Raw genomic sequence first — 57,671 nt, forward strand, 5'->3', positions numbered from 1 at the left:
AGCGATTGGTAGTTTAGGCATATCTTTTATTTCTGGGATTGTTGCTCAGCTTTTAATTGTTTTGGCACTTTGGTTTTGGCAAGACTTAAATGAAGATATCGAAGCATCTCGCAAAAGTATCCAACCAATTTACTTAGGATGGCGTTGGGCAACTACTATTTATTGTGGTTTAAGTATTGCTTTTCGACTTCTATTTGCAAATTGTGCTTTTAAAAGTGCTGAACAACTTAGCGATGTGTGTCAAATTTGGTTCGAGCCGCCCTTGAGTTTGGCTACGACTTTCCATAATGGAGTACCTGTAGAAACTTTGGCATTTGCAGGTGCGGTTGGTGGAATTGTATATGTCTTATATTTATTCTTCTTCCTTGCCTTTAGCCTACCGAAAAGCGGTCGCATTGCTTTTCGAGACTGAAAACAGAAGAGGCTGTGCTGCTAGCACAGCCTCTTTGATCAAATCTTGCCTTTAGCCTAGCGAAAAGCGATCGCATTGCTTTCAAGACTAAAAAAAGAAGAGGCAGTGCTAGAAACTGTCTCCTTGATAAACGCCTAGAGTAAAATTGCGGCACGAAGCGCCGCAATTTTACTCTAGGCGTTTGTTTTGGCTTCGATATTGATTGGGATAGCGAACCCTTGCGCCCGCCCATAGGAGCTTTTGTCTTAGAGCTTGATAATAGGAATAGTCTTCTCGTAAAACAATAAAATGTGCGTGATAATCTGACATTCTGATATCGACTCTCTGCCCCGGAAAGATAGAAGTAGCAATCACACCATCTGTCCATAGCTTCAAACTAAAGTCATCGTTTGACAAAGTCCAGATACTAACTGTTAATTTCGGGGGGATCACGATCGCCCGACTCGAAAGGCTCAAGGGGCAAATAGGCGTAATGGCGATCGCGTGCATTCCTGAATGCACGATGGGACCATTTGCCGCTACTGTGTAAGACGTTGAGCCTGTGGGCGTTGCCACAATCAGCCCATCGCCATGATATTGATCGACCACTTCTCCATCAATTTCTAGCTCTAGGGATGCGGTGACCATGCGATCGGGAGAAGCTGGCTTGACGCACATCTCGTTTAAACAGAAAAAAGGTCCACTGGGTTGCCCTAACCTACTACCTAAGCCTTCATCAACATTGATCACCTTTGCCTCTAGCATCATTCTTTGCTCGATCGCAAAGTGATCGGATAACAGCCTTTCCCAAATTTCGCGAGTATTTTCACAATCCTCCATAGAATGGGTCAGAAAACCTAAATGTCCACCCACATTAATTGCCAAGATTGGTACACCCAATTTGGCTAAATACCTCGCTGCGCCTAGGGTTGCCCCATCACCACCCAATACCACAGCAAGATCAATTTCTTGATGCATGGATTCGAGAAATACAGGATAGGGATTGTCACTTGCTCCTGTTGGACCAATTAATACTTTGACCCCAAGTTCTTCTAACTCGCCGCTACATCGTTCCGCCCAGTTTTTGCCAATTTGGCTACCTGACTTATATGCAATTATGGCTTTACAAATCTTCACGAATGCCTCTTAAGTTGGGGTGTGTGATTAGGGGGGTGCAGGAAACCAAAAAACGATTTATTGTGGCACGGCTTTGTCGAGCCTAAATCTAAATTGCAAAATATTTCGTAACCACTGAGCTATAGGCGATAGGTTACATTAACGCATCACCTATAGCCCATAATAAAACCCCATAAAGAGTATCGACGCGATCGCGCCGTACTCTCTTCCTCTGAATTAAGGGTTTTAAAAAGACAAAATGGCTACTCCATTTTGTCTTTTGTTATTACACTTGGCGACAACCATAATTCGCGCCTTGCTAGATTAATTGGCGTAAATAGTCTTTTTTGTTTGCGGTATTGTCAGGAACTTTTCTTAATTCACGAAAATTAATGATACAAAAAACAAATTTTTGAGATAAGATTTGACACTAGATAAAATTCTTTGTGTGAAGGGTAAGTCATGAGTCAGGCAGGATTTGGCGATTCATCATCACAAGAGAGCATCAATCCATTGATGCCAGAACCGCAATCCCAGTCCCAGATTGTATCTGCAAATGTTGGAGAATCAAACACTCTGATCAATGCCTTGCCTCGTCAAGTGTTAGAGCAAGAGCTACAGTTTTGTAACGAACGTAGTCAACAAGCACAGGTCTTATTGCGTCAAGCTCAAGAGCAATTGCAACTTTCGCAATTGGTAATCCAAAGACAAGAGACGCTTACCCAAACCTTGCAATCGCGTATCGACCAACTGGAGCGTGAGTTGCAAGATGTGCATACTAATTGTGATGAATTGCGCGATCGCCTCAAGCGCCAACAACATCACACTTCTCAACTCAAAGCTGCCCTCGAACGTTGTCTGGACACTTCCACTCCTGCGCCCAAGGATATGGCGCTTTCGGCGTTAGAGTCTTGGTCGATCGCGAAACTAGCTGATGAAAAAATCGCGCCAGTCGAATCCCTTGGAGATTCGGCTTTACAGAATGTGGTCAAGATTGCCCCCGTACCCCAGCCTATCGAGATGCCTGAAGTGCTAGCTGAGATCGAAGAGCCTGTAGAAAAAGTCGATATTCAACCCGAAGCGATCGAAGAGCCGCTTAGTTTAAATATCCCAGCCAAAAATCAACCAATTTCCCCTTTGATTGTTAGACCGCATAAGGCTAATCAAGGTTCACCCATTGCTCCAAATTTGCCAAAACTGCAAACAGTTAATTCTGTGGTGGAGTTTAGTCATGAAAGTCTGACTCATCATGATTCGCTAGCCAAGCCAGAAATTACTGTTAATGAAAATCTAACGATAGATCGTGATTCTTTGCTTGCGTCTGCCTCCACAAATTCATTGCTAGTTTCTTCCGTGGCTACTCCCAAGTTTATGCAATCTCTGTATGGTGGCACTAATAATGACTCCCCTCAAGAAATTGACGACACGGCTCATCTGGCGATCGCTAATTCCAGTGGACGCAAAGTAGTCTCCTCTTTAGCGGCTGTGCAGCTTCCCCAGTTCCCCCCACTGCCGCGCCGATGATTGGTTTTTTACGTGGTGCGATCGCATCTTGCAAAGCTGCTGACAGTTCTCGAAAAAATACGCCTACCTATTGGCTCACCCTCGATGTGCAGGGTGTTGGTTACGATATTCAAATTACGGCTAGTGCGGCGGGTAAGTTGCCTCCTGTGGGTGAAGAAACACAGGTATTTACCCATATGCTTGTCCGTGAAGATCAAATGGTCTTATTTGGTTTTCCCACTCTCGCCGAGCGTGAACTATTTCGCCAATTAATCAGCGTTTCAGGCATTGGCACGCAAGTGGGCTTAGCTTTATTAAATAGTTTAGGAATTCAGGATCTGGTTAAAGCGATCGTTTCGGGCAATACCAGAGTTTTGAGCTTAACCCCCGGGGTGGGGACGAAGACTGCTGAGAGACTAGCCCTAGAACTAAAAACAAAACTTGCGGATGGTCGCCTCGCTCAAGTTGGCACAACGCGATCGCCAAGTAGTATTTTAAGTGTGGCGCTCCAAGAAGAGTTAGAAATGACTTTATTAGCTCTAGGCTATACACCGATGGAAATTAGCAATGCCCTCAATGCGATCGCCAGTTTACCGATTCTTGCCAAAACTCAAGATATCGAGGCTTGGATTAAAGAGGCGATCGCGTGGCTATCTCGATAAGAAATAAGGAACCAGTATTTTGTGGTGTGGCAAAGCCGCACCACAAAATACTGGTTCCTATTACTCTAAGTACCCTAGGAGCTACTTCGCATTTTTGTTAAAATAACATAGCCAAGCGGTGAGCAGGGATATCATCATGCAAGCAACTGTAATTGAAACAGAAATCGAACAAGAAATCGAACCTCAAATACATCTCTGGACGGTCGCTGATTATCACCAAATGATTGAAGCAGGAGTGTTGGATGAGGACGATCGCGTAGAACTGTTAGAGGGAAAAATTGTTTGTATGAGTCCGCAAAGACCATTTCACGCTGCAAGTGTGCAACGTAGTTCTCATTATCTTTTTGAAATGTTGAGAAATAGGGCTTCTATTCGCGTACAGTTACCCGTGACCTTAGGAAATGACTCCGAGCCAGAACCCGATATAGCCGTTGTAAGGTTTGATGCTAATGAATATTCATTTAGACATCCTGAAGCACCTGATATCTATTTGTTGATAGAAGTTGCTGATTGGACTATCTCAAAAGATCGCAAGCAAAAAGCTCGTATTTATGGCAAAAATCACGTTTTAGAATATTGGATTCTTGATCTACAAAAGCGGCAAGTGTATATTTTTCGTCAGCCAGAGGAAGGTACTTATCGCGAAGAATTGATTTTGAATAGTATCGATAGTGTTACTATACAAGCTTTTCCTGATGTAGCGATCGCTTTGGAGGCAATGTTTCCGATCAAACAAAACTAAATGCTATTTGCTTTTTGTAATTTTGCTTAAGCGATCTCTTTTGTTCAAATGCATCAGGATAAGTTGCATCTTGTAAAAGCATTTTACGAGATTGGCGATCACCATAAACCCTCATGTACAAGTGCTAGTTACGTTGGGATGCTATGAAAGAGTCTTAAATCTCCTTCTGCTGCGATTTTTTCAAACCCGCTATCCAAAGCTATAAATATATTCCAATAATCTTGGCGGCACATTTTTGCAACTTTAGTAATCACCTTGTTTTCAAGTTCAGTATTACGTTTTCCTTTCCACAGATTATCAGCGAGTGCTACTACTAATTCCTCAAAATCACATTCTATATGCTGCCATTGTCCATGAGAACGACAACAACGAGCAATTTTAGGATCAACACCATGTGACAACAACAGCACTTCACCTACAACTTCATGTTCATTACCTTTTTTAATTAGTTCTGAAGGATGCAAAATTTTCCCAACATCATGAAAGTCGACACCTAATCGAATCCAATCTGAGTCAAATGAAATATTAAGTTGTTGAAATTGTAAAATCAGCAACTCTGCGGCTTCACCAACTAATTTGACATGCTGCATTAGGTGCGGCGATGCTCCTAGATTTTTGAGGAATTTATAGGAATCTTGAACAGATTGAAAAGTTATAGACTGCTGTTCCATTAATAACTAAACTGATTTATTTCAGGTTGGATTCGCGTATTCATTAATTTTAGCTTCTACGAATCCGAATTTTTTGTTTTGACGCAATCACAACGGCTCCAGTTTCTAAATCTTGACTCCAACTAGACAATACATCTTGCAATAGAGATATTCTTTCTGAACGAGGTAAATTCTCCAATCTTAAAACTCCACAATGCTGCCTTGCTTGTAGCCAAATCATTTGCTCAAAATCAGAATCCGTCGTAATGATAATGCGTCTTTCTCTTACCGCCCAATTCAAAATCTCACTATCACTCATTTTGTGATCAACATCACGCACACAAGCAACATCATGACCAGAATCTAGCAATAAACTCAATAAAGCTCCACTTGCATTCATATCAAGTAAAAATCTCATGATTACGATGCAACCGCTCTTTCAAAAATCTCCTCATTAGCTACTAAGCGATAAGCATAGAGCAACGCTGCATAAATATCAGCAATTTCTAAATCTGGATAATCATCTAAAATTTCCTGCATTGCTGCTCCCTTAGACAAAAGCTCTAAAATCATCGCCACCGAAATTCTCATGCCGCGAATTATTGGCTTACCACCTAAAATATTATGGTCAAAAGTAATTCTTGATAACAAGGATTCATTAGTAATTGACATAAATCTATCCTGTCTTGTCTCTTGCTGTTTTAGATATTATTTAGCTTTTGTAATTGCGCCTAGGCGATCTCCAAAAGGAAAAAATCTAATCGTTGCTTTCCCGATGACATTTTCTTTTGGCAAAAATCCCCAAATGTGCGAATCATTGCTGTGATTGCGATTGTCACCCATCATCCAGTAATAACCATTGGGAACCACCACTTCCCGCATTGCATATTTGGGAGCTTCGGCGATATAGGACTCATTGAGGGGGTGATCGTTGCGATAGACCTTGCCATTTTTAACCGCAATGCGATCGCCTTCCAATCCAATCAAGCGCTTGATATAAGCCTTGCTGTTATCTTCGATCGCGGGGGATTTGGGAGGATAAAAAATTAAAATATCGCCGCGTTGGGGGGCTTGCCATTTTTGCGATATCTTATCAACCAAGATGCGATCGCCTACTTGCAAAGTAGGCTCCATTGAGCCAGAGGGAATGAAGCGTGGCTCCACAATAAAAGCACGTAGAAAAATAGCGATCGCAAGGGCAACAGCAAAAATCCGAATCGTTTCTCCATGCTGTTGCCACCACGGTTTGACAGTTACTTGCGAATCGAGCTTACTTTCTGTGGACATGAATCAAGATCTATATATATTTGAGATGTTTAGAAATATGAGCGTAAAAAATTCCTAACTTCTAATATTTAGGAACATTTAAGTTGCCCGCCCGATTGTCAAAGGGCCAATAGCGGAACATCGCACGACCCACCAGATTTTCCTCTGGTAAGAATCCCCACATGTGCGAGTCTAAGCTGTTATTGCGATTGTCGCCCATCATCCAATATTTACCTTCAGGAACCGTAAAAAAGGGATAGTCCTTTCCATTCTGAACATTGGGTGGACGGAAGCAATTGGGACAGAGGGCATCGTCTTGAGTTGGCAAAGTATAGTTTGGCGGTGCGGCAATATATGGCTCATTTAAAGGCAAGTCATTAACAAAAACCTTGCCATCATGAATACTGATACGATCGCCGGGTACACCAACTACCCGTTTGATATAAACCTTGGTTGCATCGGGGACGACAGAACTATTAGGGGGATTAAAGACTACAATTTCGCCACGCTCAGGTTTACGCCAGCGAAAAGAAAGCTTATCAATAATTAGGCGATCGTCAATTAAAAGGGTTGGCTCCATCGAGCTAGAAGGAATAAACCTTGGTTCCGCGACGAATATCCGCACACCTACCGCCAATAACACAGCCACAGTGACGGTGGGCAAGTTCTCTAAAATAACGTTTTTAAAGGAATTTTCCTGAGCGGGGGGAGCGTGCTTAGGATCGGTTGGCGGATTAGATGATGGTTTATCAGGACGATCGCTAGAATTATCAGATGACATATAAAATGCTCGCTGGATACTGGTTTATTTTAAAATCTGATTCCTCTCATTTAGGAAATAGGGCGCTACGCCTTATTTCCTAAACTGGGGACTTAATCGCGCTCGGAACTTCGATCGCGCGATCGCCCGACAGGTCAAATTCTTGATGGATTAATTTCAGAGCTTGTTCCGCCTGATTATCTCGCACCACACAGCTAACTTTAATTTCCGATGTGGCAATCATCTCTATATTAATACCTGCATCCGCAAGGGCGCTAAACATCCTTGCAGCAATGCCCGACTGATAGATCATATTGGAGCCGACAATACTAACTTTGCTGATATCGCCATCACAGCTAACTTCGCCATAGCCTAGCACTGATGCATATTGTTTTAGGGCGGTTTCAGCTTTAGCCAGATCGGCACTTGCCACCGTAAAGGCAATTTCATTGACATCGCGATCGGACTGGGACTGCACAATCATGTCCAAACTGATATTTTGTTCAACTAGTTGCTCAAGGATTTTAGCTGCCATCCCAGGGCGATCGGGGACTTGCTGTACGGCAATGCGGGCGCGATTGCGATCTAAAGCAACTCCGCGCACGGGCGCAGCCGCAATCAGTTTTGCCTTATTTTCATCAGGAGGATGGCTTTGGACGGGAACATCAAAGGATTTTTGAATGGCGGCGATCGCTGCTTCTCCGTCGGTGGCGGCGATGACACAACTAATTTTGATTTCAGAGGTGGAAATCATCTGAATATTGATCCCCGCTTCCGCCAGAGCCATAAACATCTGCGCCGCCACTCCGGGTCTGCCGATCATGCCCACACCAATGATGCTGATTTTGGCGACGTGGGAATCAACGGTAATCGAGCTTGCACCAATTTCTAATCCGCGAGTCACCACTTCCGCCAGTTGCAATTGATCTTGAGGGATCGTAAAAGCTATGTCGTTGAGTCCTTGAGGTTCCTGTACGGCTTGGATAATTAAGTCCACATTGATCGCTTGATTGGCAAGGGATTTAAATAGCTGGGAGGCAATTCCGGGGCGATCGGGGACTTGGAGGAGAGCAATTTTTACTTGGTCATAATCAATGGAAACCGCTTCGACAAAGCGATTTACTTCTAAAGATTTCAGATCGCCAGTGCCGATGTGTGGGGCAGTAATTACCGTACCAGCATCATCGAGCCAACTCGATCGCACACACATTTTTACGCCAAAATTCCGCGCAATTTCGACGGAACGGGGATGCAATACCTTAGCGCCCAGACTGGCTAGCTCTAGCATCTCATCGCAAGTAATTTCTTCTAATAGTTGCGCCTTCGGGACGATTCGGGGATCGGTGGTCAAAATCCCGGGGACATCAGTATAAATTTCGCAAATATCGGCTTTGATCGCCGCCGCGATCGCTACAGCCGAAGTATCCGATCCCCCACGACCGAGAGTAGTAATTTCGGTACTTGGTAAACCTGACACAGGATTGATCGCCACACCTTGAAAACCTGCGATGATCACCACTTTGCCAAGAGCTAAGGCGGACTGGATTGGCTCTGGCTCTACATAGAGGATTCTGGCGCGAGTATGATTTGCCTCGGTGACGACCCGTACCTGTGAGCCATTCATCGCGATCGCAGGTTGCCCCACTGCTTGCAAAGCCATACTTAGCAAAGCGATCGTCACCTGCTCGCCTGTCGCTAAGAGCAGATCCATCTCGCGCTCTTTAGCGGCAATTTCATCAAGGCTTTGAGCATGGGTAGCTGACACAGCTTCCGACAGAGCCACCAAACCATCCGTGGTTTTGCCCATTGCCGAAACGACGACAACAACTTGATTACCAGCATCAACTGTCCGCTTAATGCGATCGCGTACTGCTTTAATGCGATCGGCATCGGCTACGGAGGAGCCACCATATTTTTGAACTATTAGCGCCATTCGTGGGGAAATTTATAAGCCTGAGAGAATTTCTTGCGATGTTTTGCCAAATAACCGAAGTTTCGTTAACTCAAGTCAACTCTTAAATCAACTAATTTCAGTCAAAGCATTACAGCCTATCTATCATACATTTCATCTAGCGATCGCCCTATATCAAAGCCAAAAAAGCCTTAGCCGTAAAAACAAATTTTTTTGCAGCCGTGCCGAAACGAGCCGAAATAAAGTAGAGATGCCCTGCCAAGTAGGGCATCTCTACTTTATTTCAAGGCTATTGTTAAAAGTTTTCTGCGATACATTGCGATCGCGGTAAATGCCAAGTATTGTTAAGATAATCCGTAAATTTGCTCTAATGGTATGATTGCCAAATTAGGAGTGAACGTGTACTTAACAAGGAACTGTCTTTTATGCAAACGGGGTCTGTTTCTCCACTGGTTCTGATCATTCTAGACGGCTGGGGACATAGAGAAGAAACCGAGGGCAATGCGATCGCCGCAGCAAATACTCCCGTCATAGATAGTCTGTGGAGTACTTACCCCAAAACTCTCCTCCAAGCCTCTGGCAAAGATGTTGGCTTGCCAAAAGGTCAAATGGGCAACTCAGAGGTTGGTCATTTGAATATTGGTGCGGGTCGTGTCGTACCCCAAGAATTAGTTAGAATTTCTGACGCTGTAGATGATGGCTCAATCATGTCCAATGAAGCCCTAGTCGCAGTCTGTGAAAAGGTCAAAGCCAACAATAGTAAATTACATTTACTGGGACTTTGCTCCGATGGTGGTGTTCATTCCCACATTGATCATTTATTAGGCTTAATTGATTTAGCTAAAGTACAGGGCGTTCCCGATGTTTGTATCCATGTGGTTACCGATGGACGCGACACTTTGCCTCAATCTGGTGTTAGCTTTATCAAGTTTATTCAGGCGCACCTCAACAAGATTGGGACTGGACGCATAGTCACCATCAGTGGTCGCTATTACGTGATGGATCGAGATAAGCGCTGGGATCGCGTCCAAAAAGCCTATGAAGTGCTCACCAATGATCAAATCACTACCAAGTTTTCTTCGGCTGTGGAAGTTTTAGAAGCAGCCTATCAAGAAAAAATTACCGATGAGTTTCTGCCGCCCACTCGTGTCGCTCACGGCGCGATCGCCGCAGGTGATGGGGTGATCTGCTTTAACTTCCGTCCCGATCGCTCTCGGGAGATCACCCAGGCCCTCGTTGCCGAGAATTTTACAGGATTTGAACGTGGTGAACGCATTACGCCCATTGCCTACGCCACTTTTACCCAATACGATAGCTCTCTACCCGTACCTGTTGCCTTCTTGCCCCAAAACCTCACTAATTTATTAGGTCAAGTGGTTTCGAGGCATGGACTCAAGCAGCTACGCCTAGCAGAAACTGAAAAATATGCCCATGTCACCTATTTCTTTGATGGCGGCATGGAAGAAGCGAGTGAAGGCGACGATCGCATCTTAGTAAATAGCCCTCGCGTATCCACCTACGACCAGCAACCAGAAATGTCGGCGACCGAGGTGACTAAAATTGCGGCTGAAGCAATCGCTAAACGGATGTATTCGCTGATCGTCATTAACTATGCAAATCCTGACATGGTAGGGCATACAGGCAATTTTGATGCAACCGTAAAAGCTTTAGAACATGTTGATCGATGTTTAGGCAACCTTTTGTCTAGCATTGCTAATGCTGGCGGCACAGCCTTAATTACTGCTGATCACGGTAATGCCGAATATATGTGGGATGAGCATGGCAACCCTTGGACGGCTCACTCCAATAACCCAGTACCATTTATTTTGGTAGAGGGTGAAGGCATTAAAATTCATGGTCATGGTGCTGACGTGAAGTTGAAGCCCGCAGGCGGTCGTTTAGCGGATATTGCGCCCACGATTTTGGAAATTTTACAAATTCCTCAGCCAGAGGAAATGACAGGAGTTTCCTTATTAGAGTCCGCAGCCTACGAAATCAAAGCCCTCAAAACACCAGTGAAAATTGGCAAGTAAAATAAAGGCGGTGCGAAGCACCGCCTTTATTTTATGGAGAAATTACGAGAATGTCTAAACTGACAAGACGAGAATTTATTGCTGTAAGTAGTTTGACGGCTGGATTTGCGATCGCTGTGCAGCCTATTTCTGCCAAAGTCATCACCACTGACAGTAAAGGCATTATGGCTGGGACTGTGGCAATTCCTGTCACTGATGGCTCAATTCCTGCCTATCGAGCAAGCCCCATTCTTGGCAAAAATTTTCCCGTAATTTTAGTTGTCCAAGAAATTTTTGGCGTTCATGCCTATATCCAAGATGTATGTCGCCGCCTTGCCAAATTAGGTTACTTAGCGATCGCCCCCGAAATGTTTTATCGCCAAGGTGATGTGTCTAAGCTCTCGGACATTCCTGAAATTCGCAAAATCGTCAATAAAGTCCCCGATGCACAGGTAATGGCTGATCTGGACGCAACCGTAGCATGGGCAGCAAAATCCGCGAAGGGCAATATTGATCAGCTAGGAATTACGGGTTTTTGTTGGGGTGGGCGGGTTACTTGGCTCTATGCTGCTCATAATCCGAAAGTGAAAGCAGGGGTGGCATGGTATGGCAGATTAGTCGGTGAAGCTTCCGAATTAACCCCCAAACATCCTCTTGACATTGCCCCCAATTTACAAGTGCCAATTTTGGGACTCTATGGTGGCAAAGATACGGGCATTCCTTTAGACACAGTTGAGCAGATGCGCGAGAAACTCAAAGGTTGTAGTAATACTTCGGAGATAGTTGTTTATCCAGATGCTCCCCACGCTTTCCATGCCGATTATCGTCCTTCCTATCGTCAAACAGAAGCTGAAGATGGGTGGAAAAAACTAAAAGCTTGGTTTAAGAAAAACGGAGTTTAGAGCTATAGCCCCTTTGGTTAAGACATAAAAAACAATAAGTGAGTGGCGGCGATTCGCCGCCACTCACTTATTGTTTTTTGGCTTGTCCTCATGCAAGTGATACCAAATGAAGAAATGGCTTAGCCATTTCTTCATTTGAAAAACCTTACTGGGTTTGGGGTTTTAATCACAAAAGTGTTGACACACTTTCGTGATTTGGTATGACTATAGCTATAAATAAAAAAGGCACTTGCTTAGCAAGTGCCTTTTTTATTAGGTTAATGGAATCGGGCAGAGTCGAACTGCCGTCCGCACTAGCGCCTAACCTCCCAGTCATTCACAGGTTTATCCAATCTAATCCTCGTGGAGGGAACTGCTATTTATCTCTAGCAATGGGAGATGCACTGATAAAGTCTTGAGCGAAAAGCCTATCAGAGAAAGCTATTCACAGCATCCGTTGAGGGGTTGAGTGGTGCATTTAACGGAGTCATACAACACTCCTCGAAACCGAAAAGTTTGGTTCTTAGGCTGCTACTGGAGCTGCTTTACGAGAGAAAGATACAATGTTGTTCGCATGTACTTGTTTGAGCCATTGATTTACGAGAGATAGCCCGCTCTCGACCTGCATCAAGGGATAGCTTCTACTAACACGTCGAAACCCTTACGATCCCAGTTAATTTAACTATAGCATTACTGAAGAACAAAATGGTGTAAAGCTCCGCTTTAGGCTTCTTCGTATTCCTCGTCATCATCTTGCGTTAGCCAATTGCATAGCCATAGCAACAGAGATACGGCTATCACCGAAAACAATTGGGAGCCATCGCCTTCATGCCAGTATTTGAATAAATCCGCTTGAGTTGAGATAACCACTAATAAAGAGACTCGCAAAGAATTAACGATAAAGGCGATCGCAATGGCGGATGGAAACATGATCCACCTGTTGACGAGAGATGTGGGGAAAACTAGGACAAACATGAGGGCGATCCGTAAGAGCATGAGAATAGGCGGTAATCCTGCACAGCCTCTCGCAACTTCTACCGCTCCAAATTGGCTGATGATCGTAACTCCTTGCTGCATTACTTTCACGCCCGAATACCACAGCACCGAATTGGCAAACTGAGCCGTAAACATGTTTACAGGAATGATCTTTTCAATGGCGGCGAATAGAAAGGTAACGGGTATACCAAGGGTTGCTGCTAAGAGAATCGCTTTCCAATATTGTTTTAATCCTTTCCACCCTGAAGCTATCAGGGCAACTCCGATCGTTCCCATCAGGGGTGTGAGAATAAATAAAACATCGTAAACTCGACGGGTGAGGAGGCTCTTAACTAGTACCCAAATAATTAATAGTGTGCCTGTGGCGATCGCGCTGGGGGTACTTTCAAATTTTAATTTCGGGCGATCGCGAATGACTAACAGGATCGATACTGACCAAGTTAATATCTGGATTGCCGTTTCATCAACGCTGGTTGCTAGTCGAGCTAAGAGCGTAATATTGATGGCTATGAGGCTGACCCATGTGGCAAGTAACCAAAATTCCAACCTATTAGTTGCTTTTTTTAAAGCATTTGGAAGATTACTAAAGTCACCGCGCAAAATATGATCGAGCATAGCTAATTAGAACAAACAGATTACTTTTACTATAAAAGATTTGCACCTTGCATTGTGCAAAGAAGGCGGCGCATTGCGCCGCCTTCTTTGATTTTGCTTAGAGAATATATAAAAGTAAGAATAGGACAATCCAGACAATATCCACAAAGTGCCAATAGACCGAAGCAGCTTCGATGCCAAAGTGACTCGTGTTGCTGTAATGTCCTGCCTTTAGCGATCGCACCAGTACTGAGGCGATTAAGGTCAAACCGATGATGACGTGCAGACCGTGAAAGCCTGTGAGGACATAAAAGGTACTAGCAAATAGATTAGTGGTTAACCCAAATTCTAAATGCTGATATTCATAAATTTGTCCAGCAATGAAAATTGCGCCCATGACGAAAGTAGCGAGAAACCATAGCTGAGCAGCCTTGACTTTATTTTCTTTAATCGCGCTATCGGCTTGGTGAATTACAAAACTACTTGATACCAGAATGATTGTGTTGATTCCGGGTAGAAGAAGTTCTAGATCAGGCGTGCCTTCAGGCGGCCAAGAGGGGGCGACGGAGCGAAAGGTCAGATAGGCGGCGAACAAGCCAAAAAAGAGCATTCCTTCAGAAATCAGGAAGACAATTAATCCAAAAACCCGTAAATCTGGATGTTCGGCATGACCCATTGACTCATGGGCATGAAGGGCTTCTTCGGAGGTGGTCGTTGTAGGAGCGATCGATCCTTGCATAGGTAGATGTTTGGATAATTTGGACTCAATAAGGTAAGGGGCTTAAGCCCCTTGTTTTGGAATTTGGAAATTAAGACGCAGCGATCGCCTCTTGACGATCTTCCTTATACTCTTCACCGTAGTCATAGGGCCCTGTAGCTAGTACAGGATCGCCAACCCAGTTATGGGGAATAGGAGGCGAAGAAGTTGTCCATTCGAGGGTTAAGGCATTCCAAGGATTATCAGGAGCTTGCTCACCTTTAAACCAACTGTAAACTGCATTGATCACGAAAGGAACTGTAGAAAATGCCAAGATTAATGCGCCAACAGTGCAGATCACATTAATGGGTGCAAATTGTGGATCGTACTGAGCAACGCGGCGAGGCATTCCCTGTAAGCCCAGAATGTGCATCGGACCAAAGGTTAAGTGCATTCCAATAAAGGTCAGCACAAAATGGATTTTGCCCCAAAATTCATTCAACATCCGTCCCGTCATCTTAGGAAACCAGTGGTATAGCCCAGCGTAAATGCCAAAGACACTGCCACCAAACAGGACGTAATGGAAGTGAGCCACTACGAAATATGTGTCATGCACATGAATATCAACGGGAGCCGAACCAAGCATAACGCCGCTTAAACCGCCGATTAAGAAAGTGGAGATAAAGCCCATTGCAAAGAGCAAGGGACTATCTAAGCGCAACTTACCGCCCCACAGTGTGGCAACCCAACTAAATACTTTGATCCCCGTTGGCACAGCTACCAATAAAGTCGCCACCATGAAGAACACGCGCAACCAGTCAGGTGTGCCACTGGTAAACATATGGTGCGCCCACACAAATAAGCCCAAAGCGCAAATCATCATGCTGGAATAGGCGATCGCCTTATATCCAAAAATTGGCTTGCGGCTATGGGGTGGGATCACTTCAGAAATGATGCCAAATACGGGCAGGATCATCACATACACGGCAGGGTGAGAATAAAACCAGAATAGGTGCTGATACACGACGGGATCGCCGCCGCCTGTGGGATTAAAGAAGTTTGTGCCGATCAGGAGGTCAAACCCTAGTAACACCATTGCTCCTGCTAATACAGGGGTTGCCAATAGCACCAATACGGAGGTTGCCATCATCGCCCAGCAAAATAGAGGCATACTAAACAGATCCATCCCCTTCATCCGCATCGACCAGATCGTGACGAGGAAATTCACCGCCGCCAAAATTGATGAGGTTCCCACTAATAAAATGCTGAGAATCCAAATCGCTTGTCCGACATGTTCATCGGTCAAAATGCTCAAAGGTGGATAGGCTGTCCAACCTGTAGATGCGGGCCCCACAAAGAAGCTACCCATTAGTAACAATCCCGCGGGAATGGTCAACCAAAAGGCGATCGCATTCAATCTCGGAAAAGCCATATCTCGCGCCCCGATCATTAGAGGCACAAGGTAATTGCCAAAACCACCCGTCACCGCAGGCACGATCCACAAAAAGATCATGACCGTACCGTGCATGGTAAACAGGCTGTTATAAAAAGCGGGATCGACAAGATCGGAGTCTGGTGTGGCAAGCTCTACACGCACTATCGAGGCAAGCGCCCCACCGACTAGATAAAACACAAACGAAGTAACGAGATATTGAATCCCGATTACTTTGTGATCGACGCTAAAGGTAAAGAACTCCCACCAAGGAGTCTTTTGGGGTTCAGCCCCTGCGCTCGGACTTTGAGTTGGAGTGAGAGTTTGGGTCATAGAGAGGTTGGTAATTAGTGATGGATGAGAATTTTTAGCTGTTAGCGATTAGCTGTTAGCTTGCTACTTGTTATCCCCAGTTGAGAGACTTTACCTTTTAGATATTCCTGTTCGGATAGTTGAGAGGCAGGACGGGAGGCAACGATCGCTTCGGGATCGTTACTGGCGATTTCTTGTTGCTCCTTTAGCCACTTGGAGTAATCCTCTGGGGTATCAATAACCATCGTGGTACGCATACCGCCATGATAAGAACCGCACAACTCAGCGCAGACTACAGGATATTCACCCACTACGCGGGGCGTAAATTCGAGATAGGTTTCGCGACCGGGAATCACGTCCTGTTTGATGCGTAGCTGAGGAACCCAAAAGGCATGAAGGACATCTACTGCGCTCATATTCAAGCGGACTTTTTTGCCCACAGGTACATGTAACTCGGCAGTTGCAATTTCATCTGTGTAGTTAAAAATCCATGCGAACTGCATGGCGCTGACATTGATCGCCACCACATCGGCATTTTCGGAAGGCATTACCCCCGCCATCATTACCCCATCATTATTCGATGAAGCTAGGGTTGCTTTGGACATTGGCATCCCCCCATGGTCATGATGGGCAACAGTATGACTCATTCCACCGTGAGCCATGCCGCTTAAGTCCTGAGTGCCTTGCATGGCGGTATAGACATCGAAGCTATAAATGGCGACCCACATCACGATTACAGTGGGGATCGCAGTCCATGCAATTTCGAGGGTTAAGTTTTCGTGAATCGCGGGCCCGTCGGTTTCATCGCCTTTGCGCTTACGAAATTTGACGATCGAATATATTAAGACTCCCTCAACAATGAGGAAAAATCCTGCCGCGATCGCCAGAATTGTGTTAAATAAGCCGTCATACAAAATGGCTTCATCGCCTGCCGCGACTGGTAGTAAGCCGTTATTGCGACCATACCAAATGCTGGCGGCAACGATCAGACCGATGATGACGACTAGAGAAATTAGTTTGTTGTTTACTTTCATGGTGAGGTTGCCCTATCGTGCTGCTCCTATAAAGTAGATCGGAATTAATGGGAGCGTCCTAGCGGATATTTTAAGAATTAGGACAGTTTGACATAGTGTCTATACTGGCATCTAATTCCAGAATGAGGGGCAATTGTTTGCAATCTTTTAGCAATTTCTTTGGGATCATGGCTGGTCTAGCAACCTAATGCCAATTCACGAAAATGTGACGATACTTTATAAAGGGCTTAATATACTGCACACACGTACTCTATTCCCAGTCCCTTAATTTTTAAAGTAAGTCCCCCCTATGACTTTGCAGTGGTTTGAGTTTGCTTTTAAGATAAAAGGCTCCGTCGCACCGATCATCTTACCTAGAGTTTTAATTTTTACAGGATTTGCCTTCGCAGTTTCGATCTTTCATCATTACGAGCCTCAAATATCTCTCAAAATATTAGGAGATCTGACTAATAATGTTGTTTTTAACTTGGTCTTAGGCTTGCTCTTGGTCTTTCGGACAAATACTGCCTACGATCGCTATTGGGAAGGACGCAAAGCATGGGGAACCTTGGTGGTAAATATTCGTAATTTAGCGAGATTAATGCAAATTGCGATCGCTTCTCCCGAAGGGGAAGAACTTCAACAAAAAGAACGCTCGATTAAATATCTCAATGCTTTTGCGATCGCCACAAAACGACATCTTCGCGGTGAAGCGATCGAGAATGATCTTGATGAGATTTTGCCAGAGGAAGATATAACTAAACTGCGAAATGCCAAACATGTTCCGTTAGAAATAACGCTTTGGTTGAGCGATTATCTGCAAAAGCAAGTGCAATGCGATCGCATTGACACCAATTATTTTGTCGCAATGAATAGTTCGATTAATGGTCTAGTCGAAGGCTTAACTAGTTGCGAAAGGATTCTCCGAACTCCATTACCTTTTGCCTATTGCGTTTATCTGAAACGATTAATCCTGATTTACTGTATCGGCTTACCATTCCATTTAGTAATGGAACTTGATTGGCTAGCGGCGATCGCAGTGGGGTTAGTTAGCTTTATCCTTTTGGGAGTGGAACAAATTGGTAGCGAAATCGAAAATCCCTTTGGACATGATGCCAACGATTTGCCAATTGATGCACTATGCGAAAGTATAAACACGAATATTGAGCAAGTAATTGCCTACCAACTTAAGTAAAGGGACAAACCAAAATCAAAGGCTGTGGCGCACGCTGAGCGTACGCTACAGCTATTTAGGATTTTATATTTAATTGCGCCTAACTACTTAGCTCAAGGGTTTGATATTAATCGCTATACTTATCATTGATATGCTTGCATATTAGACCAGTCGCGCTTCAGCATCACCGTGTTCCTATGGGCTATGAGCCACTCCACCACAAATATCGTCCTCAAACCTTTGCCGATCTCGTCGGACAAGAGGCGATCGCCCATACCCTGACTAATGCCTTAAATACTAAGCGCATTGCTCCCGCTTACCTATTTACAGGCGCAAGAGGTACAGGCAAAACATCAAGTGCGCGGATTATGGCAAAGTCGCTCAATTGCCTAAGCTCTGACAATCCTACTCCTCACCCCTGTGGCAAGTGTGAGCTATGCCATAGCATTGCCAATGGTAATGCCTTAGATATTACGGAAATCGACGCAGCAAGTAATACAGGTGTTGATAATATTCGAGAGTTAATTGAACGTGCCCAGTTTGCACCAGTTAAGGCAAGATTTAAGGTTTATATCATTGACGAATGTCATATGTTAAGTACCGCAGCATTTAATGCCTTGCTAAAAACCCTTGAAGAGCCACCCGATCGCGTAACTTTTATTCTCGCTACAACTGACCCACAGCGCGTATTACCTACGATTATTTCGCGATGTCAGCGTTTTGACTTTCGGCGGATTCCCCTTGATGCGATGGTTAAGCATTTAGGGAAGATTGCCGCGAATGAGAACATTAATATTCATCTGGAAGCTTTAACTTTAGTCGCCCAAATCGCACAGGGAGGACTGCGGGATGCCGAATCTCTGCTTGACCAATTGAGCTTATTAGATGGAGAGATTACCGTGGAGGCGGTTTGGGATTTAGTTGGCTCTGTACCAGAACAGGACTTGCTCTCACTAATTGAGGCGATCGCTGCCGATCATTCCACGCAATTAATTGACTATGTGCGGCGAATTATGGATCGAGGTCGTGAACCTTTAATCGTGTTGCAGAATTTGGCGAATGTCTATCGAGATTTATTAATTGCGAAAACCGCAAGCGATCGCAGTGATTTAGTTGCGATGACTAGCTCTGGTTGGACGCGCTTAGTGCAGCTAGCTCAAACCTTGCCCGTTCCTAATATTTTGCTGGGTCAACAACATTTGCGATCGGCGGAGTTACAGATTCGTAATTCCACTCAACCACGTTTGTGGTTAGAGGTTACACTCATGGGTTTATTGCCTTCCGCCCAAGGGGCGATCGCTACACCTCATCCCCAAGCAAGTGGAACTCCATCTCCAGCATATATTCCACCACGTCATGTTCCTGTAACTCCCCCAATCAATTCTCCGCTTCCTAAAGTTAATCCTCCTCTAGAAGTTGCGACTCCTCCGCAGCAAGACTTGCCAGTGGAAACTCCGATTTCTTCGGGTAATGATGATTTGGTGAGCTTTGCCTCAGTGGGCTATGACCTAGACCAGCTATGGCAAAATCTCTTACTAATGTTGCCGACTCCCACTAAATCAATTTTTGTGCAAATGGAAGGTCGATTTTTAGAAGTTGATACTAATAGCGTCAAAATAGGCTTAGGTGGAAAGCGGGATGAGACTACTAAAAATATTGCTGTCCAAAAGCGTCCTGAATTAGAAAATGCTTGTGCTAAGTTGCTGCAACGTCCGATTAAGGTGATGTTTAAGTTTGTGGCAAATCCTCTGCCAGAGGAATCGCCAACCCAAGTTCATGCGCCTTTACCTCATTCACCAGCGATCGTTACACCAGCGATTAGTGCGCCTGTAGTTATTGTTCCTGCTTCTCCTGCTCCGATTCCTTCTCCTCCTCCAAGTAATGGAGCAGTTATTTCTGTAAATAATCCCGTTATAGATTCACCTCCAACCTTGGAATCAGCAGGAAACATTAGCAAGCCCATTCCTGTCAATCCTCCGCAGACTAAGGGATATGTCGGTTTATCCGAAGAAGAGAAAATCGTGAGAAATATGGCAGATTTTTTTAATGGACAAGTTATTGATCTCGACGAGGAACCAACGGAGCAAGTTAATGCAAGCGATTAATACCCCTAAAAATTTGCATGGCTTTGCGCCGCCACTCTCTAGGGGGGTATTGCATAGCTATACAAAACTCCTGAGTGTTATAAGCTAAAAATAAACACGATAGATAAAAATATGTCGGAGATTTGAAATTAAGCTACATGAATATTGATCGTCCCCCATCGGCATTTTTTAAACGATTTTCAAGTATCCCTCTGCAATGGGTAATTATTGTGCCGTTTATGCTGCAAATTTTGGGGGCAGTGGGGGTAGTGGGCTATTTGTCCTATCGGAGTGGGCAAGAGTCGGTTCATAGGCTTGCAGGTAGGCTAAAAAATGAAATAAATATTCGAGTTGCCGAAAAGACCCTAACCTATCTGCAAACCATCGATCAGATCAATAAAAACAATATCAGCGCTCTCCGTCGTGGGAATTGGAGTTTTGATGATTTCTCTAGCCAAGAGCGACAGGCTTGGGAACAAATGCAGCTTAGTTCTTTGTCGCCAATGACGATTATCGGATTTGGTACACCGTCGGGGGGACATCGGGCTGTAGAAAGACTGAATGACGGAACATTTGCGATTCGGGCTGTCCAGAATGGTGGAGGCAGCTATATGAGCTTTACCACTAATCCTGATGGTACTCCTGCTCAAGGTACACAAACTACGATTAACTTTGATGCCCGTCAGCGTCCTTGGTATCAGGTCGCTGTAAAATCTCAAAAGGCGGCTTGGACGAATGTATACCCTCATATCTATACGGGTGAACTTTTGATTGCGTTGGCGGAACCAATCTATGAGCCTAAGGACTCAAAACTCTTAGGAGTCACCTATGGCATCCGTACCATTGAAGAGATCAGCCGTTTTTTACGAACCATAGATATTAGGACAGGTTCAGTCTTTATCATTCAACGCGATGGAACTCTGGTCGCAAGCTCAGGCTCCGAGAAACCCTATAATCTTGCGCCAAATGCCAGTGATCAGCAACTCCTATCTGCGATCAATAGCCCAAGCCTTTCTATAAGCATGACTGCCAAATATTTGGGCGATCGCTTTGGAAATTTGGGAAATATCCAGCAAGCTGAGCAATTTGATTTTGCAATCAATGGCGATCGCCAACTTGTCCAAGCCGCACCAATCAGGGATCAACATGGACTGGATTGGCTAATTGTAGTGGTGATTCCTGAGTCTGATTTTATGGCAGAAATTCAGGCGAATAGAATCTGGACAATTTTATTATGTGGACTTACCTTAGTTATCGCCACAGGGTTTGGGCTATTAACTACCCGTTGGATTGCCCGTCCGATTTTGCGATTAAGCCTTGCTAGTAAAGCCATAGCTCGCCGAGAGTGGCAAGAGACATGGTTTGAAAATTGCGCGATCGCCGAAGTGAAAATGTTGAATGAAGCCTTTAGTCTGATGACGACAGAGCTTCGGGTGGCTGATCAACTCTTTGGGAACTATGAGCAAGATTTAAAGAGACAAGTTGCAGAAAAAACGATAGCTCTAACTGAAGCTCAACGGATTGCGCGGATTGGCAGTTGGGAGTTTAATGTCGTAACTGGAGAAAGCACTTGGTCAGATCAACAATTTCGCATTTTAGGTTACGACCCCAAGGAGCCATTACCCCTCTATGCCAACTTTTTCGATCTTCTTCCTGCCGCTGATCGCCCTAAAATGCAGACAGTTGTTGAGGAGGCGATCGCGCATGGCACACCCTACGAAGTGGAGCATGGTATTTTCCGTCCCGATGGCTCCATCTGTCATATCGTTAGCCGAGGTGAGGCGATATGCGATGAACAGGGGAAAGTAATTAAACTAGTCGGTATGATTACGGATATTACGGCGCAAAAAGAAGCGCAAAAAACTCTAGAACTTCAAAGCATCATCATGAATAATATGGCAGGTGGTGTGTGTTTAGTTAAAGCCGCAGATCTCATCATTGTCTACACTAATCCCAAATTTGACGCAATGTTTGGCTATGGAGAGGGTGAACTGGTCGGTCAACCCGTTGGCTTAATAAATTATGTTGAGACAGAAGTAACACCCACTGTCCCTGTTCGAGATGTAGTTACGAAACTTGATCGCGATGGGGAAGCGGAATATGAAGTTCACAATCGCAAAAAAGATGGCACACTTTTCTGGTGTAGAGTCCATACCTCTAGATTTGAGCATCCTGAATATGGAACTGTCTATGTCGCTGTTCAGCAAGATATAACTGAGTTAAAACAAGCAGAACTAGCGTTACAGCAGAGTGAATCTCAACTTCGCAATCTATTTGCGGGAATGACAGATTTTATCTTTGTGCTAAACCATGAAGGTAGATATCTAAAGGTTGCCCCGACTCAAGCCAATATTGAAAATAATAGTATCAGTAAGGTCAATCAGACTTTACACGAACATTTACCAAAAACTACTGCTGATTATTTCTTAGAGATGATTCAGCAGGTTCTCCAAACGCAGGAAAGCCACAAAATTGAATACAGCTTGGAGATTGCAGGTAAAACACTATGGTTCTCAACAATTGTATCACCGCTAGATGGGGAGTCAGTCCTGTGGGTAGCTCGTAATATTAGCGATCGCAAACAATTAGAACTCGATCTACAGTTATCAGAAAGCAAACTAAATGACATTTTAAATAGTGCCACCGCCTCAATTGCACGATTGTTTGTCAAAGCTAACGGTACTTTTGCAATGGATTATATTTCTGATGGTTGCGAACTAGTTAGTGGCTACACATCTGCCGAACTAAAAGCGGATAATGCCCTTTGGCTGAGTCGGATTAATCCTCAAGATTGGGAAGCAGTACAATCTCAAGTATATGAGGATATTTTTGCTGAACGAGGCGGGAATTATACTTATCGATTTCACCATAAAGATGGATCGCAGCGTTGGATTTCGCAAACAAATCATTCGCGCTGGGATAATCGTGAAAATGCTTGGATTGTCACGATCATCTCCAAAGATATTAGCGATCGCAAACAATTAGAGATAGATTTACAGTTGTCAGAAAACAAACTAAATGACATTTTAAATAGTACAACCGCAGTAATTACGAGGACACTGATAAAAAATGATGGCACATGGGAAATAACCTATGTTTCTGAAGCCTGTGAAGCAGTCTCTGGTTACAGTTCCAAGGAATTAATTGATGATCAAGCACTTTGGGTCAGTTCTATCTATTCTGAAGATTGGCAAAGTTTGGGAGATCAAATTTACGCAGATATTTTTAATGAGATTGGTGGGACTTATATCTATAGATTTCGCCATAAAGACGGATCTCTACGTTGGATGTCGCAAACAAACCATTCTCGCTGGGATAAATTTCTGAATGCCTATGTCGTCACGATACTTACCTCAGATGTGAGCGATCGCAAACGAGCTGAAGAGTTACTGCAAAGAAGTGAATTAGCTCTAATTGAAGCTCAGAGAGTTGCTCATATCGGTAATTGGGAATTTGAAATTCAAAGTCAGAAGATTACTTGGTCTAAAGAACTTTTCCTTATGTTTGGGCTTGAACCTCATCAATCAGAGCCAAACTTTACAGACTATCTTCAGATGATTCATCCCGATGATCGCTTAATTCTGCAACAAAAGGTGGAACAGGCGATCACAGAGGGCATACCCTATAGAGTTGATTACCGTACTATTCAAGATGGAACAATCCGCTACCATGAAGGACGTGCAGAAGTAGAAAAGAACGCACAGGGACAGGTCATCCGCCTCTACGGAACTGCTTTGGATATTAGCGATCGCAAACAGATCGAAATAGAACTACTCCAAGCCAAAGAAAATGCAGAGGCAGCCACTAAAGCCAAGAGTGCATTTCTGGCTAACATGAGTCACGAGATCCGCACACCGATGAATGGAGTGTTGGGCATGGCGCAACTTTTGGAAACCACACCTTTAGATACAGAGCAGCAGGACTTTGTGAAGATCATCAAAGAAAGTGGTGATGCGCTATTGACTATTATTAACGATATTCTTGACCTATCAAAAATCGAGTCAGGGATGCTAGAACTCGAAAACAGGGATTTTGCACTTACCGAAGTGATTAGTTCCGTTTGTCAATTGCTATCTAGTCAAGCACAAGATAAACAAATTCAGCTTCAATATGAGATCGCCCCTAATATTCCGCATATATTGGTAGGCGATAGTCCTCGATTGCGTCAAATTCTGTTAAATCTTATTGGTAATGCAATCAAATTTACTGAACATGGTCAAGTACAAGTTTCTGTTAGTGGTAGCCCTGTTCAAAATACTTTCTTAGATGCTAATCAAGAATCACCGCAGAGTGCCAATAGGTGGGAACTTAGATTTGCGATCGCAGATACAGGGCTGGGTATCAAAGTTAACCAAATTTCCAAGCTATTTCAAGCCTTTACCCAAGCCGATGCTTCGATCAATCGCAAATATGGCGGAACGGGGCTGGGATTAACTATCAGTAAGCGACTCATCGATTTAATGAATGGTCAGATCTGGGTGGAGAGTTTCGGGCAGGTGGGCGGATATCCTCCTCTCGATTGGCAGCCTGAAGTAATTACCCAAGGAGCAACATTCTATTTCATTATCTATCTCACTATTGGTAAGGCGATCGCCCTACCTCAGACATCCGCGATTACCGAAATCAATCCTCACTTAGCCGATCTGTTGCCTTTACGAATACTTTTAGCTGAGGACAATGTATTTAATCAAATTGTTGCTCAATCTCTTCTTGCTAAACTTGGTTATCAAATTGATGTCGTTAATAATGGGAGAGAAGCCCTAGAGGCTTTGCAACGTAATCCCTATGACTTAGTATTTATGGATGTGCAGATGCCTGAAATGGATGGTATTACGGCGACTAAGCTAATTCGCGGACTAGAGGATGATGCAATCAATCAAATCCAAATTATTGCGATGACTGCGGATGCTAGCTCTGAAGATCGCCAGAAATGTTTGGCTTCAGGCATGAATGGTTTCATCAGCAAACCCATCAATATTCAAGAAATCATTCAGCTACAAAATATTGTATCTCCCAAGAAGTTATAGCTGTGAAGCGAGTTGCGGTGCTTCGCACCGACACTCGCTTCACAGCTATAACTGATGTTACGTGGAATGAATATCGCCCTCACCCCCCAGCCCCCTCTCCCATTAAGGGAGAGGGGGAGCAAGACTAATTTCTTGTCCCCCTCTCCCCTTTTGGGAGAGGGGCTAGGGGTGAGGGTCTTGTGAGCTTCCACGTAACATCAGCTATAACTACAAAAATCGGTTGGGGGAAAGTTGATTAATAATCTCATCGGTATTGCCCAAGGCGTGAGCCGTAAACCTTTGCGATAAGGTCGGCACATAGACAGTGGGGCTAGTAAAGCCTGAGAACAAATGGAGATTCGCATAGCCTTCTAATGCTCCCACCAACGGTAAACCATCGCTACTAAATGCAACTAAACAATTGCGCCATTTTCCTTGAAGTTCTCCAATTTTTGGTAAGACTTTGCTCACATAGGCGCGAATTTTTGTCTCACTTTGCTGAGCATCGATCGCTGCATAGGGATCAGTTAACACACGGCTAAGCTGTCCAAATCTCACACGGCGATCGCAAAATTGAATTGCCCCTGCATCAATGGAAGGTGGCAACAATTCGCGTCCTGACTCATCCCAGAGAGCATCTTTTTCTTTGCTGGTTGTCGTTGCTTCGAGGTCATAGCGCTTGGTAGCCGCAGGCATGACCATCGTTCGTAATTCCAAATCAACGGGTGGGGTGTCGATCGCTTCAGCATGGGTGAAATAGACGCGAGCATTAATCCCTGAAGCCTTGAGCAAAGCGCGAGATAGTCCTCCAGCACAGACCACAACTCGCTCGGCTGAGAAATCCCCTTGCTCTGTAGATACACCCGTAAGGCGATCGCCTGCCACTAATAGACGATTGACCTTTGCGTAGAGAATCTCACCACCCAAACTTTCCAAAGCTTGGCTATGGGCTTTTACAAAGCAATCCAAATTAACATGAGCGTGGGGCAGAAGTAACGCGCCGCTAATGGCTTGGGTATTCAGAAGTGGTTCGCGATCGTGGGCTTCCTGAGCATTAAGTAAGGTCGGGGCGATCGCGCAACTGGCATATTGAGAAAGCATCTCTTGCGGGTCAGCATCAACTTCCAGAGTTAACAATAAATCTAGTTCTCGAAACTCCGTATCGATCCCTAATTCATGGGATAGATTCCGTTGGCGATTAATCCCTTCCTCGCATAGTTGCTTGGTGATAGGGCTTGATCCAGACCAATAGGAAATACCACCATAACCAAGGCTACTAGAGCCATTGAATTGAGAATTCTGCTCAATTAGCAATACAGAAAATCCTGCCTTCTGTAGTTCGTAGCTCAATGATATACCTGTGATCCCACCTCCAATTACGATCCAATCATGCATTACTTTCTATCTCTTTAATTCAATAAAAATTCTATATCGTGGAATTTCCTAGTTTGCCTTAGGCAAACTAGGAAATTCTATATTTCTTGTAAACCAATCTCTTCTAAAAGATTGTCGCCAGCACCTTGATGCTGCGTTTTTACCCACTTGAGGCGCTTTGGCAAAACACACATCCGCAAAGTCACAGAGCCAATAATCGGAATCCAATGCAACATATAAATCATGCCAGAGGCACTTTGAATGATGGCTTGTCCCCATGTAACTTGATAGGATCGACGCAGTCCAAATGCCATTGTTACCGAAGTAAGCGCTAGGGAAAATCCTGCGATCGCGGGCAACATGGGATTATGTCTCAACAGAATCGCGGCGATCGTGTCAGGAATAAAGGCGACAGTTAGCAAATATTGGTTGATGTAAAACAAGCTCGCGTCAAAGGTTTTGAGAAATCCCATTTTGCCGCTTACGAGTAAGCTCCAATAGTCAAGATAGCGCTGAAATCCGCCTTCCGCCCAGCGATTACGCTGATGCCAAAGTTGTTTGGCATTGACGACACCTTCTTCTAAAACCGCAGGGAAGTTAAGACAAGCGATATCCCATTGATTGAGATGGAGGCGAATCGTGAGGTCGAGGTCATCGGTAATGGTTTGTTCATTCCATCCCCCGCAATCATCAAGAGCCTTGCGGCGCACAAATTGACCATTGCCCCGCAATTCCCCTACACCGCCAACGCGAATGCGTAAATCCTGTAAACATAAATCTAGAGCCATTTCCGCCGATTGTCCTGCTGTCCACCAGTTTTCCGTGGCATTGGCGATCGCCTTGCGTAATTGTACTGCGCCGATTTTAGCCTGTTGGAATACAGGGACAAGCGATCGCAAAACATCGTTGGGAACTTGAGCATCGGCATCAAATACGCCCACGATATCGCCCTGAGTGAGAGCTAGAACTTGATTTAATGCGCCTGATTTGCCCCCCTGTGCATCAGCACCTCGGCGAAGGGTCTTCAATTGTGGATACTTTTGCTTAAGTAGGTCTAGCACCTCTGGGGTGCGATCGCTACTATTATCATCCACAATCCACACCTCAAAGCGATCGCTGGGATAGTCCAACTGACAAAGGTTTTTGACCAGATTGGCAATTACTGCCTCCTCATTTTTTGCCGAAGCTAAGAGAGAGAAAAAGGGTAAGTCTTTGTTTAATTCGGGGTTTGAGTCTGGATTAGCAAAATTAGTTGAGGTTACTTGGGTAACCAGATCAGGCAAAGGCGGCGCAAAGATCAGCCGCAAAGCATGAATAGCGAATAATCCGAGAAGTACCCATTGCATCCAAGGAGCGAAATGTAAACTAATGGTCAACCCATAGACAATGGCGAGTATGGTGATGGTTTTGAGCCTACGGCGATCGCCTCCTGAATGAAGGCTGCTACGAAAATTCGTCTCGTGCATTTGCGGTATATATTACGAAATGTTTAGCTGGACATACTCAGGATACCGCTTTTCATCAAAGCTTTTCATCAAAGCTTTTTACAATTCTCTAAACCCCTAGGCTAAACCTCTGATTCCTAGGCAATATCCCAATGAAAGAGTGGCTTAGCCAAATAAATAGGGCGGCGCGTTGCGCCGCCCTATTTATTTGGCTAAGCCATAACCAACAACAACCTCTAAATCGCTAATATAGTGAAGATGGATCGAGAAATAAGTAATAACTGAATGTTCGGCTTTCTAAAACGCAAAAATCGTAAAAAAATCGCACGTATTGAAATCACTGGAGCGATCGGGTCAAGTACTAGAACGCGAGTTCTAGAAGCCCTTGAATTTGTGGAAGAAAATAAATTCCCTGCTCTCCTCCTGCGGATTGATAGTCCGGGGGGAACCGTTGGCGATTCTCAAGAAATCTATGCTGCTCTTAAGCGCATCAGAGAAAAAGTCAAAGTTGTTGCTAGCTTCGGCAATATTTCCGCCAGTGGCGGCGTGTATATCGGTGTTGGTGCTGATTACATTGTGTCCAACTCAGGCACAATCACAGGTAGTATCGGCGTAATTTTGCGTGGTAATAACATTGAGAAATTACTAGACAAAATTGGTGTTTCTTTTAAAGTGATTAAGTCGGGAGCTTACAAAGATATTCTTTCGTTCGATCGCGAAATCACCCCCGAAGAAAGAGCAATTCTGCAATCCCTCATCGATACTAGCTATAACCAATTTGTCGAAACCGTCGCTGAAGGTCGTAAGCTCAGTCCCACTACAGTGCGATCGTTTGCCGACGGCAGAGTCTTTACAGGCGAGCAAGCCCTTGCCCTCGGTCTAGTTGATCGCCTTGGCACGGAAGAAGATGCGCGTATATGGGCTGCCGAACTGGTTGGACTCGATCCCAAAACGACAAAAGTATTTACGATCAAGCCGCCCAAGTCCTTTGCCAGCAAGTTTTTGCCTAGCAATTCCGAAAATGCGATCGCCCGTCTGCAATTTGAAGCGGAAACCAGTGGAATGCCTCTTTGGATGTGGCAATAAGCCCAAGAAAGCCAATTTATAATGGCTTTCTTGTTATAGCTCTATGGAAGTAAAGACTAGCCCAGCAAGGATTAATCCCATACCCAATATGTACCAAGGAGTAATGCGATCGCCTAAGAACAGTGTCGAGAAAAGTGTGACTAAAATGAAAGTTAAAAATGTGAAAGGATAAGCCTTAGAAAGGGGAATAAACCTTAAGGCAAATACCCAAAGTAAAGTACCGATCCCATAAAACAATAAACCTAGTATTAATGCAGGATTTATCCAAGTAGAGATATTTTCACTATTAATTAAAACAGCCCCTTTTTTAAATAAGATATGTCCTCCAGTTGTTACTAAAGAAATAGCTAAAAGCAAAAGTAAATTTCTGTCAAACATATTAGCTGGGAAGTTCCAAATACAAGATTGATCTGCGTAGTGATAATACGCCTAAAAAATGATAGATGCTTAAACAATCGCAATCTTTTAGCCTGTAGCACTATGGTAGAAATGGGGCTGAACCGAGGATATTTTAGAATGGCTTTTTTTGATTTCTTCTGCATGTTGTGACATCGGAACAATTGTGTAATGCTCGGATAAAATTTGTAAAACTTTACCAACCATTGCTACTTTCTTATAACTAGGCTGATTCATCGCTGGAAAAAAAGCTAACTCAGGAACGTCTTCTTCTCCCATAAAATCTAAGGGATGCAAAAGAAGAGACGGTTGTACTTTCATCAGCCGACAAAGAGCAATAGCAAAGCGGAAATAAAGTAAAGCTAAGGACTTGGAAAATACGGCTAGATATAACAGATAACTAACGTGAATTGGCAACTTAAAAATAGGCATTGTGGTTACAGGAATCTCAATCAAATCGCCCATCAATCTCCATTTATAGGGATTTAAAGGACGAAATCCCTCTCGAAATTTGCCAAATAGCTCTTTACGTTTTTCCATTTCCTCTTTACTCAACTTGCTCGACATAAAGTAGTAAGCTCGAGCGAGGGGCCCTAAAAAAGTAGGAAATGTGGAAGCATCATATTGATAGCCACGACGCGATAAAACTCTTAATACCGTAGAAGACAAACTGAATCCAGGTCCTCTAAATCCGATAGGACGACTTCCCGTCGCTTTCTCGATATTCTCTTCGGCGATCGCCAATTCGTGATCTACTTCTTCTTCGGAGTAAAGATGCAACCAAGGCTCATGTTTAAAAGAATGATTGCCAATCTCATGTCCCGCATCAGTAATCATTTTAAGAGCAGCATGGTTTTTCTCTAGAGAAGCATCTTGCCCGACAATAAAAAAAGTTATCTTGATATCGCGCTCTTTTAAAAAATTTAATACACGGGGAATAACAATATCTAAATAAGAAGGAAAGGATTGCCAACCCTCATCGCCATGGGTCTTCATATAAGACCATTGATTATCAAGATCCAGCGATAGACTGGAGATATTATTATTTTTTGCTTTCATTTTATTTTTACCAAAAGTTTAAGTTAGGAGGAAATTGATAGGGGTAACTTAGCTGTTACTATAATGAACCATAAAGTTATAAAGATAGTCAAAACTGCTAATAAACTCCAAAAAATCAAGAAAACTTTCGGGTTGCTTCTAAAGGGAATTAATTGATATTGATGAATGCAATCTTGAGTAAAAGAACTGTTGAACTGACAAATGATGTTTGTAAATCTTTGACCTAACCGAAACTGATTAAATTTTAATTCCTCAGGGATATTTTTAGATTGAGAAATTTCCGCTCCATAATGTAAAGATACGGAAGCGATTTGGACTGTTAGGGATATTAATAGAATAGCTTGAAAAAGAATAGCAATCAAATTCTTTTTAGTTAAGTATTTGTTAATAAGAAAAGCAGCCATAGGAATAATTAAAAGATGAACTGATGTAAGTTGGTACTTAGCTCCCCAAGAATCATCGGCTGCCCAGTATAAATATCTACTAGTTAATAAAATGTGTCCGATCAGATTAAAAATTCCCGCAACAAAATAACATTGAATATAGGGAGAAAACTTTTTCCAGAATAAGATCGCTGTGATAAGACAAGGTAGTAATAAAGGATCGTAAATAAATATACTTTTTGCGGGAGAGAATAGTACGCCTAAGATGCCAACATCTGGCGTATAGGTAAAAGGATAATTTGCTGGAAGCGAAGGGATTCCTTGCCAAAGTGGATCGGTAGCTAATTGTTGAAAAGCAACTTTCTGCCCAAAATCTAAAAAGTTACCATAACGAAAAAAGTTTAACAAACCTACTAAAATACCTAAAGGTAAAAATCCAACTAGCCAAAAGCATAAAGCCTTAAATATATTACTTTTACTAGTTTGTTGTAAAAGTAAACAAGCTAATAGAAATAAAAAGATCGATATAGAATTAATAGCACTACTCATTCGCACCAAAAAAGCTGCACTCGCTGCTAGTCCACTCAACAGAACAAAGTGATTCTTAAAAGATTGGGTATACCCTAGAACACAGGCATAGGAAATAAGAGTAAATAATAGTATTTGATTGACTTGTTGATGTTCTTGGGCGTAATGCAAAATAGTAGTGCAGAGCATAACTATAATACTCGTCAAACCCGCAACTTTTTCGGTAAAACCAAATAGATTAATAAGCCAATAACAAGCAATAACCGCACTAACATTTAAAGGAATAAAAATTAAATACGAAATCGTAGCATGTCGAACTTTAATTTCTGATTCATAGGGAAATAGATTATGTATTTGTGCGCCTATCCAGTCTCCCGGGAGCATCAATATAGATTGTCCTAAATCCCATGATATATACCTTCTTCCATCTTTACCAATTACTCCCGCCTTAACATCTCCTTGAATTGTAGGCTTATAGTCGGCGGCAACTTCTTCAGTTCTTGTCCACCATGCATGAGACATATCGGCGCGTAGAGCTGTATCGATGCTACCAAGAGTGCCTCGGTTAATTAAAAAAATCCATAGGAAAGAAATTATTGCTACTTTTGTAATAATTTTCATGATTAGTCTTAGCTATTTTGGTCTCGGAAAGTCTCAAGTTATTCAAATTAATAGGCAATAAACTTCATATTATTTATATTCTTGATATTGTTTATTTTTATTTCAAAAAAGTTTGAGTTAATTTTTTGATTTGCTAATCTATGCTTGCCAGCGCACTCTCGGCAAGCTGGATTGTTTCATTGACATTTAATGTTCCATTAAGGATGTGAGCAGAATTAATAATATAAACGCCTGATATAGAGGTTTTAATAGGGGGTAAATTTTTTGAATAGTTAAGCGTAGCGATCGCTAGTACATGGCGGACTCTAGAAACCTGAAAGCAAATTACATCATCACGTTCAAAGCGAGGGTACATATGGACGAGTGCTGTTATAAATTTTTCTTCAAGCTCGCGATCGCTTAATTCAAAGGCTGGGTCATCGGGAACGACATACTTAGGTAAATAGACAAGGGAATTACCACCAAATTGCGATCGATCTACTAAAGCGGTCATTTCAATTACACCAGTAAAGGGAACCCAAGTGTCCGTAATATTGGTGACATAAAACTTAGAAATTGGCTTTTTTAAAAGTACGGAAGCACAGATAATTCCTTGGTATTCAATATTATTTAATTTTCTAATTTCATCTTCAGATAGTTTTGGACATACTTTAGCGGCAACTGGTGCTGGTGTGGTCAAAATAACTTTATCAAATTCAATATATTCACCATTGTCTAACTTAATACCCACTAAGTTACCTTCAATGGAATCGACACTAATAACCTTACTTCCAAGTTGGATTGAAACATTGGACTCTTGAAGTACTTCTGTAAAACGTTCCAGAATCCGACCATATCCTCCTGACAAATACCCAAATAGCTCTTTTTTTAACCCAGTTCTCCTAGCTGCGTATAATCTGGCAATAATAGCCCAAATAAATGATGCTGAAGCTTTTCTATAGTTCTCGCCCAGTTTAGAACGGAGTAAAGGTAACCAGATCTTCTCAAATGTGTACTTCCCTGACCATTTTGTTAGCCATTCAGTAACAGATATTTTTTCGAGCTTTTTCCAATCTTTGATTTTAGAGCCGTAAATAATGGTGAATGCAAAGCGTAGTTTATCAATCAAATTAAGAGGAAAAAATCTTAAAAACTCGATCGCATTGGAAATAGAATAGAGCCGACCATCCTTGTAGAAACCTGTTTTGGTCTCGACCCATTGTAAATCTTGTTCTAAGCCTAGTTCCTTAAGTAGCGATCGCAGGTGTTGATCCGATAATAGAATTACGTGATAGTGACGATCCCAGACGATATTTCCTAATTGCCAAGCATCTGCTAGTCCACCCAAGCGGTCAGAACTTTCAATTAAAGTTACTTGCTTACCTTGTTGCGCTAAACGTAGAGCGAGAGTCATTCCTAAAATGCCTCCACCTACAATGCCCCAATGCTCATTTTTTTGTGACATCTTTTAAGACTATGTGGGATTTGATACTAATTTCAAACTGGTGGAATTAATTCTATAACTTCACCTTTGGTGATCCTATATTTCAAACCACAGGTTGTGCAAACTATCTCAGGTTCATCAAAGTTTCCCTCAACTGGAAAACGTTTAAGTAGTTGTCCGCAACGACAGACGCAGCCGACTGACTTAGCAGGATGTCCCATTGCCAAATGGAAATCGGGTACAGATTTAGTGACCAGAGAACCCATGCCAATCATGGCAAAACGACCAATGGTTAAATCATTGCCAATAGTACATCCTGCGCCAATTGTTGCCCCTTCGCGCACCAGTGTAGGTAAGGTATGTTCATCGGGAGCAGAAGGACGAAGGTGCTTCAGATCGCTAGTAGTTGCTCTGGGGAAGCGATCATTAGTAAATGTCGTACTCGCACTAATCATCACACCATCTTCAATCGTAACCGCATTACAGATATAGACAAAAGCATTAATCTTTACGCGATCGCCAATTTTGACTCCATAGGCAATATAAGTTTTTTCGCCCACAATGCATTCTTCGCCTATGTGGGTTGAGTGCCGAATATGCACGTTGTCCCAAATAGAACTATCTTTGCCAATGCTCACATTGTCTTCGATTATTGCTGATGGATGGATGCGAACTGACATAATCATTACATCTTGGCTATAAATATCCTTGATTTATATCAAAACTAAAGATGGCTTAGCCATCTTTAGTTTTGAAAGCCCCAACTGGGTTTGACTTCTAATTTCTGAAAGTTAGAACTTACGCGGGTAGATGTGGCTAGGACAAAGCCCGCGCCATATCTACCCGCGTAAGCCCTAAAAGTGTGATCACACTTTCGGAAACTGGTATTACCCAGCGATCGAAGCAACTTCCTTAGTGGGCAAAACGAGAAGGTTATTAGAAATTGGAGTCCAACTGGTTTTCCGCATGGCTGCGTAGGCAGATTCGATCGCTTCTACGGAGGCTAAGCCATCTTCGGCAGTAATCAGCAGAGGCTCTTCGTTTCTAATAGCTTTGGTGAAGTTCTCAATTTGGCTGCGAAAAGCTTGTACTTTGTTGTATCCCTTACCAAATACAGTCCACTCATTGCTAGAGGCTTGGCGATATTTTGATTCTTTCCAACCGATAGAAATAGTGCCTTGGGAGCCATAGATACGAATATAGCTTTCGAGATCCTTGCTAATACTCCAAGACAGATCAATGTTGCCACGAACGCCAATTTCACTCTTGACAAAGATTTGGACAGTATCTTCAACTTCCAAATTTTGAATTCGCTTGCCCTCAACTATTTGAATCTCCGAGAGATTGCCCAAAAAATATCGCATGATATCTACGGAATGAGTGCCGTTGTCAATGAGGACTCCACCACCGCTAATCTGTGGTTGAGAGTTCCAGCGCTTGCTCATATCCACCCGACCAGTAAAAGCATTCTCAAACAGAACGATTTCACCTAATATTCCTGAAGCCACAATTTGTTTTGCTTGAATTACATCTTCCACATAGCGGAATTTAGAAGCCATGGTCAAAATTACACCTGACTTTTTTGCAGCTTCGAGCATTAATTTGGCGCTCTCGGAACTTACGCTCAGAGGCTTTTCGCAAAGTACATTTATTTTACGACCTAATAAATGTTGGCAAATTTCTAGATGGGTAATTGGAGGTGTACAGACAATCGCCGCGTCAAGTTCGAGTTTGTCTGCCATAGCTTGGTAGGATTCAAAGCTTTCACATCCTAGTTTTGTTGACAGGGCTTGCGCTCTTGACAAGTCCACATCTGCAATACCAACAAGTTGGGCAATCTCAGTGGTCTCAAAAGCTTGAATGTAGGATTGCGCGATCGCCCCTGCTCCCACTAAACCAAATTTTAATTTTGAGTTTGACATGGTTATTTCCTGTTTATGGTCGGTGTTTATTTTTTAAGTTGTTCAACAGCTTCCAAAATTGCCTCGGCAATGTAATTGATATGCTCGTCTGTGTAACGCTCATTCCAAGGCAGTACCAGAACCGCTTCTAAACCAGAATAAGTACCAGTAAAGCGATCGGTAGCATAATCCACAGCCTCAGGTCTAGCTAAAGTGAAGGGGAAACGGGAATTGCCAAAGGTGCGCTGCTTTTGGAAAATCTCACACATAAAGGCTGGCTTTTGGATATAGCGAGGTGCGGAGAAAATTCCTTTTGCTTTGAGATTCTTGGCTAGACCCACTGCGCCATCAGCAATTTTTTGGCTATCAACACTCAAGCAATACTTCCAATAAACATGGGTATTTCGAGAATCAATGGTAGGAGTAACAATTCCATCTAAACCTTGCAATTTAGCGGTCAATTTCTCTGCGGCGACTTGGCGGCTTTGGACTATTTCGGTAAGTTTGCTAAGTTGAGCTACTGCCACTGCGCCTTGCAACTCGCACATTCTGCCATTCAGGGCAAGGAAGTAATGATCGGGCTGAGGATCTCCATAGCCCCATGCTTTATTGATAAACAAAAACATCCGTCTCGCAAAGGCATCGTCATTAGTAGTCACAATCCCACCTTCGCCCGTGGTGATGTGTTTACCTTGCTGTAGGCTAAAGCAACCAATGGAGCCGATCGCCCCAACTTTTTTGCCATTGTGTTCTGCAAGGAATGATTGAGCACAATCTTCAATGATGGGAATGTTTCGGGAAGCAGCTAATTCAACAATCTCGGTCATGTTGCAGGGATTGCCGAAAAGATGCGTCACAATAATAGCTTTGGTGCGATCGCTCAAACAAGCCTTGATCGATTCCGCAGTGACATTCCAAGTTGTAGGATCGACATCAGCAAAAACAGGAATTGCGCCCTGATAGAGAATCGGAGTCAAAGCCCCCATGTCAGTAATGGAAGTAGTGATAATTTCATCCCCAGGTTCGGGATCAATTGCGGCGATCGCTGTATGAATAGCCCCTGAGCCTGAAGAACAGGCATAGGCATACTTAACACCGAGCATCTCTGCGAACTGATTTTCTAAAGCCTTTACAAAGTTTCCTTTAGTACTGGTGAGTGTACCGCTATTGATGGCTTCAGCTAAAAGTTTAAGCTCTGCTTCTCCGAGAGTTCGTCCAGAGGAATCTTGATCCGATGGTAATTGAATTGGCTTGACTAGAGTTTGAGTAGCTTCCATTTTAAATATACCTAACTAATTTTTGAGATGCTCGTGATTTACTGATAACAAACTTCAACTCACTCAGCCCCACAATATTTTTGCAATATCTATTGAGGCAGTCACAATTATGATTTTTCAGGATTTGCTTTACCCTCGAATATAGTCGTACCAAGGTGAAAGATTTCTTCAAAGTATTTCTTGCTCTGCATAGATAGAACTCCAAGACTGAAAAATTGGATTGATAGAATCAACGTAATTCCACCAATAAAAAAGGTGTGGGGAGCCTGAGCATAAGCCATAGCTATAGCTTCCGTAAAATCAGGAAATTGCTGGTAATTAGCAAGCTCTTGATAATTTGTCCACGATCTGATAAATGCATAAAAGTCTGCATAAAGCGACAATAAAAATAGAATTAAACTGGGAATGAGAAAAAAGATTACGGGTCTAAATAGGAAACCAGAAAGAAGAATCGAAAGTGTATGCTTAGCAATTTTCATACTAGATGAGCGTTGCACTTGGTTGGCTTTTTGGGGTAGCCAATGTAAATGTGCAGGTATTTCTTCAACTCGCGCACCCAGAAGTCTAGCTTTATGGATGATTTCTGGGTTGATTTCCATACCTTTAGAACGAAGACTTAACTTCTTCAGGAATTTAGCATCATAGACTCTGACCATGCCCGTCAAGGTGGCAAGACTTTTATTATCCGTGAAAGATAAGAAGCGATTAGCCCAAATACTCAAGATTTTCCTTAAAAATGGCACATTTGAAATTGAGCCACCTCTCATATAAGGAGATGCCACGACAATTCTGGCTTGGGACTTAATAATTTGGTCGAGCATATCGCCGATATGTTCAGCGGAGTAGCTTAAGTCCAGATCTACAACCGTTATATAGTCACCTTGACAATTTTTAAAACCATATCTCAAAGCTTGTCCAAGACCAAAATTGGTGCGATGATGAAGGACGGTTATATTATTACGATTTTTGGCAAACTCTAAGGCTAATTTGTGAGTATTGTCTCGACTTCCGTCGTTAACAATGATCATTTCCCATCTATATTTGTACTCTAGAGATTCCATGTAACTGCAAAGAATTTCTAGATTGTTTTCAATAATAGTTGACTCGTTATAAGCGGGTATAAGTAGCGAAACTAATGGCTTTTCAACTGAATATGGCAGCGATGTCCGATGGCTGTCAGAACGTTGAGAATGACAAATATTTGCTTGTGGACTCTCTGTAGAAGAGATCTCTAACCCTAGCGCCGTAGAATGAAGCATAATTTTTGTGCCGTTGAGCGATAATTCCTAAGACAAAAATCATAAAAATGTTTAACCTTTTTCACTATTTAACTAAATAGTGAAATTAAGTAATTACGCTTTTAGATTGACTCGAATTTTAAAAGCAAATATTAGAAAATTTGATAGTTAAAACTTACTGCTATATATAGTTACTAAATAATCAACCAAAAATCAAGGCAAAAAGTTATTGACAAGTTATACAGAAGTTATACATTTCATACATTTGTTTTTATTTTAATTTGACAAGCTATACAAAAGTTGTACAATTTATGCATTTTTTTTGCTTTAATTTGAGATTTAAAAATGTAGCTTCCATTATTGTGCTAAAACAAAATCAAAGCCCAATAAAAATTTTCCAGTGACTTGAGTATCTAAGATATGGTGATTACGATCGCTAATTAATAGGGATAAAATCTCTTAAAAAGGAACAGTCATGTCACAAGCAAAATAGGGAACTAGTTGCACAATATAGAAGTCGGTTTAAGGGAGGGGTAAACCTATGACTCCTGTGCAACTAGAGAGAATCCAAAAAATGCTTACAGAATCTCAGTTTAATCTCTTTTCCAAGTTAACCAAAATGCGTGATTGGATGGGAGAGTTATATTTAGAATTTATTCTGTCGCAGGAAGATATCGAATATATCTATCATTCAGAGAGCAATATTTGCACTGAGCTAGATAAAGACCAAGATAAGCGATCGCCTTATTTGATGAGATAAAGGCAATGCAGTTTAGAGATAAATTGCATTGCCTTTATAAGTTGATTTAGCAATCTTGTGTTGGATTTATTTCAAGCTCTGGATAAATTTTAAAGAAGATTCACGAATTGCTTGTTGCTCAGATTCAGATTTTTTATCGTAGGCATTAACCATTAGCGATACCCGCCCATTTTCTGCAAAACTCTCGCGGTGCTGATCGATAAAGTTCCAATATAAATAGTTAAACGGACAGGCTTTCTCCCCAGTTTTTTCTTTGACATCATACTGGCATTGAGAACAGCAATTGCTCATTTTATTGATATAGTTACCACCCGCTACATAGGGCTTTGAGGCTAAAATCCCGCCATCAGCAAAGGTAGACATCCCCAAGACATTCGGAAGTTCTACCCATTCGTAAGCGTCCACATAGGCAAGCCAAAACCAGCGATTAAGCTGACGGGGATCGGTATTGGTGAGATTACTAAAATTGCTCAAAATCATTAATCTCTGAATGTGATGGGAATAGCCATAATTGAGAACATTGGCGATCGCATCCTTTAGGCACAGTAAATCAGTCTGAGCGTCCCAATAAAGTTGAGGTAAATCATTAGTAAACCTAAAATAGTTGCTTTCGCGAGCCTCTGGCATCTTGGCTTCGTAATAGACCCTTATATATTCGCGCCAGCCCAGAATTTGACGGACAAAACCTTCAACGGAGTTTAGGGGAGCAAGATTTTGGTGATAGGCAGCGATCGCCATTTCGCAAAGTTCTTGAGGCAGGAGTAAGCCATTGTTGAGATAAATTGATAAAACTGAATGAAATAGAAATGGCTCGCCAGTTTTGACTGCGTCTTCGTAGGCTCCAAAGCTGGCTAACCGAGTTTCGATAAATAATTTCGCCAGTTCCAAGGCGCGATCGCGAGTTACCGCATAATTAAACTTTTCGAGTTTCCCAAAAGCATTTGGTAAATAGTTTTGAACAAGTTCAATTACTTCCTGTGTTATTGCATCAGGCTCAATTTCAGGAATCGTCGGAATAAGAATATTTTTCGGTAAAGACTTACGATTTTCTTTGTCATAGTTCCAATTACCGCCAATAGGTTTACCATCTTCCATCAAGTAATTAGTTTGCCTACGAAGTTCTCTATAGAATGTTTCTAAACGATAACCCTTTTTGATTTTTGATTTAAATTGCTCTGGGTCAGCTATAAAAAAATTATTAGGAATTACATTAATCCGATCGCCAAATTGCTGACTAAGAAGCGCCATTTGCTGTCTTGTATCCCATTCTGACGGCAGCATATAGGTTAAATCAATATGGGGATGCTGCTCCAAAAAATCAGCGATCGCCTCGGCATGAAATCCTTCTGTGAATAGATTTAGCACGGGAAATCCCAGTTGTTGACAGGCGATCACAAAATGTCGCTGAGCGCTGAGAATATAAACTAATTTTTGCTTGTGATGGGGAATTGCGGTGGCATAGCTAAAAGATTCGACAAAGATTAGCAAAGGCTTTTGATCAAGCAATGCTTTAGGGAATACTGCGAGATTGAGCTGGTCGTAGAGAATAAATATGGCGCGATCGCTGTTATTTAATCGCGAATCTGATTTATCTGTAATTATGTCTCTATCTATTTGAGAGAGGAATTTAGAAGCTGTCTCTAACATTATGTTTTAATTTTTGCGTAAAATCTGGAGTTGATTCAAAAATCTTTTGGATTTTTTGAGCAACTGACGTTGAGCGATCGCCACAAGTACTAATTTTTGAATTAGAGGTGAGCTTACCTGAAAACTGGCTTCATTCCATGCGTTGCGATGGACATTAAAGCTTTCTCGTTGCCCGATCGCATATTTAATAATATCTATCAATCTAAAAGGCATAGCCCAATAGAAGTGATAAAGTTCATTGGGATCGTCAAAAAATGGACAATCCGTAAAGGCGTTCGCTTCTGTTAGGGAAGGCGAATGTTTTAGGGTAACGAACATTTCATCTAAAGCTTCGCGCCATAGTTTAGGAGATGTAGACCAATCAAAATTACGAGGCGATCGCTCGACCATAAGCTTTACAAAAGTGATTACTGATTCCTGAAATGATGGTAAACCCCAATCTAGGGCGGGCTGATTCTGGATATGCTTCAGCACTGGTTTAACCGAGAGATCATCTTGCAAGGCGTAATCAAGAGTAGTTCCTTCACAACCTGCACAAAAAACTTCCATCGAAGAAACATATCGGTAGTCGATAGTATTGCGAAGTCCTGTAGAGTTATTTAGATTAAAGAAAAATGCGACAACTTCTCCTTTTAATTTCAATCCGCCTGTAGGTTTGTCGAGGGCAAAATAGAAACCAACTGGTAGTCTTGAACCAAATATTTCAAAGGCATTTTCTAAGGAAAGCTGTAAACTACCGCGCCAGCCCACATCAACCAACCCAAATGCTTGACCATCTAGCATTTTTTCTTGTTGCAGATAGGCTTTGAGGACTTCTCGCTTTTGCTTAGCAATGTCGAGAATTAGGGGGGCTAGAGTGGCATTTTGTTCTAATTGGGCGCGTAGGTTAACTCGCTCTTTTGCGGATAAATTTTGCTGCCAGCGATCGCTTGGATAGCCTAATGATTTAAAAATTGGTTGAGCAGTTTGATGATCTAGACACATTCTGGCTAACAGGCTTTCAATTGTAAAAATGTCAGTATCATCAAACATCCATTCCCAAAAAGCTTTATTAATCTTAGTTAATCCGGGCATTCTCAAGGCTTGGCGACTAACGTATAGGTAACGTAATTCTACTTCTGGATAAATCTGGGGCGCTAACTCCTTGGCGATCTGTAAGAGAATCTCTCCATCCCTTGCCAGAAAATAAATTCGGGCAAGCTCTCGAACTTTTGCCTGTTGGAGTATCCAGATTACATAGGCAGTTAATACGGGGGCTGCCACGGAGGCGGCAATATCACGCAATATAGATTCTTTGGAGGTTTTGACTTCTCTAGTTAAGCGGGTGTAGCGAGAAATACCCGCCCAGAGGGAAATAATTCCATTGGTGCTGTGGGCATATTTTTGCAGAATTGATTCATAACGATTAGGATTAGCATCAGGGAAATAAGTTGCCTTTATTCCTAAAGATTGAGGTTGTGCGACATCAGAATTGGCGTTATTTCCAATATGGGTGAGGTCTTGAGGTGATAGTTTCAAATCTTCTAAAACCTTTAAGAACAAATCACCCTTACCCTTGGATTTCCGATATTGCCAAGAGACGTAGAGGCGATCGCCTTCTTCCCAACAGCCGTAATATTTCAATCTCTCTTCTAAAAACTCGGCAGGCAAATACATATCGGAGAGAAAAAGAATCTGTGAATGCACTTGTCTTGCTTGAGCAATCATTTTTAGTGCTTGCGGTACAACCACTAGATATTCTGTTTCTACTAATAGCTCTAGCTGCTTGAGCTTATCTATGATATCTAAGGGGATTTCTATAGCATTCGCAAATTCGCGGTAGATTTCATCCAGACTAACTTCTCCTCCTTCATAAAATAAACGCGATCGCTTTTCGGCATTAGTTCTGGCTGCCAGATAGGTTTCCGCAGAGAAGTTAGTCCAGCCAAATTGCAAAGCGCGATCGCCACAAATTCTAAAAATTTCCGTAGGTTCAATTACTAATCTGGTAAGAACTGTGTCAAAGATATCAAAGCTCGCTATTCTGGGCATAAATTTGGAATAGTAATTATTTTTATTGTTTCTTTAATTCCTAAGGTGGTAGTCCTAGTTTTATATAGGTAAGGATGGGCGGCGCTTCGCGCCGCCCATCCTTACCTATATAGCATTACCCTTACGGTTTAAAGAATGTTGAGAGCCAGAACTTATGTCTAACATCGTTGACATAGTGGCGCATCGCTATTTTCTTAGTAGCAAACTTATCGGGGTACATAAACTGATCATCCACATTCATAATATATTTATCTTTCGCAAGGGCGACTCCATGATTACGTTTAATTGTTAAATTCACGATAGTTTGCTCTGAAAAATAATTAGGAGATTCCGATAATTTCCCTAATCTCTGAACTGGCTCACTCCAATCTAAAGCCTTTTTAAATAAAATGAATCCCGCATTAATTGGATCTTGCTTTTCGATATCTTCATAAATGAGACGACTATCTAGGGAATTTTTACAATCGGGCAGATAGTAAGTATTCTTATCAGTTGAAGAAGCCAAATCTGCTAAATCTGAAGCTCCCTTAAAGAAAAGAATATCTGAATCAGTATAAAGAGTTGAGCCATCAATGGGAATAGACATGAGAGCCGCAAGCTTCTTTCCCATCGCCTGTTGAGATGCATATTCATAAACAGATGGCGGCAGATCTTCTCTTTGAAATTTAGTCAAAAGTTGTACATCGACGCAGGGATGCACTTTCTTAAGAAGTTGAATGCTTTCATGGGTATAACTTCCATCAGACATGATGATAAATGCTTCTGGGATGCCTACATAACGGAGAAAAGAGCGCAAACTTGCCACCTGCTCTGGTAAATCACGTTCGCAGGATAAAGCATAGACCTTAATTGGAACTTGACGGCTTTGTTTGATTGGGAAACTAACTATGGCAGAAAGATTGGATTTATAAATTGATCGGAGAAATTTCGCTTGTATTTTTGCTGAATGATAGCCAATATTTACCACTTATCTCTCCTCATCGTAATTTACTAACAATAGATTACTAGGTAATGCTATCGATGTATCCCTAGGAACTGCATCGAACAAAATTAATTTCTTTTATCTCCCGAAATTATACAGTGATTAATTTTTTAGTGAGTCGCTAGCCCTATCTATAGCTGTAGTCTCTTGCCTTAGGATAAACCGAAACCCAAGAAGCGAGTTGCGGTGATTAGCGCTGTAACTCGCTTCGGGTTTTGTGACCTAACCTTATAATAAGGGTGTAAAAAGGACAAAATGGCGTAGCCATTTTGTCCTTTGGTATTATCTCCTTTTTCTTTTTGGGGTTGGATAAAGCCAAAAGTTGAGTATTTTGGTCAGATAAGGCATGACGGGATAGGTCAGCAACGTAGAAACAAAAATCACCGAAATTAGTAAGCTGATTAATGGTGGTAATCCCTGCAAAAACGGTGCAACAACTAGATTGGCTAATAAGATAAGCGGGTAAACGGCAATCACTCCCACGATGACCTGTTTGTAGTAAGCGGGTTGGGGAGGGGCTGGCAATGAATTTTGTGGCAATGTAAACCACAACTCTAAACCACTGGACTGATGTTGAAGCGATCGCCTTGCAATAAATTCTTTTGATCTTCGCATCCATTGCTGATAGACAGACGACGTGAGCCAAGTTTTGCAATGATCGTAATTATCGAATTTTACTATGACCACATATTCAGGATATTGATGATCGCGAGGGCGAATTATTTCCACTCCTATAAATCCTGCAAACTGCTGAGCAGATTGATTAATTCCTTTAGTCCAATCCTCATATTCTTCGATGAGATTTGGTTCAACAACTTCTGAAATAACTAAAGTAATCGGATCGGAATGCTGTCCAAATTGCTCCATAGAATTCGCAATAAATAGTTGAGGTTAGTTTAACAAATGACTCTGTTAATTTTTTGTTTAAGCAAAGCAATCCCGCAATCAATGAAAGTGGCGGCGCAAAGCGCCGCACTTTCATTGATTGCCTAAATCTTATTTATTTTAGATTTTAACTTGAGCTACTAAAATTGCAATTTGAGTTCTATTGCGTAGATTTAGCTGACTGAGGATGCTGGTAATATGATTTTTGACTGTTTTAGGTGAAATATACAGTTGATTAGCAATTTCTTCGTTATTAGCTCCTGTCGCAATCAACTGCACTATCTCCTGTTCTCTGGGGGTGAGTTTACTCCAGTCCGTACTCAAAACATCGGCAGTTTCTGGTATTCGCGCAATTACTCTTCGACCTAAGTTTAAATCTAAATGCATATAGCCTCGGTACACGGCCTGAATCGCAAATGCTAATTCTTCAGGTGGCGTATTTTTGAGAATATATCCCGAAGCGCCGTATTTTAGAGCTTGCGAAATATTTTCATCGGTGTCGTCAATGGTCAAGATCAGGACTTTTGTTTCTGGAGCGCGATCGCAAATGTGACGAGTGGTCTCTACTCCATCCATGACGGGCATTTGAATATCCATCAAAACAACATCTGGCTTGAGAAGTTCTACCTGCGCGATCGCTACTTTTCCATTTTCTGCCTCGCCAACTATTTCTAGAGAATTCTCATCACCAAGGGAGATTTTGAGGGCGCGACGAATGAAAGCATGATCGTCTACCAGTAAAACGCGAATTTTCATAGGATTGTCCGATTACACTTAAACCCGAATCCCTAGATTTTTGAAAAGTTGTGCAAAGCACAACTTTCCAAAAATCTATTGTGATTCGTTTTATTATTTGAGCTTAACTTTTATGAGTTAATTCTTCAAGTAACCTTAGTCCTAATTGAGGATAGGACTAAAGTACTACCTCAATTCAGGACTTAGTCTTCATGTGTAATCAAATTCTCCAGCCTAGGATTGAGTGATTGAATGGAGATTCAAAGCCATGTCTAAGATTTTAGTTGTTGAAGATAGTTCTACGCAGAGAGAAATGATTGTCAATTTACTCAAAAATAATCAATTTGAGATTTCTACCGCGAGTAATGGTTTAGAAGCGATCGCTCAGGCTCAATCTTTTCACCCAGATTTAGTAATCACAGATATCATCATGCCTCAAATGCATGGCTATGAACTATGTCGCCGACTGAGAGATAATCCTGAAACGTGGAACATTAATATTGTGATGTGTTCTGCCAAATCCACTAAAGCTGATCGCCATTGGGGATTAAGACAAGGCGCTAATGCCTACGTTACCAAGCCTTTTCATCCCGATGATCTGCTAGATACCGTAAAAGAACTTTTAAGCAGTTCCGCCTAGTTACAACACTTAAGCGAAATTAAATATAAAACCCAAAACCTGCGGCGCACGCGCAGCGTGAGCCACAGGTTTTGGGGCTGGTTTTTTAATTATGCCCAGCTACTGCGATATTTTAGACAGGAGTAGTAAAACGAATCTTGAGATAATCGTCTTCCATTTTCGCGCCCGATGTCTGGAGAACAGAGAGGGCTTGAGGTAACACTAAATTACGACGATGATTACCAATACGGATATTTAGCTCATCGCCAGTTTTAGTAAGTTCAATCTTTTCCTTCGGAACTCCCGGAAGATAGAGTTCTAAGCGATACTGCTTGTTCTCTTCAACCACCCGCATCGTATTTTCTTTATAGTAAATTTGAGCAGGATCTTCTTCGCCAAACAAGGTTTCTTTCAGACGCTCTAGAGCGGTAATACCACACATTTCCTCAGCGTAGAGAGGAATTTGCTTGATCGGCAGAGGATGGAAGTCACGATAGATTTGTTCGCAATATTGCTTCTGATTATCCTTCCAAACTTTAAAGAAGGGATCTTGAACTTCTTCTGGAATAATCCGATTAGCAATTACCAAATCTGTCGCCACATTGTAGAGACTAAGATAGGAATGCGCTCTGAGCGACTCATTGATCACCATCTTTTCGGGATTTGTCACCAATCGGACGGTAGTAATTGTGTTATCGGTGAGGATTTTTTCGAGTGCTTCCAATTCTTCATAGAACTCATAGGGAGCATCCATCACTTCTTTATTGGGTAAAGAGAAGCCTGTAACCCGCTTAAAAATTGGCTCGAATACAGGACTCAAGACCTGAGCCATCCCTTGCAAGGGTTTATAAAACTTCCGCATATACCAGCCTGCGACTTCTGGAAGAGATAGCAAGCGCAGTGCTGTCCCTGTTGGTGCAGAGTCAATTACCAATACATCAAAATCTTTTTCGTCATAGTGACGCTTCACTCGCACTAAACCAAAAATCTCATCCATCCCCGGGAGGATGGCTAACTCTTCGGCTTGTACACCTTCCAAGCCTCGTGCTTGAAGAACTTCGCTAATATAACGCTTGACCGCACCCCAGTTTCCTTCAAGCTCCCTTAGAGCATCTAGTTCGGCTCCCCAAAGATTTGGTCTTACTTCTTTCGGATCGTGACCTAACTCGACCATAAAGCTATCGGCGAGGGAGTGAGCAGGATCGGTACTCAAAACTAGCGTTTTATAACCCAATTCAGCACAACGCAGACCTGTCGCTGCTGCTACGGAAGTTTTACCAACTCCGCCTTTTCCAGTCATTAAAATGATACGCATGGTCGATATGACTCGTCTTGTTGAATTATCGAGAATCTAGAATTAATCTCGCTTTAACGGGATTAGTCCTAGTAAAATTTTGAATAAATAGATGGCTTAGCAAATCTTTACATTTGCTGCTCATTCTAACATCGATATTGCGATCGCCTGTATAAAAAACTCGCAATTATCTAGCCTTTGGTTTGTTTTTCTAGTTTTTGGGGATAAATATATGTTAGCTTAGCCAAATATATAGCCACAGCTAGTCATGTTAAGACAAATCCAAACGATAAAAGAGAGATGCTGCCCTAGACTCAGCCTCTCTCTTTTATCGTTTACAACGCTTTGCACTCAAAGGAACCGAAATATCTTGCTTCCTTTGAGCGGTAATTTCCTTATGTATTCATAAAAATCGCTCCAGATAAGTTAAATGATCGAAAATCATTAATCTATATGAATGAGAAACTTTCCCCTATAGATCTTGATCAGCTAAACCAAATATCAGAGGGAGATCTAGAGTTTGAGGTTGAGGTTTTGCAAGTATATATAGAAGATGTGATGCAAAGAATAACCATAATCGGTGAAGCGATCGCTACTAGCGATCTCTCACCAATTATGAAAGAGGCTCACCATATTAAGGGTTCGAGTAGTAATGTTGGGGCGTTACAAATGCGTAATTTAGCCATTCAATTAGAAGGAATAAATTTTCCGCAGGATCATGACAAAGCTTTAGAAATTCTTGGGGCGATGCCTGTGGCGATGCAAGATATTGAGATTTTTGTGAATGAGAAATTAGCAAATTTGGGTTCTTGAGCTTGTTATATATGTAAGTGGCGGCACTTCGCGCCGCCACTTACATATATAAAGTTTTGGGACTATAAGACTCCCTATGAGACTATACTGTACATAGCGATGTTCTAATTTGCCACCGTAGTTATGAGTCTCCCTTTTTCTGCATTTAATCTAAATTCGGATCATGTCTACGAGCTAATGGATGTAGAGGCGATCCAAAAAGCTTTGGGGCGATCGCGGGCTTCGGTATATCGATATGCCAATACTGACCCCAATCAAAGTGACCTTAACCTACCCTATGATCCCCAAAAGCTCAATCCAGAGTTGCGCCAAAGCGATCGCGAACCGTTGTTATTTCACCCTACGGAAGTATCCAGATTTGCTAGAGATGTTCTGAAGATGAAGCAGGTAACGATTCAGGTGCAGGAACCGACTCAGAATGAAACTAATCGGCTCTTGCGGGAAATTTTGCAAGAATTAAAAACTCTGAATCAAGCGATCGGAAATCTCAGTAATCGAGCGTAGGGTGGGTCAGCGTCAGCGTAACGCACTCAATAACCGCAAAGGATACGTTTACCAATTCATGAAAGTGCTGTCACACTTTCGTGATTTATACCAAATGAAGAAATGGCGGAGCCATTTCTTCATTTGGTACTACGCGATCGACAGCAGGGCTGCATTAGGGTTAGCTGAGATAGGTATATCCATTTAAGCAATGCTCATACTTTTGTAAGAATAATCTTGCTTCATCAAGGGTAATTTGCTTCTCTTGGAGAGCGCGTTCCGTTTCTTGACGAATATTCTCTAGCATCGCATCGCGATTGTACTGCACATAGGCGAGTACCTCAGTCATCGAGTCACCCTTGATCACATGCTCAACCTTATAGCCTGTGGGAGTTGCATGGATATGCACAGCATCGGTATCACCAAACAAATTATGTAAATCACCAAGAATTTCTTGATAAGCTCCACCAAGGAATAGAGCTAAGAAATAAGGTTCTTCCGCAATAAAGGGATGTAATTCGAGAACCGATTTAACATCGCGCAAATCGATAAAGCGGTCAATTTTGCCATCACTATCACAGGTTAAATCTGCGATCGTGCCGCGACAGGTGGGTTCCTCATTGAGGCGATGGATGGGCATGATCGGGAAGAGTTGATCGATCGCCCAACTATCGGGAGCAGACTGAAATACTGAGAAGTTGCAATAATAAGTCAGCGCCATCGCTTTTTCTAGATCTTCGAGATCATCGGGGACATAGTTAAGTTTGCGAGTTACCTTGAGAATGCGATCGCAACATTCCCAAAATAGGCGTTCCACTCTAGCGCGTTGTTTCAGGGTGAGATAGCCAAACGTGAATAAACTAACCGCCTCCTGATTGAACTGAACGGCATCATGATAAATCTCTTGATAGTTGTTCTCATTGATGTTTTCTAAAGCTTCAAAAAGATTCCGTACAATTAGATGCTCATCTTCTTTTAATGGTTCAATGGGCTGGTTGGGAGTACCGCTGATGCCCACTACGTCAAAGATTAAGACTGACTGGTGAGAAGCGATCGCCCGACCACTTTCGCTAGTTAAGGTGGGTACAGGAATTCCCTTTTCGGTACAAGCATCCTTAATCGCCGCGACGATATCGTAGGCATAGTTCTGCATACTGTAGTTCTTAGATGCATAGAAATTAGTTTTGGAACCGTCGTAATCTACGCCCAAACCACCACCCACATCGAGATGTCCCATGGGTGCGCCTAGGGTTGCAAGCTGCACATAGATTTGTCCTGCTTCCCGCAAGGCATCTTTGATGGTGCTGATATTACTGATTTGCGAACCAATGTGAAAATGTAGCAGTTTCAGGGAATCCAGCATATTAGCGGCTTCTAATTGCTCGACAGTTTCGAGAATTTCCCACATACTCAATCCAAACTTTGCTCGTTCGCCTGTCGAATCTTCCCAATGTCCAACACCTTTGGCACTAAGCTTCGCTCTAACCCCAACCACAGGCGCAATTCCCAACTTTGTTGCCGCCCGAATGATCATCTCCACTTCTTCCAACTGCTCGATCACAATGATCGTATTTTGTCCCAGTTTCCTTGCCAGCAGGGCTGTTTCAATATACTCAGCATCTTTGTAACCATTACAAATCAGCAGTGAACCGGGAGTGCGTAAGGTGGCAAGGGCAATTAATAATTCGGGTTTAGAACCTGCTTCTAGCCCAAACTGAAAGGGTTTCCCATACTTGGCTATTTCCTCCACCAATTGACGTTGCTGATTGACTTTGACAGGAAAAACGCCACGATAAACGCCATTGTAGTTATAACGGGCGATCGCCTTAGCAAAGGTGGAGTTAAGCCGTTCAATGCGATCGGCGAGGATATCGGAAAATCTAACTAAGATCGGCGATCGCAATCCTCTTTGTTTGAGATCATTCACCAGTTCAAACAGGTCAATACAGCCCCCGCGATCACCTTTGGGGGAGACAGTTACGTGACCAGCCTCGTTAATACTAAAATAAGGTTCACCCCAGCCATTGATGCGATAAAGGGTCTCACTATCTTGAATTGTCCACTTTTTCGTATCGGCAACGACAGGTAACTGAATCTCTTGCAACATTGTTAATAAACCCTACAAACCTTGATCTACATGCTGGAATAGGCGGCGCTTTAAGCTGACCGTATCAACTTTAGCACTATCAACTAAATCTAGGTGCTAAGCCCGTAATTCGTCTAGATCTTTTTGAACAAGCCAAAAATAAAGCCACCGACCTAAGCCTTAGTATCTGTCATATACAGATTTACAAGACCAAAAGTAACCTGCTCCCACTTCTAAAACTTTGTCATTGGGCATAAATAAGTCCCAATAGGATAAATCTAAATCTTCTAAATCTGGTTGCAAAATCAATTCATAATCTTCTTCAAATAATAATTGCAACTCTAAATTCTCTGGATTAACTTCAAATTTAAGAATTTTCTTGTTCTCTAAACTTTCTCTAGTAAGTTGTTTAGCGTTCTTGATTTCGTCATCAGTCTCAGGTTCTTCAGACTTAAGCAAAAGTTGCCCTGATTTTTTTAATAGCCAAGGCGTTGCCCTGGCTCCAAACTGCCAGCTTCCTTTTTGTAAATTTCTTAACTTAGGATGGTCACAGATTGACATTTCTCCAAAATCAAGATGTAGTTCATCTCCATAACTAAAGCGAACTTGATGGCAAATCTCTCCAATTAATTGCTCAGTTAAAATATTTATAACATTTACAATTTCTTGAGATACTTGGATATTTGGGTTGGTTGTATCAGATATTTTTGTAGAAATGATCATGGTTTTATTTCTCTTAAAAACTCTTTTGCCTTTTGACGAAGTTCTGCATAAGTAAAGTCACCCTTGTCATTTAAACTACCGCGATGACCATCTGCTTTTTCCTGCTCAATAAAATCTCCAAAATCTTCTCGGAGTCGTTTGTCCATCTTAAACTCTCTAGCGATCGCCTCAATTTGTTGAATATCACGTTTTCTTCCCATTAGTTACAATCACAATCTGTGAAAACCTATGCTGTTGCCACTATTGCTATAGTTTCCTGTAGATTATAGGCTGTAGATATTCTAGCGTTTTACTCACGGCTTGCTGATCTATGAATTTTGAAGCTGACTTAAATCTGACCCTCCGCGCCCGTTATCCCTTGATTTATATACCTTCAGCCGAAGAGGAACGGGTCGAAGCCGTGATTACCAATGTGGCAAAATCCCTTGGTCGTAGCGTATTTGTTTGGGATTTTGTTGATGGCTATCAGTCTAATCCGACTGATGCGGGGGCTGGTAAACGCAATCCCCTCCAAGCTTTGGAATTTGTGGATAAAATCCCCAAAGGTGCGGTGTTTGTGTTGCGAGATTTCGATCGCTTTCTCGATGATGTAGCGATCGCCCGTAAGCTGAAAAATCTTGCCCGCAAGCTCAAAAGTGAAGCCCAGAATATCATTGTGCTTGCCTCACAAATTAATATCCCTGACAGCCTCAGTGAATTTTTCTCAATTCTCGAATTTCCGCTTCCCAATCCTAGCGAACTGAAAATAGAAATTGAACAAATCGCCAATTCGACAAACTCAGCTAATGATCTGCAATTAAACAAACAGGCGATCGATGATTTAGTCCGTGCTAGTCAAGGTTTATCTCTAGAGCGCATCAGGCGAGTATTAGCCAAAGCGATCGCTGAAAACAACTGCTTGCGTCCCGAAGATGTAGAACTAATTCTCGAAGAAAAGCGCCAAAGTATTCGCCAAACACAGATCTTAGAATTCTATCCATCGACTACGGAAATTAGTGATATTGGTGGTTTGGATAATCTCAAAGAATGGTTGTTAAGGCGAGGGGGAGCCTTTAGCGATCGCGCCCGTAAGTATGGCTTACCACATCCCAGAGGATTGCTCTTGGCAGGAATTCAAGGCACTGGCAAATCCCTCACCGCGAAGGCAATTTCTCACCATTGGCATTTGCCCCTATTGCGCCTCGATGTTGGTCGTCTGTTTGCGGGACTAGTTGGTGAGAGTGAGTCTCGCACAAGGCAAATGATTCAGCTAGCAGAAGCACTCTCTCCCTGCGTATTGTGGATTGATGAAATAGATAAGGCTTTCTCAGGTGTTGAAGGTCGTGGTGATTCAGGAACGACGAATCGTGTTTTTGGAACTTTTCTAACATGGATGGCAGAAAAGACTTCGCCTGTATTTGTGGTGGCAACTGCGAATAATATCCGTGCTTTGCCTCCTGAACTCTTACGAAAGGGCAGATTCGATGAGGTATTCTTCGTGGGTTTGCCTAACCAAGAGGAGCGATCGCAAATTTTTGCAGTGCATTTGAGCAAGTACCGTCCCCACAATACTCGCGCCTACGATATTGATCGCCTCGCCTATGAAACACCAGATTTTTCAGGTGCAGAAATTGAACAGGGCATCATCGAAGCCATGCATATCGGCTTCAGTCAAAATCGTGATTTTACCACCGATGATATTCTCGAAGCCGCTAGCCAAATCGTGCCGCTAGCCCAAACGGCTCAACATGAAATTCAAGTTTTGCAAGAATGGGCTGCCTCTGGTAAGGCAAGATTGGCTTCGCGGCAGAACGTATTCAACAAATAGACTGTGTTACTGCGATTAATCAAGGTTTGGCTATATCGCGTAGAAATTTTTGCATTCCTTTACCGAACTCAGGACTTTCAATCATTTCTGAGATAGTGTGATGCCCAAAACCAGAAATCAAAAGTATTTGTTTGGGGTTTAGCAAAAGACTACCTAAAATAAATAGCCCCATTTTGAAAAGATGGTATTTGCTCATAAGACCTAAAATTATTGCTCAATTACTAACTAGCGGGGCATAATTAAAAATCCAGAAACAAAAACTGTGGCGCACGCGTAGCGTGCGTCACAGTTTTTGGGGTTTTGGTTTGTGCTGGCTAACTCTTGCTTTGCTATAGATTCCATAAGCGCCCCTTATTTGGATATTACATCCAATCATCATCATCATCGTAGGACACTCGCGTATTGGGGCGGCGGCGATCGTCTTCATCCTTTCCACGCTTATTGCGGCTAGCAAAACTGCCAATACTTTCGAGAAGGCCGCCAAAGAGATCATCATCTTCATCTTCGTAGTATTCATCCTCAGCGTAGAGTTCAGTAGACAAAGCATAGAGAGCTTCTTGCAATTCCACTTGGGCGCGATCAATCAGCGCATCATCTTCTTTAGAAATTGCCTCCCTTAGCTTTTTAATGGAACTTTCGATTTGTTTGCGACGCTCGTAACTGAGTTTGTAGCCATAGTTGAGAGCTAGATCCTTCAGTTGCCGCTCGGCTCCTACGGCGAGATTATCAGCACGATTTAATTTTTCGATACGTTCCCGTTTTGCCCGATCGCGATCGGCAAACTTCTCCGCTTCCGATACCATCCGCTCGACTTCTTTTTCATCTAGAGTAGAAGCTCCTCGAATGGTGACCCGACGCTCCACACCAGTACGGCGATCGCTTGCTGTAACGGACAAAATCCCATCGGTATTCAAATCGAAGGTGACATCAACTTGAGCAACTCCCCTTGGCTGTGGATCGAGTCCGCTTAGTTTAAAGCGTCCTAGCGATTTGTTATATTCAGCCAGATCTCTTTCGCCTTGGATCACATGGATTTCTACGGAAGTTTGATTGTCTTCCGCTGTGGTGAAAAGTTCCATTTTGCGGCAGGGAATGGTCGTGTTTCGAGGAATTAAGCGTTTGACTACGCCGCCCGAAGTTTCGACACCTAAGGATAAAGGAGTGACATCCAGCAATAAAACATCTTTGATTTCGCCAGACAAAATAGCGGCTTGGATCACTGCACCGATCGCCACAACTTCATCGGGATTAACACTTTGGCTAGGCGGCTTACCGATCGCCCGTTCCACCATTTCTTGCACCGCAGGAATACGGGTCGAGCCGCCCACTAAAACCACTTCATCAATTTGGCGAGGATTAATTTGGGCATCCCGCAACACCCGATCAAGGGGGATTTGCAAACGCTCCAACAAATCTGTACTGAGTCGCTCAAACTGCGATCGCTTTAAGCTCGTTTCTAAATGCAGGGGACCATCGGCAGTAGCGGTAATAAAAGGTAAGTTAATTTCGGTTACACCCACCGTTGACAACTCGATTTTGGCTTTTTCCGCAGCTTCCGTGAGTCTTTGGAGTGCTTGACGCTCTTTGCGGAGATCCACTCCATCGGATTTCAGAAATTCTTCGGCTAAGTAATTCACAATTTGGCGATCGAAATCGTCGCCGCCCAATTGAGTATCGCCAGTAGTTGCCTTGACCTCAAATAAGCCATCACTAACTTCAAGTACGGAAACGTCAAACGTGCCGCCGCCGAGGTCAAATACTAAAATTTTCTTGTTAGATTTTTTATCCAAGCCATAGGCTAAGGAAGCTGCCGTCGGTTCATTTAAAATCCGCTTCACCTCAATTCCTGCGATGCGTCCTGCATCCTTGGTGGCTTGGCGCTGCGAATCATTAAAGTAGGCAGGAACGGTAATTACCGCCCCTGTGACTGGTTCGCCTAAATAGCGGCTTGCCTCATCCACCAGCTTACGGATCACCATTGCCGAAATTTCTTCAGGCGCAAAGTCCTTTTCCAGACGCGGACTGCGTAACTTGATATTACCCTGCTCATCACGACGGACTGTGTAAGGCACTTTTTTGATGTCAGCCGATAGCTCTTGATGCTTGCGTCCGATAAATCTTTTGACAGAATAAAAAGTATTGTCTGGATTTAGCACTGCCTGACGACGTGCCATCTGTCCGACTAGCCTCTCACCATCTTTGGTAAAACTAACGACGGAGGGGGTGGTGCGGCTACCTTCTGAGTTCGCAATTACTATGGGTTTGCCACCTTCCATAACGGCTACCACAGAGTTTGTCGTACCCAAGTCAATACCTACAATTTTGCCCATGCTTGACGTATATCCCTCTTCACTTCCCAAGACTGTCTATTAACAGCTTAACAATTTTTAATTTTGGCTTATTTTAGCTTGCCTTAATTGATTAATATCCTAACTTTACAGCGCTTTGCGCTGAAGTAAAAATCAATATGGCTGTAGGCAATCCACTCAGGACATACAGCCCAGTAAAGAATTACGTCACTTTGCGCCGCAACTCTTTACTGGATTTTATTTTTTCCCAGCCTTATTGACTATAGCTATATTAATTAAAAAACCAGCATCTCGCGGATTAGCCATTTGTTGTCTTTGCGTACCAAATCATACTCCACTGTGTAGCTAGCATCTTTTTTAGACGCACTGCTATCAAGCTCACCATTACTAAAGTAATTGCGAGACTCAGAAATTTTTGCGACTACTTTGGCTTTGCTGTCACCGTCGGGGGTTACTTTATCCACTTCGGTCGATTTGACTTCATATTGCAAATAAGAATTACTGGACTTTAATTCCTTAGCACGACCTTTCCAATCACTGAGGGCTGGATCGGTCAGAATTTCCTCTAATAACTTTTCTTCGTAATCTTTGCCAAGAGCTTTAGTTTTAGTAGCTTGCCATGTTTCGATTACTTTCGTTGCGGACTCTTTATCTAGGGGACCTGGTTGAGCCACGGCTATGACATTATTGGTCTTCGTGGCTTCTAAAATGCTATTGATTGGCTTTTCCAAAGTTACGGGAACTTCGTTACGGGGGCTGCTGGTCAAAGAGCGCACTGCCCAGACAACTAACCAAATTGAACCGCCAATAAGGGCGATCGCTAAGGCAATAACGATCGCTAAACGTCCTAAATTAAATTTGCGCTTAGGTGGGGCCGCGTGACCGCTGGAATTACCAGAGTGAGAGGCTGGTCGCTTAATTTCTTTGACTGCTTCGTTAAAGGGCTTCCCTGAACTGGCGGGTGTGGGCACATTATTGAGGCGGCGTGATTTCGGTAGATCCTTAGCTACATTGCCAACATTGGGATTATAGCCATTGGAGGAGCTAGAGGTAGGTCGATCCAGCACGGGCGTAGCTGATCGCTGAAAGCGGTTGGGAGGTTCGGGCGTATAGGTGGAAAGGCGAGGTTCGGGAGTGGTTTCTAGCTCTTTTCTAGAAATATCTTCGATCGCGGGACTGGAGGTTAAGCGATCGCCACCCACGGGGGAAGTCCAATCTGAGGACATTGCGCCCGTATTGGGCAATTCTTCGAGGTAAGCTTGCACCTGTTCATCGGCGAAATAGTCTTTTAGCGATACGACTTGACTCATGAGATCGCGGAAATGAGGATAAACTTCTTCCTGTAACCAGCGTTCGCTGTAAAGACATAGACCAGGCAAGAGATCGGGCGCACCTTCAGAATTTTGGCGAATAAAGGCGATTTGATCGGCTTCAGCGCTATTTTCGATCGCTGCGCTTGCTTCCTCAGTTTGACCGAGCAGCAAGGCACATACGGCTTTTTCTAAATAAATATCTTGTTTGGCGCTGAGCTTAACTAGCAATCCCTTAGCACGACGGATCAGCGCAGGTTGACGTTGCGAAAACCCACGAGCAATTAGCGCATAAACGGCTAAATAAGTTGCCACCGAAGAAGGACGACGCGCCTCTTCCTCAAATAGGGTTTGCTGCTCGATCGCCGTCATGTAGCTGCGTAATTGTTGGATAAACCGCAGAAAATCATCTATTCCTAAGCTGGAATAGTCGTTACCTGAGCCATCAATTCCCCGACGAGCTTCTAACATTTCTTGCAAGAGCGCCATGCCCTTGCGATGTTCGTTGGTGTGATTGTCAGGAGATGCTAATAACTCAAGAATGCGATAGGGGCGCAAGCGAAATAAATCCGCTTGAATTTCGCTACGAATGCTTAGAAATAAGCCTTCGCGTAAAAGTAAATCTTGAGCCGATTCTAGGGAAGATGCAGCCGACTCATATTGCCCCTGTTTCCAATATTCGCGACCAAGATCGAGAAAAGATAAAGAAACTGAGAGCAGTAAATCGGGATCGTGAGGCGAGATCCTTGATGACTGATAATCTGTTTCTTCGGGGTCATAGTAGGGCTTGGCAAGGGATAGGACTTTCGCGGATTCCCCTAGCTCATACAAAATTAATAGTAGTCCTGCGAAGTCTTTTTCGTCGGCTTCAATTTGGGGGGGTAGGGTGGTGATGGGGCGCTCATTAGAGCGATCGCTGGGTGGGGCTTCGGGACTTGTTAAGTTAGGAGGCTCAATACGATCGTGATCGAGTAATAGCTCATAGGCTTTATCAATAATGCGCTTGCGGGAGGCGATCGCAGCATCAGAATATTCTCGCCTTGGCATAGAGAGCAGGCGATCGCGATGGGCTTGATGGATTTTATCTAGCCCTGACAGATGTGTTAAACCAAGAATGCGGTAACAGTCTAGGGGAACTCTCACTTTGCTTTTCTACCCAAAACTTCAATTGGAAATGCCGATCTGAACGCCGATAATGCCAACCTGTTTGCCTCTCAAAAAAAGATGCTCCGTACCGAACATACTAGTATCTT

At 42.8% G+C, this 57,671-nt stretch carries 47 protein-coding genes and 1 other RNA gene (1 of these 48 only partly in view); 15 read left to right on the top strand and 33 right to left on the bottom strand.

The features are described from left to right. Positions 1-412, top strand: the 3' portion of a protein-coding gene (locus tag H6F42_RS18940) for a DUF3177 family protein (protein ID WP_190400940.1). Its footprint begins 179 nt before the window's first position; 412 of the gene's 591 nt are visible here — the last part of the coding sequence; its start codon lies beyond the left edge, outside the window; the stop codon is at positions 410-412. Between the two features lie 168 nt (positions 413-580). On the opposite strand, the gene H6F42_RS18945 is transcribed toward H6F42_RS18940, so the two are convergent. After that, positions 581-1,528 (bottom strand): NAD(+) kinase, encoded by a 948-nt coding sequence (locus H6F42_RS18945; protein WP_190400941.1) that lies wholly within the window; start codon positions 1,526-1,528, stop codon positions 581-583. A gap of 441 nt (positions 1,529-1,969) precedes the next feature. Between H6F42_RS18945 and H6F42_RS18950 the strand changes: the two genes are divergently transcribed. From H6F42_RS18950 to H6F42_RS18960, 3 genes are all read left to right on the top strand, one after another. Then, on the top strand, positions 1,970-3,031 hold the full coding sequence (locus tag H6F42_RS18950; RefSeq protein ID WP_190400942.1) for a hypothetical protein: 1,062 nt from the start codon (positions 1,970-1,972) through the stop codon (positions 3,029-3,031). Further along, complete coding sequence (gene ruvA / locus H6F42_RS18955; RefSeq protein WP_190400943.1) at positions 3,028-3,672, top strand: Holliday junction branch migration protein RuvA; 645 nt, start codon at positions 3,028-3,030, stop codon at positions 3,670-3,672. The genes H6F42_RS18950 and ruvA overlap by 4 nt, the downstream gene beginning before the upstream one ends. Positions 3,673-3,808: 136 nt before the next feature. After that, positions 3,809-4,414: a Uma2 family endonuclease gene (locus tag H6F42_RS18960; protein ID WP_190400944.1), complete on the top strand. Its 606-nt coding sequence runs from the start codon at positions 3,809-3,811 to the stop codon at positions 4,412-4,414. A 128-nt stretch (positions 4,415-4,542) separates the two neighbouring features. Here H6F42_RS18960 and H6F42_RS18965 read toward each other — a convergent pair whose 3' ends face one another. From H6F42_RS18965 to H6F42_RS18990, 6 genes are all read right to left on the bottom strand, one after another. Further along, positions 4,543-5,085 carry an HD domain-containing protein gene (locus tag H6F42_RS18965; RefSeq protein WP_190400945.1) on the bottom strand — a complete coding sequence of 181 codons (543 nt, stop codon included), beginning with the start codon at positions 5,083-5,085 and terminating at the stop codon, positions 4,543-4,545. Between the two features lie 49 nt (positions 5,086-5,134). Further along, a complete protein-coding gene (locus H6F42_RS18970; RefSeq protein ID WP_190400946.1) occupies positions 5,135-5,482 on the bottom strand; it encodes a DUF5615 family PIN-like protein in 348 nt (115 codons plus the stop codon). A 2-nt stretch (positions 5,483-5,484) separates the two neighbouring features. After that, a complete protein-coding gene (locus H6F42_RS18975) occupies positions 5,485-5,736 on the bottom strand; it encodes a DUF433 domain-containing protein (protein ID WP_190400947.1) in 252 nt (83 codons plus the stop codon). A 36-nt stretch (positions 5,737-5,772) separates the two neighbouring features. After that, a complete protein-coding gene (lepB, locus tag H6F42_RS18980) occupies positions 5,773-6,351 on the bottom strand; it encodes a signal peptidase I (RefSeq protein ID WP_190400948.1) in 579 nt (192 codons plus the stop codon). Positions 6,352-6,412: 61 nt separating this feature from the next. Next, on the bottom strand, positions 6,413-7,111 hold the full coding sequence (gene lepB / locus H6F42_RS18985) for a signal peptidase I (RefSeq protein WP_190400949.1): 699 nt from the start codon (positions 7,109-7,111) through the stop codon (positions 6,413-6,415). Positions 7,112-7,190: 79 nt separating this feature from the next. After that, positions 7,191-9,023 (bottom strand): aspartate kinase, encoded by a 1,833-nt coding sequence (locus H6F42_RS18990; RefSeq protein WP_190400950.1) that lies wholly within the window; start codon positions 9,021-9,023, stop codon positions 7,191-7,193. A gap of 404 nt (positions 9,024-9,427) precedes the next feature. On the opposite strand from H6F42_RS18990, the gene gpmI reads away from it, so the two are divergent. Together gpmI and H6F42_RS19000 are read left to right on the top strand one after the other, a co-directional pair. Further along, on the top strand, positions 9,428-11,035 hold the full coding sequence (gene gpmI / locus H6F42_RS18995; protein WP_190400951.1) for a 2,3-bisphosphoglycerate-independent phosphoglycerate mutase: 1,608 nt from the start codon (positions 9,428-9,430) through the stop codon (positions 11,033-11,035). A gap of 50 nt (positions 11,036-11,085) precedes the next feature. After that, positions 11,086-11,916: a dienelactone hydrolase family protein gene (locus H6F42_RS19000; protein ID WP_190400952.1), complete on the top strand. Its 831-nt coding sequence runs from the start codon at positions 11,086-11,088 to the stop codon at positions 11,914-11,916. 258 nt (positions 11,917-12,174) lie between these two features. On the opposite strand, the gene ssrA is transcribed toward H6F42_RS19000, so the two are convergent. The 5 genes from ssrA to H6F42_RS19025 all read right to left on the bottom strand — a co-directional run bounded on the left by ssrA (position 12,175) and on the right by H6F42_RS19025 (position 16,960). After that, positions 12,175-12,566: a transfer-messenger RNA gene (gene ssrA, locus H6F42_RS19005) on the bottom strand. A 52-nt stretch (positions 12,567-12,618) separates the two neighbouring features. Next, complete coding sequence (crtA, locus tag H6F42_RS19010) at positions 12,619-13,506, bottom strand: cyanoexosortase A (protein ID WP_190400953.1); 888 nt, start codon at positions 13,504-13,506, stop codon at positions 12,619-12,621. Between the two features lie 97 nt (positions 13,507-13,603). After that, on the bottom strand, positions 13,604-14,224 hold the full coding sequence (locus tag H6F42_RS19015; protein WP_190400954.1) for a heme-copper oxidase subunit III: 621 nt from the start codon (positions 14,222-14,224) through the stop codon (positions 13,604-13,606). Between the two features lie 70 nt (positions 14,225-14,294). Then, entirely contained in the window at positions 14,295-15,947 is a 1,653-nt protein-coding gene (gene ctaD, locus H6F42_RS19020) for a cytochrome c oxidase subunit I (protein ID WP_190400955.1), read from the bottom strand. 41 nt (positions 15,948-15,988) lie between these two features. Then, positions 15,989-16,960 (bottom strand): cytochrome c oxidase subunit II, encoded by a 972-nt coding sequence (locus tag H6F42_RS19025; protein WP_190400956.1) that lies wholly within the window; start codon positions 16,958-16,960, stop codon positions 15,989-15,991. 289 nt (positions 16,961-17,249) lie between these two features. Between H6F42_RS19025 and H6F42_RS19030 the strand changes: the two genes are divergently transcribed. The 3 genes from H6F42_RS19030 to H6F42_RS19040 all read left to right on the top strand — a co-directional run bounded on the left by H6F42_RS19030 (position 17,250) and on the right by H6F42_RS19040 (position 25,224). Continuing rightward, on the top strand, positions 17,250-18,134 hold the full coding sequence (locus H6F42_RS19030; RefSeq protein WP_190400957.1) for a bestrophin family ion channel: 885 nt from the start codon (positions 17,250-17,252) through the stop codon (positions 18,132-18,134). Positions 18,135-18,268: 134 nt separating this feature from the next. Continuing rightward, positions 18,269-20,218 (top strand): DNA polymerase III subunit gamma/tau, encoded by a 1,950-nt coding sequence (locus H6F42_RS19035; protein WP_347272332.1) that lies wholly within the window; start codon positions 18,269-18,271, stop codon positions 20,216-20,218. A gap of 137 nt (positions 20,219-20,355) precedes the next feature. After that, positions 20,356-25,224, top strand: coding sequence for a PAS domain-containing protein (locus H6F42_RS19040; RefSeq protein ID WP_190400958.1), 4,869 nt, complete (start codon positions 20,356-20,358; stop codon positions 25,222-25,224). Positions 25,225-25,431: 207 nt separating this feature from the next. Here H6F42_RS19040 and H6F42_RS19045 read toward each other — a convergent pair whose 3' ends face one another. Continuing rightward, a complete protein-coding gene (locus tag H6F42_RS19045) occupies positions 25,432-26,598 on the bottom strand; it encodes an FAD-binding oxidoreductase (RefSeq protein WP_190400959.1) in 1,167 nt (388 codons plus the stop codon). A gap of 77 nt (positions 26,599-26,675) precedes the next feature. Then, positions 26,676-28,043, bottom strand: a complete 1,368-nt coding sequence (locus H6F42_RS19050; protein WP_190400960.1) for a glycosyltransferase family 2 protein — start codon at positions 28,041-28,043, stop codon at positions 26,676-26,678. Between the two features lie 264 nt (positions 28,044-28,307). Between H6F42_RS19050 and sppA the strand changes: the two genes are divergently transcribed. Beyond that, positions 28,308-29,108, top strand: a complete 801-nt coding sequence (gene sppA / locus H6F42_RS19055; protein WP_190400961.1) for a signal peptide peptidase SppA — start codon at positions 28,308-28,310, stop codon at positions 29,106-29,108. A gap of 33 nt (positions 29,109-29,141) precedes the next feature. Here the strand turns inward: sppA and H6F42_RS19060 are convergent, their stop codons facing one another. The 8 genes from H6F42_RS19060 to H6F42_RS19095 all read right to left on the bottom strand — a co-directional run bounded on the left by H6F42_RS19060 (position 29,142) and on the right by H6F42_RS19095 (position 37,955). Further along, complete coding sequence (locus H6F42_RS19060) at positions 29,142-29,486, bottom strand: EamA family transporter (RefSeq protein ID WP_190400962.1); 345 nt, start codon at positions 29,484-29,486, stop codon at positions 29,142-29,144. A gap of 87 nt (positions 29,487-29,573) precedes the next feature. Beyond that, on the bottom strand, positions 29,574-30,563 hold the full coding sequence (locus tag H6F42_RS19065) for a polysaccharide deacetylase family protein (RefSeq protein ID WP_190400963.1): 990 nt from the start codon (positions 30,561-30,563) through the stop codon (positions 29,574-29,576). A gap of 23 nt (positions 30,564-30,586) precedes the next feature. Further along, complete coding sequence (locus H6F42_RS19070) at positions 30,587-32,095, bottom strand: hypothetical protein (RefSeq protein WP_190400964.1); 1,509 nt, start codon at positions 32,093-32,095, stop codon at positions 30,587-30,589. A gap of 133 nt (positions 32,096-32,228) precedes the next feature. Continuing rightward, positions 32,229-33,539 (bottom strand): NAD(P)/FAD-dependent oxidoreductase, encoded by a 1,311-nt coding sequence (locus H6F42_RS19075; protein ID WP_190400965.1) that lies wholly within the window; start codon positions 33,537-33,539, stop codon positions 32,229-32,231. Positions 33,540-33,571: 32 nt separating this feature from the next. Then, on the bottom strand, positions 33,572-34,198 hold the full coding sequence (locus H6F42_RS19080; protein ID WP_190400966.1) for an acyltransferase: 627 nt from the start codon (positions 34,196-34,198) through the stop codon (positions 33,572-33,574). A gap of 207 nt (positions 34,199-34,405) precedes the next feature. Continuing rightward, entirely contained in the window at positions 34,406-35,440 is a 1,035-nt protein-coding gene (locus H6F42_RS19085) for a Gfo/Idh/MocA family oxidoreductase (protein ID WP_190400967.1), read from the bottom strand. 26 nt (positions 35,441-35,466) lie between these two features. Continuing rightward, a complete protein-coding gene (locus tag H6F42_RS19090) occupies positions 35,467-36,696 on the bottom strand; it encodes a DegT/DnrJ/EryC1/StrS family aminotransferase (RefSeq protein WP_190400968.1) in 1,230 nt (409 codons plus the stop codon). Positions 36,697-36,803: 107 nt separating this feature from the next. Next, positions 36,804-37,955 carry a glycosyltransferase family 2 protein gene (locus H6F42_RS19095; RefSeq protein ID WP_190400969.1) on the bottom strand — a complete coding sequence of 384 codons (1,152 nt, stop codon included), beginning with the start codon at positions 37,953-37,955 and terminating at the stop codon, positions 36,804-36,806. A 520-nt stretch (positions 37,956-38,475) separates the two neighbouring features. On the opposite strand from H6F42_RS19095, the gene H6F42_RS19100 reads away from it, so the two are divergent. Then, the gene (locus H6F42_RS19100; RefSeq protein ID WP_190400970.1) at positions 38,476-38,694 is read left to right on the top strand and encodes a hypothetical protein; all 219 of its coding nucleotides are present in this window, start codon (positions 38,476-38,478) and stop codon (positions 38,692-38,694) included. A gap of 66 nt (positions 38,695-38,760) precedes the next feature. Here the strand turns inward: H6F42_RS19100 and H6F42_RS19105 are convergent, their stop codons facing one another. From H6F42_RS19105 to H6F42_RS19125, 5 genes are all read right to left on the bottom strand, one after another. Further along, entirely contained in the window at positions 38,761-40,341 is a 1,581-nt protein-coding gene (locus H6F42_RS19105) for a cryptochrome/photolyase family protein (RefSeq protein ID WP_199289170.1), read from the bottom strand. Between the two features lie 6 nt (positions 40,342-40,347). Continuing rightward, positions 40,348-42,372: a hypothetical protein gene (locus H6F42_RS19110; protein ID WP_190400971.1), complete on the bottom strand. Its 2,025-nt coding sequence runs from the start codon at positions 42,370-42,372 to the stop codon at positions 40,348-40,350. Positions 42,373-42,493: 121 nt separating this feature from the next. Then, entirely contained in the window at positions 42,494-43,339 is an 846-nt protein-coding gene (locus tag H6F42_RS19115) for a hypothetical protein (protein ID WP_190400972.1), read from the bottom strand. Positions 43,340-43,636: 297 nt separating this feature from the next. Continuing rightward, complete coding sequence (locus H6F42_RS19120; RefSeq protein WP_190400973.1) at positions 43,637-44,221, bottom strand: antibiotic biosynthesis monooxygenase; 585 nt, start codon at positions 44,219-44,221, stop codon at positions 43,637-43,639. 138 nt (positions 44,222-44,359) lie between these two features. Then, complete coding sequence (locus H6F42_RS19125; protein WP_190400974.1) at positions 44,360-44,995, bottom strand: response regulator transcription factor; 636 nt, start codon at positions 44,993-44,995, stop codon at positions 44,360-44,362. A 247-nt stretch (positions 44,996-45,242) separates the two neighbouring features. Between H6F42_RS19125 and H6F42_RS19130 the strand changes: the two genes are divergently transcribed. Beyond that, positions 45,243-45,614: a response regulator gene (locus H6F42_RS19130; protein ID WP_190400975.1), complete on the top strand. Its 372-nt coding sequence runs from the start codon at positions 45,243-45,245 to the stop codon at positions 45,612-45,614. A gap of 112 nt (positions 45,615-45,726) precedes the next feature. Here H6F42_RS19130 and H6F42_RS19135 read toward each other — a convergent pair whose 3' ends face one another. Further along, positions 45,727-46,908, bottom strand: a complete 1,182-nt coding sequence (locus H6F42_RS19135; protein WP_190400976.1) for a TRC40/GET3/ArsA family transport-energizing ATPase — start codon at positions 46,906-46,908, stop codon at positions 45,727-45,729. Between the two features lie 432 nt (positions 46,909-47,340). On the opposite strand from H6F42_RS19135, the gene H6F42_RS19140 reads away from it, so the two are divergent. Both H6F42_RS19140 and H6F42_RS19145 read left to right on the top strand, forming a co-directional pair. Then, the gene (locus tag H6F42_RS19140) at positions 47,341-47,700 is read left to right on the top strand and encodes an Hpt domain-containing protein (protein WP_190400977.1); all 360 of its coding nucleotides are present in this window, start codon (positions 47,341-47,343) and stop codon (positions 47,698-47,700) included. Between the two features lie 123 nt (positions 47,701-47,823). Next, positions 47,824-48,204 carry a resolvase gene (locus tag H6F42_RS19145; protein WP_190400978.1) on the top strand — a complete coding sequence of 127 codons (381 nt, stop codon included), beginning with the start codon at positions 47,824-47,826 and terminating at the stop codon, positions 48,202-48,204. A gap of 160 nt (positions 48,205-48,364) precedes the next feature. Here H6F42_RS19145 and speA read toward each other — a convergent pair whose 3' ends face one another. From speA to H6F42_RS19160, 3 genes are all read right to left on the bottom strand, one after another. Next, on the bottom strand, positions 48,365-50,290 hold the full coding sequence (gene speA, locus H6F42_RS19150; protein WP_190400979.1) for a biosynthetic arginine decarboxylase: 1,926 nt from the start codon (positions 50,288-50,290) through the stop codon (positions 48,365-48,367). A 159-nt stretch (positions 50,291-50,449) separates the two neighbouring features. Next, positions 50,450-50,992: a hypothetical protein gene (locus tag H6F42_RS19155; protein ID WP_190400980.1), complete on the bottom strand. Its 543-nt coding sequence runs from the start codon at positions 50,990-50,992 to the stop codon at positions 50,450-50,452. After that, entirely contained in the window at positions 50,989-51,192 is a 204-nt protein-coding gene (locus H6F42_RS19160; RefSeq protein ID WP_190400981.1) for a hypothetical protein, read from the bottom strand. The genes H6F42_RS19155 and H6F42_RS19160 overlap by 4 nt, the downstream gene beginning before the upstream one ends. 110 nt (positions 51,193-51,302) lie before the next feature. Here H6F42_RS19160 and H6F42_RS19165 point away from each other — a divergent pair, with 110 nt between their 5' ends. Continuing rightward, positions 51,303-52,799, top strand: a complete 1,497-nt coding sequence (locus tag H6F42_RS19165; RefSeq protein WP_190400982.1) for an AAA family ATPase — start codon at positions 51,303-51,305, stop codon at positions 52,797-52,799. 362 nt (positions 52,800-53,161) lie between these two features. On the opposite strand, the gene dnaK is transcribed toward H6F42_RS19165, so the two are convergent. Continuing rightward, complete coding sequence (gene dnaK / locus H6F42_RS19170; protein ID WP_190400983.1) at positions 53,162-55,129, bottom strand: molecular chaperone DnaK; 1,968 nt, start codon at positions 55,127-55,129, stop codon at positions 53,162-53,164. Between the two features lie 254 nt (positions 55,130-55,383). Further along, positions 55,384-57,561 (bottom strand): IMS domain-containing protein, encoded by a 2,178-nt coding sequence (locus H6F42_RS19175; RefSeq protein WP_190400984.1) that lies wholly within the window; start codon positions 57,559-57,561, stop codon positions 55,384-55,386. Between the last annotated feature and the right edge of the window lie 110 nt (positions 57,562-57,671).

Origin of the sequence: Pseudanabaena sp. FACHB-1998, from assembly GCF_014696355.1 — a bacterium.
GTDB lineage: Bacteria > Cyanobacteriota > Cyanobacteriia > Pseudanabaenales > Pseudanabaenaceae > Pseudanabaena.

What these genes read in the sequence shown, in the direction of transcription:
- H6F42_RS19000 (WP_190400952.1), top strand. Translation starts at nt 11,086, where the DNA reads ATGTCTAAACTGACAAGACGAGAATTTATTGCTGTAAGTAGTTTGACG.
- speA (WP_190400979.1), bottom strand. Translation starts at nt 50,290, where the DNA reads ATGTTGCAAGAGATTCAGTTACCTGTCGTTGCCGATACGAAAAAGTGG.
- H6F42_RS18950 (WP_190400942.1), top strand. Translation starts at nt 1,970, where the DNA reads ATGAGTCAGGCAGGATTTGGCGATTCATCATCACAAGAGAGCATCAAT.
- H6F42_RS19040 (WP_190400958.1), top strand. Translation starts at nt 20,356, where the DNA reads ATGAATATTGATCGTCCCCCATCGGCATTTTTTAAACGATTTTCAAGT.
- H6F42_RS19110 (WP_190400971.1), bottom strand. Translation starts at nt 42,372, where the DNA reads ATGCCCAGAATAGCGAGCTTTGATATCTTTGACACAGTTCTTACCAGA.
- H6F42_RS19140 (WP_190400977.1), top strand. Translation starts at nt 47,341, where the DNA reads ATGAATGAGAAACTTTCCCCTATAGATCTTGATCAGCTAAACCAAATA.
- H6F42_RS19085 (WP_190400967.1), bottom strand. Translation starts at nt 35,440, where the DNA reads ATGTCAAACTCAAAATTAAAATTTGGTTTAGTGGGAGCAGGGGCGATC.
- H6F42_RS19090 (WP_190400968.1), bottom strand. Translation starts at nt 36,696, where the DNA reads ATGGAAGCTACTCAAACTCTAGTCAAGCCAATTCAATTACCATCGGAT.
- H6F42_RS19135 (WP_190400976.1), bottom strand. Translation starts at nt 46,908, where the DNA reads ATGCGTATCATTTTAATGACTGGAAAAGGCGGAGTTGGTAAAACTTCC.
- ctaD (WP_190400955.1), bottom strand. Translation starts at nt 15,947, where the DNA reads ATGACCCAAACTCTCACTCCAACTCAAAGTCCGAGCGCAGGGGCTGAA.
- H6F42_RS19050 (WP_190400960.1), bottom strand. Translation starts at nt 28,043, where the DNA reads ATGCACGAGACGAATTTTCGTAGCAGCCTTCATTCAGGAGGCGATCGC.
- H6F42_RS18990 (WP_190400950.1), bottom strand. Translation starts at nt 9,023, where the DNA reads ATGGCGCTAATAGTTCAAAAATATGGTGGCTCCTCCGTAGCCGATGCC.
- H6F42_RS19160 (WP_190400981.1), bottom strand. Translation starts at nt 51,192, where the DNA reads ATGGGAAGAAAACGTGATATTCAACAAATTGAGGCGATCGCTAGAGAG.
- H6F42_RS19145 (WP_190400978.1), top strand. Translation starts at nt 47,824, where the DNA reads ATGAGTCTCCCTTTTTCTGCATTTAATCTAAATTCGGATCATGTCTAC.
- H6F42_RS19060 (WP_190400962.1), bottom strand. Translation starts at nt 29,486, where the DNA reads ATGTTTGACAGAAATTTACTTTTGCTTTTAGCTATTTCTTTAGTAACA.
- H6F42_RS19155 (WP_190400980.1), bottom strand. Translation starts at nt 50,992, where the DNA reads ATGATCATTTCTACAAAAATATCTGATACAACCAACCCAAATATCCAA.
- lepB (WP_190400949.1), bottom strand. Translation starts at nt 7,111, where the DNA reads ATGTCATCTGATAATTCTAGCGATCGTCCTGATAAACCATCATCTAAT.
- H6F42_RS19030 (WP_190400957.1), top strand. Translation starts at nt 17,250, where the DNA reads ATGACTTTGCAGTGGTTTGAGTTTGCTTTTAAGATAAAAGGCTCCGTC.
- H6F42_RS19045 (WP_190400959.1), bottom strand. Translation starts at nt 26,598, where the DNA reads ATGCATGATTGGATCGTAATTGGAGGTGGGATCACAGGTATATCATTG.
- H6F42_RS19100 (WP_190400970.1), top strand. Translation starts at nt 38,476, where the DNA reads ATGACTCCTGTGCAACTAGAGAGAATCCAAAAAATGCTTACAGAATCT.
- H6F42_RS19025 (WP_190400956.1), bottom strand. Translation starts at nt 16,960, where the DNA reads ATGAAAGTAAACAACAAACTAATTTCTCTAGTCGTCATCATCGGTCTG.
- H6F42_RS19125 (WP_190400974.1), bottom strand. Translation starts at nt 44,995, where the DNA reads ATGAAAATTCGCGTTTTACTGGTAGACGATCATGCTTTCATTCGTCGC.
- H6F42_RS18960 (WP_190400944.1), top strand. Translation starts at nt 3,809, where the DNA reads ATGCAAGCAACTGTAATTGAAACAGAAATCGAACAAGAAATCGAACCT.
- H6F42_RS18975 (WP_190400947.1), bottom strand. Translation starts at nt 5,736, where the DNA reads ATGTCAATTACTAATGAATCCTTGTTATCAAGAATTACTTTTGACCAT.
- H6F42_RS19070 (WP_190400964.1), bottom strand. Translation starts at nt 32,095, where the DNA reads ATGAAAATTATTACAAAAGTAGCAATAATTTCTTTCCTATGGATTTTT.
- H6F42_RS19065 (WP_190400963.1), bottom strand. Translation starts at nt 30,563, where the DNA reads ATGAAAGCAAAAAATAATAATATCTCCAGTCTATCGCTGGATCTTGAT.
- crtA (WP_190400953.1), bottom strand. Translation starts at nt 13,506, where the DNA reads ATGCTCGATCATATTTTGCGCGGTGACTTTAGTAATCTTCCAAATGCT.
- H6F42_RS18970 (WP_190400946.1), bottom strand. Translation starts at nt 5,482, where the DNA reads ATGAGATTTTTACTTGATATGAATGCAAGTGGAGCTTTATTGAGTTTA.
- H6F42_RS19105 (WP_199289170.1), bottom strand. Translation starts at nt 40,341, where the DNA reads ATGTTAGAGACAGCTTCTAAATTCCTCTCTCAAATAGATAGAGACATA.
- H6F42_RS19080 (WP_190400966.1), bottom strand. Translation starts at nt 34,198, where the DNA reads ATGTCAGTTCGCATCCATCCATCAGCAATAATCGAAGACAATGTGAGC.
- sppA (WP_190400961.1), top strand. Translation starts at nt 28,308, where the DNA reads ATGTTCGGCTTTCTAAAACGCAAAAATCGTAAAAAAATCGCACGTATT.
- H6F42_RS19120 (WP_190400973.1), bottom strand. Translation starts at nt 44,221, where the DNA reads ATGGAGCAATTTGGACAGCATTCCGATCCGATTACTTTAGTTATTTCA.
- H6F42_RS19095 (WP_190400969.1), bottom strand. Translation starts at nt 37,955, where the DNA reads ATGCTTCATTCTACGGCGCTAGGGTTAGAGATCTCTTCTACAGAGAGT.
- lepB (WP_190400948.1), bottom strand. Translation starts at nt 6,351, where the DNA reads ATGTCCACAGAAAGTAAGCTCGATTCGCAAGTAACTGTCAAACCGTGG.
- ruvA (WP_190400943.1), top strand. Translation starts at nt 3,028, where the DNA reads ATGATTGGTTTTTTACGTGGTGCGATCGCATCTTGCAAAGCTGCTGAC.
- gpmI (WP_190400951.1), top strand. Translation starts at nt 9,428, where the DNA reads ATGCAAACGGGGTCTGTTTCTCCACTGGTTCTGATCATTCTAGACGGC.
- dnaK (WP_190400983.1), bottom strand. Translation starts at nt 55,129, where the DNA reads ATGGGCAAAATTGTAGGTATTGACTTGGGTACGACAAACTCTGTGGTA.
- H6F42_RS19165 (WP_190400982.1), top strand. Translation starts at nt 51,303, where the DNA reads ATGAATTTTGAAGCTGACTTAAATCTGACCCTCCGCGCCCGTTATCCC.
- H6F42_RS19015 (WP_190400954.1), bottom strand. Translation starts at nt 14,224, where the DNA reads ATGCAAGGATCGATCGCTCCTACAACGACCACCTCCGAAGAAGCCCTT.
- H6F42_RS19075 (WP_190400965.1), bottom strand. Translation starts at nt 33,539, where the DNA reads ATGTCACAAAAAAATGAGCATTGGGGCATTGTAGGTGGAGGCATTTTA.
- H6F42_RS18965 (WP_190400945.1), bottom strand. Translation starts at nt 5,085, where the DNA reads ATGGAACAGCAGTCTATAACTTTTCAATCTGTTCAAGATTCCTATAAA.
- H6F42_RS19130 (WP_190400975.1), top strand. Translation starts at nt 45,243, where the DNA reads ATGTCTAAGATTTTAGTTGTTGAAGATAGTTCTACGCAGAGAGAAATG.